A 54,341-nucleotide genomic window follows, 5' to 3' on the forward strand; every position below is an offset into this window, starting at 1 on the left:
CCGAAGGAGAGGGTCGTATCTTCGAACTCCTCCCCGAGGGTGCTGACATTGGTGGTTTTGTCGATGTCGTACCCTTTATGGTGGTCATGCTTGTAGTTCGAGGAGAGTGTGAGCCGGTTACCGGCTGCATCGACGGTGTACTCCGCCCGGAGGCCGTAGGTCGACTCCTTGTAGTTCGATTTCCAGGCGAACTTTTTGTTCATCGTCGTCAGGTTGATGTCGTCGTAGGAGTAGAGCTTGCTTTCGTACTCCGTGTAGTAGGCCGTCGCTTTGAAGAGTCCGCCGAACAGGGTGTGCTTCCCGACGGCATAGAGGCTCTGCATATCCCATTTCGGCCAGTCCCAGTACTTTTCGCGGCCGTAGACGGGGTCGGTGACAGTCGGCTGCTGCTTGGTCGCGTGCTGGTACATGTAGCCCAGGGCGATTTCGCCGTTTTCCAGCAGGTAGCCGTATTTGGCGCTGACCTGGCGGTCGTCCGAGGCGGAGTTCAGGCGGTCGCCCTCGGGCTGGACCGGGGTCGCGTCGTAGCTTTCGGGCAGACGGGTGTGGTTGCGCTGTTTGCCCGTCGCGGAGAGCTGCAGGTAGTAGTGCGGTTCGCGGATGCCGATGTTCCCGCCGAACATGGTGCCCGCCTGGTCGCCGCTGCTGTCGAGCGTCCCCTGGGCGAAGACGCTGCCCTCGAAGGGGCGGCTCGGCTTTTTGGAGACGATATTGACGACCCCGCCCATCGTGTTGGCACCGAAGGCCGTGGAGGAGAAGCCTTTGTAGACGTCGATCGCGCCAATGTTGGTTGTGAGGTAGCGGGTGTAGTCCATATTGCCGTCGTAGGGGACGTAGATGGGGACGCCGTCGTAAAAGACGCCGATGCGGCGCGAATCGAAGCCGCGGATCTTGATGTCCGTTTCGGCCCGGCCGCCCCGGGCGTAGAATGCCACCCCCGTCATACGGGTGAGGGCTTCGGAGACCGTGGTGTCGTCATAGGTGTCGATCTGTTCGGCATCCACCCGGTCGTTAAAGATCTCCGAGAGCAGCGGGTCGGCGGTGACGGAGACCTGGCCGAGCTCGAAGCTCTCCGCACAGAGAAGGGCAGGCGCGAACAGCGCCGCAAGCCATAGGGAAAGACGTGGGTTTTTTGTCATAAAGATACTCCTGGGTTGAAATAGGGTCTGATCTCGGCATTGAAGCGTTCGAGCATGGCGATATCGGTGTCGGCATCCCGTCCCGCGGGTTTCAGGGCGAGATGGAGGTTGGGCAGTTCGCCGGCCAGGGCATCGATCCGGGCGATGCAGGTTTCGGGGCTGCCGAGAATGGCATTGTCAAAGAAGGCCTGTCCGTCGAAAAAGGCGCTCCGTTCGCGCAGCAGCGCTTCATAGTTTTCGGCGTCGAAACCGGGCTGGGGCTGCTCCCGCTGGGCGGCGCGCATGCATTTGACGAAGTGGTCGATGGCCGGTAGAGCGGCGCGCTGCGCCTCGGCGTCGCTGTCCGCGACGGCAAAGACGCGCATGACGATCATCTCCGGGTCGTGCCCGGCGATCATACGGTAGAAGTCCTGCGCCTCGACGCAGTCGCGCAGCGTCGCCCCCTGCGACATCATCAGGCCGTAGCCGTGCGTCGCGGCAAAGTGGATCGTCGCCTCGGACGCGAAGGTCGCCACGTAAAAGGGGAGCTGTTGCTGGAGGGGTCTCGGCGTCACCGTGCTGTTGTGAATCTGGAGGAAGTCGCCGTTGAAATCAACCCCCCTGCGCTGCAGGAGGAGGTCGACCGCTTCGACCGTCTCGAACATAATGCTGCGCAGCTCCTCTTTGTGCTGCAGGAAGTGGCGGGTGTCCGGGGCGAATCCCCCCTTGGCAAACCCGGCGTTGATGCGGCCGTCGCTCAGGTTGTCGAGCACGGCGATGCTTTCGGCCAGCCGGACGGGGTGGTAGAAGGGTGCCAGGAAGCCCGCGGTGCCGAGGCGGATGCGCTTCGTGCGCGCCGCGGCGTAGGCGAGCATCAGCGCCGGATCGGGAATGACGCTGAAGGCGTTGAAATGGTGTTCGCCGAACCACGCCTCGTCAAACCCGAGCCGCTCCGCCGCCTCGACGAGACGAAGCTGTTCATGCAGGCTCTGCGCCGTGTCGCCGCTGTAGTCTTCGGCGAGGCAAAATAAACCGATGTGCATCAGATCCCCTCTACTTGCAGATATGGGCCCAAAAGCCGCTCTCGTCGTTGATGATCTCGAAGGACGCGGGCTGCAGCCGTTCGAGGATCTGCGGCAGCGCATCGCGCATGGCCTTCGAGCGGTGTTTGAAACGCTCTTCCCAGTTCGGTTCGCGCTCGAGCATCGTGCTGACGATCTGTTCGCGCAGTTCCGCGCTGCCGAATCCGCCGCCCACGTAGGCCCGGCCGCCGCGGCGCAGCACGCGGAGAATTTCGCTGTAGGCCCGTTTCTGGTCGTCCCAGAAGGGCGAGGAGCCCCGGCTGATGACCAGATCGACGCTTTCCGAGGGGAGCGGGATGTCGTGGATGTCGCCCTGGAGGAAACGGCTGCGCGCCGTAATGGCCTCCGCGTCGGCGTAGCCGCGGGCAAATTCGAGCATCTTCTCGCTCTGGTCGAAGAAGGTGATTTCACATCCGCTCAGCCGCGCCATGGCCCGTCCCAGCGCGCCCGTGCCGCAGCCGGCATCGAGACAGACGCCCCGGGTCGTCTGCGTCTGTTCAATGATCTGCGACGCGATGACCGGGTAGATGGGGGCGAAGACCTCCCTGACGATGGCATCAAAGCCGGAAGGGTCGCCGGCGCCCTTGTGTTTTTTGGAATGGGTAGCATTCATGGTTTTTTCCTTTATGTCAATATAGATATAACGATCTGCGATCGCGATCAGCCCCCGTGCCGGAGGTTGAAGGTGACCGGAAGGACGATGGTCAGCGCCTTTCCTTCCGGCGGCGCCTCGAAAGGTGCGGCGTTTCGGATCGTCGCCAGTGCCTGTTCGTCCAGGGTGCGGTGGCCGCTGGAACGTTGCAGCGCCAGGGCGTTGATGCTGCCGTCGCCGCGGATAATGAACCGCAGCCGCGATTCGCCTTCAAGCCGCAGCCGCCTGGCCGTCATGGGATAGCACAGACAGGCCTGGACCTTCTGGCGCACCCTTCCCAGATAGCTCTCGGCCGCCTGCTGACGCTGTGCGGACGCCGAAGGGGGCGCGGGTGCGGTGACCGGTGTTTCGGGCGCTGCCGCCGGGGTGCTCTTCGGCGTTTCGGGTGGAGCCGGCAGCGGATTTTCGGCCGTTTCCCGAAGGGGTTCAGGCGCCGGTGTGCTCAGCGGTTTCGGTGCCGGCTTCGGCGTCGGTTTGGACACCGGTTTCGGTTTGGGGGACACTTTCGGCGGCAGCGGCTTTTTTATTGGCGGTGCCGGGGGCTTCGGTGCCGGGGCGACGGGTTTGGGGGCCTCGGGCCGGGGGGTACTGATATCGACCACGGCGATCTTCACGGTTTCGCGGCCGGCGGGTTTGGGGGGATCGGTCTGTATCAGCGCCCCCGCGATCGCCGCGTGAATCGTGGTGGTCACGGTCAATGCCGTGACGAAACGGTACTGCGCTCTCATCGGGTCTGCTCCTGCTGGGTTTGGATGGCGAATTTGCTCACCTCGGCACTTTTGCACCAGTCGATCGCCTTGACGACGAACGCGAAGGGGGTCTGTGCATCGCTGCGCACGATGACCCCCACGGCACGCTGGGTGGCGTTGAGCTCCTGCAGCCGCGTGCGCAGCTGCGTTTCGCTCACCTCCGCATCGTTGAGGTGGTAGCGGCCGTTCTCTTCGATTGTGATCACCGTCGGCTTTTTGGGCTCTTTCTGCCCCGCCTGCGCCGAACTTTTGGGAAGGGTGACCGGGATCTTCCCCTGGGCGACGAAGGTCGCCGTCGCCATGAAGATGATCAGGATGACGAGCACGATGTCCACGAAGGGGGTCATGTTGATCTCGCTGATCTCCTGATTTTCCTCCATCGCCGACGCGCTCATGCCCCCGACTCCCGTTTGAGCAGGACCGTTTTGATGCGGCGCACGAAGTAGTTGTAGGCCATGACGCTGGGAATCGCCACAAAGAGCCCCGTTGCCGTCGCGACAAGCGCCTCGGAGATCCCGCCCATCACGGCGTTGACCCCGAAGGAGGCATCCGCGCCCAGGGTGTGAAAGGCGTTGATGACCCCGAGCACCGTGCCGAAAAGGCCGATGAATGGGGCGTTGTTGCCGAAGGTGGCCAGAATGCCCAGCCGCTTTTCAAGTTTGAGGCGCAGCTGCGCCTCGGGGTAGGCGGAGGCGTCGGCTTCAAGGGTGCGGAAGGCGAGGAGCCGCTCGGCGATGACGAAGAGCGAGACGCTGCTCATCGCGAGCAGCACCCACAGCACGGGGTCGATCCCGATCACGGCGATGCCGAGCAGTTTGTTAGTAAGCATGGTCTGTCTCCTTGTAGTGGGGGAAGAAGATCGCCTCGAAGCGGGCCTGTTCATCCTCCTTGAGCAGCCCCGGGTAGAACTGCTGCATCAGCCAGCGAATGCCCATCAGCCGCATGAAGGAAGGGGGGCGGGTGATGTAGTTGTAGGGGTGCGCCGGCACCAGGAGCAGCCGCCCCGTTTTGACCGCCCGGAGGCTGCGCCAGAGGGGGTCCGTTTGGGCATGGGCGACGAACTGCGGCTCCATCGCCACGATGACGTCGGGGTCGGCGCGCATGATGCTCTCCATGCTCACCTTCTCCATGCCGAAGTTGGAGCTCATCGTGCATACGAGGGCGTTCTGCGCGCCGGCGAAATCGAAGGGGCGTATGTGGAACGACCCCGGGCACTCCGTCGAGAGACCGTCGAGGCCTTCGGCGAAGTAGTAGCGCACTTTTTTCGCGGCGGAGAGCTGTGTGCGGTACTGCTCCAGCAGCCCCAGGCTCTCTTTGGTGTAGCGTATGAGCGTCTGCGCGCGTGTCGTGTCGCCCGAGAGCGCCCCGAAGAGCCGGAACTGCCCGATGAGGTCGCTCAGGGTATTGTTGCGGACCATCAGGACGGGGATGCCGAGCTTTTCAAGCTTTGCGAGGATGCGGTCGGCACCGGTCATATCCCCCCACATGAGGATGACGTCGGGTTTGACCTGCAGCAGCAGCTCCATGTTGGGCGTCTGTCCCTGCCCGAAGAAGCCGCCCACGACCGGCCGCTGGGCAGCCGCCCCGGCATAGGGCTTCTGCGCGTCGGTGAAGGGGAAGTTGAGGGCGGCGACGAGCCGGGGGTCGAAGGCCAGCAGGCTCATGGTGAGGGGCGGATGCGTCGAGTAGATGGCGCGCACCGTCTCCGGCACCTCCACCGAGCGGTTGAAATCGTCCGTGACCACCCGGCCCCAGAGGGAGATGCAGGCTGCCAGCATCAGGAGCGTCAGTCGGCTGAGAAGGGCGGAAGGGTTAGAGACGGTTTTCATGGAGCGCTCCGTTGAGAATGGTCGTCAGCTGATCGTGTGTCAGGGAGACGTTGAGGAAGAGGCGGTAAAAGGCGCGGGTCGTCTCGCGGACGTCTTCGCCGTACTGTCCCGGGTAGAGGGTCGCCATCACCCACTGCAGGCCGAGCAGCCGCATGAACGAGGGGGGACGGTCGAACCAGTTGAAGGGGAGACGGGGGATGAGGTAGACCTGCCCTTTCTGCACCGCGCGGAGGTGCTGCCACGAGGGATGGGTACCGATGCGCTCAAAAAAGGTCTGCTCCTGCACGAGGATGACGTCGGGGTCATATTGCAGCAGGGTCTCCATGGAGAGTTTCTCCAGCCCCTTGTGGTTGGAGGTGTGGCAGCGGTGGACATTGACGTCGCCGGCGAGCTTGAGCAGCTGCACGTGGATGGCATCGTCACATTCGGTGGAGAGGCCGTCCAGGCCCTCCGCGTAGTACACGCGCGGGCGTTGCGATTGGGGGATGTCAGCCAGGGTCTGCTCGGCCCGTGCGAAAACGTTCTCGCTGTAGCGCGCCAGGGCTTCGCCCCGTTCGGGGAGGCCGAGGGCATGGCCCAGGAAACGGAAGATGGCCGCATAGTCGGTCAACGCTTCGTCCTTGGCGTAGACGGCGGGCGTGTTGAGGATGCGCAGGCGCTCGGCCTCCTTCTGCGTAAACGCGTCGCGGTGCGACCACATAAGCAGCAGGTCGGGCTGCTGCGCGAGCAGGATCTCCAGGTTTGCGGACTGGCCCGGGCCGAAGACCCGACCGAGGACGGGGAGGGTCCGCATCCGTGGGTCGAGGTAGGGGTAGGCGCGTTCGTCGATCGTGAAGATCCAGCCTGCCAGCAGCGCGGGGTCCATGGCATAGAGCGCATACGAACCGTACGGCGAGGGGGCATAGACCTTTTGGGGCGCGGCGGGCACGACGACGTTGCGCCCGAGCATATCGGTGATCTCCCGTCCGCCAAGCAGGGTGCCCAGCAGCAGTGACATCAGGAGTAGCGGCGTGGTGAAGCGCATGGTTCCTCCTAAAAAGCGAAGGCGATTTCGGCCCCGAGGGTCCGTCCGCGGTCGTAGTAGTAGCCGGTGACGTAGCGGGTCGCGTAGTGGTCGTCGGTCAGGTTGCGGCCGTAGAGCTTGGCGGTGGCGGTGGTGTTGCCGAAAACGAAGTCGCGGGCGATGTTGGCGTCGATGCGCGTATAGTCCCCCAGGTCCAGGCCGGTCATCGTGCCTTTCGGGCTGCGCGAGCTGGAGTAGCCGTCGACGCGTTTGGCCGAGATGTTGAAACGGTAGGCCTCGTAGCTGTGGCTCAGCAGGGCGCTGAAGGTGTTGCGCGGCATCGTGGCGCCGAGGCTCTCCGTGGTCACGCCTTCGGACGTCGTCGAATTCTCGATGATATGGGTCCATGCGAAGCGGTAGCTCGTCGTCTTGCCGATGCGCCCTTTGAGGAGAAATTCGACCCCTTTGCGGTGGGAATCCTGCTCGGTGTAGTAGTAGTACTCGTTGCCGTCGCTGTCGGTGTAGGTATTGCCCGTCGCGGTTTTTTCATTGTCGATAGCGACATCGAAATAGGTGAGCGCCGGGACGAAGGCGCGGGCGATGCCCGCCTCGAAACCGATCTCCCAGCGCTGCTGCCGTTCGCCGTGCAGCGTCGCGTTGTTTTCGGTCATCAGGTCGAAATCCCCGGAGGTCCCTTCATTGCCGTAGAAGTAGCGCGCGCTCAGGCGGTAGCCGTCGGCGACGCTGACAAGCATGCCCGCCGTAAAGACGTTGGCGGGGGGAAGGTCCGTATTTTTATTGGCATCCGGCGTCGCCAGTGCTTCGCTTTTGGCCGCCGTGGCGTGGTTGATGTGCTTGACGTCGTAGCGGTAGCCGGCGTCGAGGCAGAGCATCCCGTCGAATAGGGAGTGTTCGGCGGCGACGGAGTAGCCGTTCACCGTCGTGTTGTAGCTGTTGTAGGCCTTGGAGAGGTTGGGACCGAACCCTTTGCTCTGGGTCGACTGTCCGCCGAGATGCACGGTGGTGTCACCGAAGCGGGCGTTGTGCCGGAGGCTCAGGGTCTGGGTCTTCTCCTCGTAGTGACGCTGCGACGCCACGGCGCTGTTGAAATATTCGTTGTGCTCCTCCTGGTCGTACGCGATCGTCGCCGCGGAGAAGAGCGTGATCTGGTTCTCGTTCCAGAGGACATTGCCGTCCAGGGAGAAGATGCGGGTCTGGACAGGGTCATAGTACCATTTCGCGCTGTCGGTCGTGCCGTCGACGGTGACGCCGCGCTGCATCTCGAAGCGGCCGCTATCGATGTAGCCCATCATATTCAGGGAAAGTTTCCCGAGGGTGAGGCCGCCGTTGACCATTCCCGACACGGCCCTGCTGCCGTCGAACCACGAATCTTTGCTCGGGCGGTCGTGGCGGGAGGCCATCATCCCGACATAGCTGTTGTAGGGAGCGCCCTCGTCCAGCCGTGTTCCGACATAGATGTCCTGCCCGTTCGCCGCGGGCTGCGCGACGGCCTGTTCGTAGTAGGCGTGGAGCAGCCCTTCGGTGGTTTTCGGCCGTTTGGTGCGGATGACGATAAACCCGATATTGAGGCCCGAGCCGCTGTTCGAGGCGCCGATGCCGATGGACGGCGCCAGGGAGAGGGCCGTCGACGAGCGGACGATCTCGATCGATTCGATCGCGTTGACGGGGAGCTGCTGCAGCATCCGGTCACTGCTGGAGGGGAGAATGGCCCCGTCGACGATGTAGGTGATGCTGCCGCCGCCGCGCATGTTGACAAAGAAGGGGTGGCGGCGTCCCTGGTAGGTGAGGTCCAGTCCCGTCGCCATGTTCAGGAGTTCGAGGACGTTCTTGGCCTTGTAGGCTTCGATCTCCTTCTCATCCATCACCTCCGTGCCGAAGGCGGCGGATTTGGCGACGCGGTAGGGGTTGGTCGGACTGTCGATCTGCGTATCGTCGCGTTCGGCGGATTGGGAATAGGCCGATTCGGTCGCGGTGACGGGGGCCAGATAGGTATCGTCGGCCGTGGCGGCGTGCTGCAGGAGGAGAAGTCCTGTGATGGCAAGGTTTTTTTTCATGGTTTTCCTTATGAACATGGGGTGTGGGATGGGGGATTGAAATGGGGGACGCACCAGCCCCGTTCGCGGTGGCGGATCACCTCCGCATCGACGTCGTAGACATGGCGCAGCATCCGGGGGGTGATGACCGCATCGGGATCGCCGTCGGCGATGATTTTGCCCCCGTGCATGACGACGACCCGGGTGGAGACCAGCAGCGCATGGTCGGGATAGTGCGTCGTCTTTAAAAAGGTGTAGCCCTCTGCCGCCAGCTCCGCGATCATCCGCAGCAGGCGCATCTGGTTGCCGTAATCAAGCCCGTTGACCGGTTCGTCCATGATAAAGGTACGCACCTCCTGGGCGATGGCGCGCGCCAGCAGCACCATCTGTTTCTGGCCGCCGCTGAGCTGCCCGAAGGGGCGCGAAGCGAGGTCGGCGATGCCGACGCGCTCCAGCGCGGCGCGGGCGATGTCGCGGTCGCGCCTGGAGGGGTGGGCGAAAAAGCCCAGCTTCGACACCCGCCCCATCACGACCATCTCCTCCACGCTGTAGCCGAAGGGGACGTTGTGGTACTGCGGGATGTAGGCGACATGCGTCGCGATGTCGCGGTGGTTGTAGTTGTAGAGCGGTTCCCCGTGCAGGCGGATGTCGCCCCTGCCTTCGAGCAGCCGCAGCATAAGGCGGATGAGGGTACTCTTGCCGCAGCCGTTGGGCCCCAGCAGGCTCACGACCTCTCCGGGGTAGAGGGCGAGGTCGACGCCCTCCAAAACGGAATGTTTCGGATAGGCAAAAGAGAGATTTTTAACAGTATAGACAGGTTTCAGTTCCATGCGGCCCTCGCGTTTTTAAGTACGATGATGAAGACGGGGATGCCGATGAGCGAGGTGAGGATCCCGATGGGGATCTCGACGTTCATCGCCAGGCGGGAGACGGAATCGGCCAGGAGCATGAAGGCCCCTCCGACCAGGGCGCTCAGCGGCAGCAGCAGCGTATGCGACGGCCCCGCGGCCATGCGGACGATATGCGGGATGATGAGTCCCACCCAGCCGATGATGCCCGCCATCACCACGGAGAGCGACGAGGCGAGCGTCGCCAGGATAATGGCGGTGAGGCGGATGCGTTTGACGTCGATGCCAAGCGCGCGCGCCTCCTCGTCGCCGAGGCTCAGCAGATCGAAATACTTGCCCATCACCAGCAGCGCCGCGATGGAGAGCCCCATCGGCACGGCGGCGAGCAGCACCTCGTCGAGTTCGGCCATGCTGAGCGAGCCCATCAGCCAGTAGACGATGGCCGGCAGCGTGCTGTAGGGGTCGGCGACGTATTTGACGACGGAGAGCAGCGCCGTGAAGAGCGAACCGCTGATGACCCCGCCGAGCACGAGCATGACGGTCGAGCGCGAACTGGTCACCATGGAGCCCACCATCACGGCGAAGGCGACGGCGACGAAGCCGAAGGCGAAGGCCAGGGCCTGCACGATCCACCACTGTTCGCTCAGCAGCATCCCCAGCGCCGCGCCGAAGGAGGCACCGGCGAGGACGCCCAGGATCCCCGGCGAGACGAGGGGGTTGACGAACATCGCCTGGAAGGCGGCGCCCGACGTCGCGAGCGCGGCGCCGATCAGGATGGCCAGAAGGATGCGCGGCAGACGGATCTGGAACAGGATGTTCTCAAGCAGGGCGAACTCCTCCTGCACGGCGCCGCCGAAGAGTTTGTACTTGACAAAGGCGAGCAGCGTTTCGGGCGCGATCGGGTACTGGCCCCAGGAGAGGGCCAGCAGCGCCGAGAGCAGGAGCAGCAGGGTGCCCCCGCCCAGAAAGAGCCAGTAGGAAGAGGTGCGCCTGGTCAAAACGACAGACTCAGCGATCCGAAGACGGAGAGCGGCGCCCCCGTCTGGTAGGTGGAAGAGGTTCCCGTCGTCGCCAGGACGTTGTCCGCGGAGATGATGGTCGCCACGTACTTCTCGTCGGTCAGGTTCGTCCCGCTGAGGCGGAAGACGGCGCTTTTGCTCCCCAGGAAACCGTTGATGCGGTAGGCGACGTCAAGGTCGAAGAGGGTGTAGGCATCGACGGTCTGGCTGTTCTGCAGGTCGCCGTAGCGTTTGGAGGTGTAGCGCACGCTCGGCGTGATCATCCAGCCGCCGACGCTGTAGGAGAGGGCCGCCTTGGCCAGGACCTCCGGCGCGTCGGGGACCTGTTTACCCTCCGTGTCGATCGTCGTCGTCGGCGAGCTTTTGAAATCCTGCGTAAAGGCGTACTTGTTGTAGGAGAGCCCCGCGATGAACTCCAGCGATTCGCTGACCGGGCCCGAAGCGGAGAACTCCGCGCCGTAGCCCATCGCGTCGCCGACGTTGGCGGGGTAGTTGACGCCGTATTCGGGGTCGTAAACGTTGGCCTGCTTGTTCTTGACGAAGGAGACGAAGAGCACCGGGTTCAGCGCGACGCCGCCGACCATCGTCTTATAGCCCAGGTCGATGTTGTCGGAAGTCTCAAGCTCGAGCTTGTTCCACAGCTGCTGCAGGGTCACGTTCTTGGCGACGAAGTTGGCCCGGTTCTTGATGTAGGTCGGGAAGAGGTTGACGTCGAAGCCGTAGGTACGGGCGTAGGAGACGTAGAGCGTATTGAGCTCATCGAAGCGGTAGCCGGCATAGAGCGACGGGATCCACGTATGGAAGGTCTTCGCCTTGACGCTGGCCCACGGATCGAGGGTGCCCTGGGCGATCGCCGTGTCGTAGTTCTGGCTGGTGTTGGCATCGGTGCCGAAGGTGTAGCTTTTGAGGGACCCGATCTCGAAGCTCTGGTACTGGAGCCCGAGGTTGTAGTCAAAGCCGCCGAGGCTGCCGGAGAGCTCCGCGAAGGGGGCCTGGAGGGTGTGGTAGCCGGTGTCGGCGAGGGAGGCATACCCGTCAAAGACGAGGTCGCCGCCGACGGATTTGTACTTCAGGCGGTCCGTCGGCGGTCCCGGAGGCTGCTGCTTGTGGTACCAGTAGCCCAGCGTCGTCTTGAGGGCCTTGGAGAAGCGGTGGGTGTAGTCGGCGACGCCCCCGTAGAGGTCATGGTCGATCCGCCACTGGATGACCCGGTTTTTCGCAGGGTTCGCGTTGACACTGGAGTTCCAGTACTCCCCTTTGTCCGTTTTGTAGTAGGGTTTGATCGTCACCGTGTCGTCAGCGCTTGGGCGGAACTGTAGGGTCGCCAGGGCGGTTGTCGTATCGAAGTTCTGCTTGTTCCAGTCGTAGTAATCGACGTCGTTGTCCGCCGTCGGGCGGGCGGAGGCGAAATCTTTGTTCCAGTAGCTCTCCAGGTCCTGGGCCTCGGTGTAGGAGAGGGCGTAGTAGTTGTGGTGGTCATCTTTGTTGTAGATGACGTAGGCTTCCGCGCTGAACATCTCCGAGGGGGTATAGGCGATCCCCGCCATGGCGTTGAAGCGCTCAAGCTCTCCGTCGCCTTTGTACTTGTCGTATCCGAGGTGGGAGAACGATCCGAAGAGGCGGACGTCCCCCATCTCCCCGCTGTCGAAGCGTGCAAAGGAGCGGGTGAAACTGTCCGAACCGAACGCCTGCGAGAGCATGGCGTTCGTCTGACGCCGCGGCGCGTTGACGTTCATGTCGACCTTGCCGATCAGGCTGGAGAAACCAATGTTCTTCTCCGGCGACAGGTACCCTTTGAGCAGGTCGATGGAGGCGACGTTCTCCATGTCGAGCATCTGTTTTCCGCCGCCGGGGTTGCTGGAGATCGGCATGCCGTTGATCATGTAGACGCCCCCCGGGCCCGACTGGGATTTGCCGCGGATGCGGATGGGGTCGTGGTAGGAGGGTTCGTTGGAACCGGACGTATCGGCGGGGGTATAGTTGACCGAAGGGGAGTACTGGATGATCGTAAAGGGGTTCATGTTCGCCTGGGTCCCGAGGGTCGTGATGCTCTTCTTTTCGAAGCGCTGATCGGAACCGTTGGTGTCGCCCTGGTAGAGGGTGTCGTCCAGGGCGCTGTCGGAGACGACGATGTGCTCGATATTGACGGGGTCGGCCCAGAGGGCGGAGGCGGCCATGACGGCAACGAGGGGGTAGGTGTAAACGGGTTTCAAATGGATTCTCCTTGGTTTATTCACGGTCCCGGGCAGAGCCCGGATACCTGTACGGATGCTGTTTTCTTCGTTGCGCACTGAGAGACCGTGTTTCGTCGAACGCAGCTGTTTGTCGGTTGCTCGCGACCCGGTCAGGGCGCCAGCAGGTCGTCTATCTCTTGTGCGCTCAGGTCGACGCCGAGAAACAGTTTGTAAAAGGCGGCAACGCGCGCTTTCAGATCGACGTCGTACGCCTCGGGGTGGAAAAGCGAGGCGAGCCACTGGATGCCGATAACGCGCATGAACGACGGCGGACGGTCGACCCAGTTGAACGGCAGTGTTGGGACGAGGTAGATCCGTCCCGCTTTGACGGCGCGGAGCTGCTGCCACATCGGGTCCTCCACGAGGTCGCCGTAGACCATGGCGTGCTGGACGATGATCACCTCCGGATCGTAGGCCAGCAGGGTCTCGAAGTTGATCTTCTCCAGCCCGCGCAGGTTGCTCTGGCGGCATTTGTGGACGTTCTCGCCGCCGGCGAAGTTCATGGCGACGACGTGGAAGGAGGTGTCGCACTCGGTTGAGAGGCCGTCGAGCCCCTCGGCGTAGTAGTAGCGTGTCGGCTTGGTGCCGGCCAGGGAGGTGTTGATCTCGGCAATGACCGTGCGGGTATAGTCGGCCAGTTTCCGGCCGCGTTCGCCCGCGCCGATGGCGTCGCCGACGCGTTCCATGGCGTCGGGCATCGAGTCGATCTGCCGGAACGGTACGGTCATCGTCGGGACGCCCAGCTTCGTGATCTGGTCCGTCACGGTCTGCACGAGCATGTCGTCCTCCCAGATCAGTACAAGGTCCGGGCGGGCGGCGATGAGACTCTCGAGGTTGATGCGGCTGCCGCTGCCGTGGAACGAGCCGATGACGGGCAGCGCGAGAAAGCGCGCGTCGAGGTAGGCGGGATCGGCGCCGTTAAAGGGGTTCTTGGCCGCGAAGTTGAGGCCGATCATCTTGTCGGGGGCGAGGGCGTAGAGCAGGTAGTTCATCGGTGGCGATGAGCCGAAGACCTTTTGGACGGTCGCCTGATCTTCTTTCATATCGCTAAGCGCCTGGGGTACCGAGACGAGCACCGATATAAAGAGGGTAAGCAGAAGTCTGTTCATGGTGGGTTCCTAAGAGTGTGAAAGTGAGAAGGTAATCGGGATCGTCAGATGGGTCAGCGATTCAAGAGAGGGAAAATCGCCGCTGAGATCCCATAGCGTTTGCAACGCTTTACGGTCCAGAATCGTACTGCCGCTGCTGCGTAAGATTTCCGCAGCAGCGACCGTACCGTTGGAAGCAAGTTTGAACGAAAGCGTTACCACCCCCTCGAGCCGCAGCCTTCTTGCGGCGGCGGGGTAGGTGATGGCGGATTCGATCATGGCACGTATCTGTCCCAGCACCGTTGCGTCCGGCCCGATTGGGTCAGCTTTTTTGTTGTTGTGTGCAAGCGGTGTCGCGCTTGACGCATTGTCTGGTGTGTGAGGAGAAGTTTCCGCGTGTGAGGCCGGGGCCACGGGCGGGGACGGAAGAGAGGCAAACGCCTCAGATAAAGCCGCATCGTCGGGTGTCTTTATCTCAGGGGTTTTGGGGAGAGGAACGGGGGTGTTCTTTGGCGCGGCCTTGACGGTTTCATGTGCCGGCGCCGTTGCCGTCTTCACCGGCGGTTTGGGACGTACAGCCGGTGTGGCAGGGAGGGGCTTTGCTTCCGGCACGGCGGCCGCTGCTGCGGCACGCGGTGCATAGTCGGCCAGGGAGATTGCCACTGTCTGCCGCTCGGCCGTGAGGAGGGGCGTCGAGGGGTGCGGTGCGTAGAAGAACGCGCCCACCAGGGCGGCGTGCATCAGCAGGGACGCACCCATCGCCTGCAGGCGGTGATGGCGGTCATTTTCATGTATCATATTTGATATAACGCTTGGCGCAAAAGAGTGCATCGTCTACTCCGCCGCCTTGCGGCCCGCGAGGGGTTCATAGGGGTAGCGCGTGATGGGGGTGACCGTCGTGCGGCGGTTGATCATGCGGATGGAGAGGGCTTCGATCCACTCCCAGAACTCCCGGGCGTGTTCGGCGGGCATGGCGCGCTCCGCCATCGCTTTGCGGTACATCATCAGCCAGATGTCGCGGGCTTTCTCGTCAACGATGAGGTGCAGGTGGCGCATCCGCAGCGCAGGGTGGCCGTGGGCATCGCTGAAGGCCTTCGCTCCGCCGAGGGCCTCGACGAAGAAGTCGGCGGCCTTTTCGGTAGCGGCGGCAAAGGCGTCGTCATCATCGGGGAACATCTCGCCCAGCACGGTCTTGCGCAGCAGGCCGTGGTGGTATCGGACGAGGTCGCGGATGTTATCTTCACCCCAGGCGCGGTAGAGCGCGTCGGAGGGGAAGGTGACCTCGGGATAGACGAAGTCGATCTTCGGATCGACCGTGCGCGGGGCGGCACCGGCCCCTTCAAACGGCCGGGTCCCGCACTGGTTGAAGCCGTGGATCGCCGTCCCTTTTTCTGTAAAGACGTTCATGTTTCCCTCCATTATGTTTTAAATGATATAACGATGTTTCAACGTTTGATGCAGTTGGCGTTCTACAAAAAACGGAACATTTTGCGTTGTTTTTGGAATGATATAACGAAAATGTCTTGTTTTGTCTTAAACGGTACTGTTTTTGTCGGTCGGCCGGAGAGAACCCTCTGGCCGGACAGCCGTATGATGTCGGTACGCTTTGAAAGTACTAAGGAAGCGGGTAATGAGGTGTTACCCAAGAGTCACGGACTGCCCTGCAAGAAGGTTCGGCAGGGGGCGGCAACCGGTGCCGCAGCCCTGCTTAGACAATCGTGTTTTTGAAAAGGGTGAACATGCCCCAGCCGAAATAGACCACACACCACAGCAGCACGATCGCGACAGTGGCGTTGGCCAGTTTGGTGACGATGGGGTCTTTACTGGCATCGAAGACCCCCTGGGTCTTCCCGACTTTCCAGGCCATGGTCAGAATCCAGCCGATCGCCGTAAAACCGAAGACGACGAAGGTCAGCAGGAACATGATGACCGAAGGCCAGTCGATGTTCATCGGGTAGTCGTAGATGTTGTACCCGAGCCCCGACATCAAATCAAACCGGATGTATTCCCGCAGGGCGGAGATCAGCAGCGCGGCGATAACCAGGACGCCGGTCGTGAAATAGCTGGTAATGTTGCTTCTGACCATCAGCAGCAAAACCACCACCGAGACGACGATGGCCAGGGAGAGCGGATTGAGCAGCAGCCCCTCCAGTAGCATCCATCCTGCAAAGAGCACGGCACTGGCCAGCAGCCCGAAGGTTGCAATCTTTTTGCCGAGATCCCGGACAAAAGAGATATATTCGGGCGTGAAATCGTCACGGGTACTGACGAAATCACTGTAGTTGAGCAAGAAGATGCCCAGCGTCGGGGCCGACAGCGTGACGAGGAAGAGCAGCCGTACCGGGTTAAAGTGGAAATTAAGCCCGGAGGTGTCGATGACGCCACCCGGGGCGTACCACTCCATCCATTTGTCTGGCTGGATCGACTCGTAGGCGAAGACGTGCATCAGCAGCCCGGCAAAGACCAGGATGAGCAGGGAGATTACACCGATCAGGACACTGCCGGAGGAGCCCTTCTTGTTGGCGTAATAGAACCAGTAAAGCAGCATATACCCTGCTAGCAGTGCATAGACGAAGACAAAGACCCAGACGCCCGAGAGCGAGTTGACAACGTACCAGTTGGGATCGTAGATGACCTGCGTAAAGAGCAGCGGTGCGATCCCCAGCAAGATCAGCAGCGAGACACTGAGCTTGGAGGTCTGCACCATATGGCCGGTCAGCAGTTTCCAGTTGGCACTGCTCTTCTGTTTTGTGGCGCCGACAATGGAGAGGGTCATCCCGCCGAGCGCCAGCAGGACGAAGGCGGCGTGCAGCGCCCAGGTCAGGACGTAGAGTCCTTGAAAGACCACCGGGTAAAAAGGAATACCGGCGGGATCACGCAAAATATTTAATGTTGTACCTAAATCCATCGCAAACCTCCTTAATTAACCTGTGTCGCGATCCAGGCGGCGATCGCCTTGGTCTCGTCGTCGGGCAGTTTGATGGTCGGCATGTAGGGGATCGCCCCCTTTGCCAAAACGTCTTTCAGGAAGCTTTCGATCATCACGGCATCCTGTCCTATGAATTTCGCGATCAGCGGACGGTAGAGGCCCACTTTCTCCAGTGAATGGCAGTTTGAGCAGGCGAGCTTGGTCAGCAGTTCCCCCGCCTCGAGCTGATTCTCCGGTGTGATGGTCCGCAGCCGGTCGGGGATCCACGGATTGACTTTCAGCAGCCCGTGCTGCGCCACCGTCTCCACCTCGCTTTTGATCCCTTTGCCGGGAACATCGCGGGCGATGATCTGGTTACTGTAGACGTACTGGCCGGCAACGTAGGGCTTACGCATGCTTTCACGCAGCTTTTCACCCGGCCACAGCCCGATCAGGCCGACGACTACGAGCATAGTGACGGCGAAGGGGCGGTTGATCGTCCGCGGTAAGGCAAAGGCGAGAAGAAGGTAGAGGGTGAAGACCACGATGATGACGATCCGTGTCGTCAGGATATTCGGCAAGTAGATCCCCAGCAGGATGTGGGCGGTTTCGGGCATGGTGTTGATATACCACATAAAGCCGACCATGGTGGCAAAGCCGCCGATCATCCCGATGACGGCGAGTTTGCGCGTCAGCTCTTTGGCCAGGGACTTGTCGTCCATGCTACTGGTGATAACGAAGCCGACCACCGCCGACATCAGAACCATAAAGCCGATCCGCAGGAACATGTGCGGGAAGGTGTTGACCCCGAAGAAGGCGTCACTCGCCGATCCGGTCAGAAAGAACGCTTCCGTACCGGGCCACATCATAAAGCTGATAATCCCGATGATCAGGAAGAGGGTCCCCAGCGAGGCGAGCGCGAACATATAGGTCAGTTTCAGGTGGGTTTTGCGGTCGATTTTGTCAATAAAGTAGACCAGGGCGAAGACCCCGATGACCTCGACGATGAAAAAGACCCACTCCGTGGCCCAGACCCAGACGAAGTTGTGGATCAGCGCGCTGATCCCCCTCGGGCTGGCTGCGGTTGCGGTGTACCAGATGCCCGGACCCGTGATGGAGCCGACGACATACGAAAAAATCAGCAAGAACATGCCGTACTTTTTCATGTAGACGTAGAGATCCGTGCGGTTCTCTTTATACGCCTTGTGCGAAAGAAAAGCAAAAAGAATCGCCGCACCCACGGAGGTGTGCGACGCCAGAATATGAATGGTACCGGTGATCCCCATCAACCAGGCGGAGCCGATGTCGGGGAAATAGAAAAGCGGAAACATGCCAATAAAATCCATCCGTTTCTCCTCAAACAGATAATCCCGGCAGAGGCAAGACGCCCCTACGGGATGATTCCATAGGTAGCACTCGGGTGGGTTCAGTACCCAAAATGCGCCTATTGGGAAAAAACAACATTTGATTCGTCATAGGGATATGGCACAATAAAATGTTGTAACACAACACAAACATACCCGTCTGTCATCGCCAAATTGTCGACGGGTATGTTTCTTCATCCAGTTAAAACTGCTTCCTCATTTAAAACAATCTTGAAGTATGGGAAACGGAAAATAATAATCAACTGATATTAATTTTGTGTTAAAGGCCGTTTGGAAATGAACGGTTTTGAGAAAAGAGAGTCTCCGGGGCGGGTGACGCCGGTTCAGGCCCCGATGATGATGTGGTTCTTTGCGACGGTGGCGTAGGCCTCCATTGCCGTTTCCAGGGCCTCGCTGGCGTCGAGGTCCGTCACGCCGATCAGTTTGGAGCCCCCTTCGAGCTGGAGGGTGATCTCCGCATTTTCGCTGCTGCGCTGCAGGGAGGTGATCTTGCCTTTCAGGACATTGATGTCGTCGGAGGCCTCCGGTGGCGTCACGCTGATGGCGACGTCGCTGGATTTGATGATGGCGTAGGCGTCGCCCCCCTCTTCGAGCCCCATATTGCGTACTGACGTCGAGGTGATGACGGAATAGAGGGTATCGCCGCCGGGAAGCTGCAACCGGAGTTCGGAACGCAGCCCGTGGGGCGTGATGGTGCCGACGCGGCAGGTAAGCTGGTTGCGCGCACTCGTTGTGAGGAAGGTGCGCGAGAGGATGCGTGCGAGCCGCTCGGGGTCGTCCCCTGCTTCGGCGAAGCGGTTGATGAATTCGCGGTGCAGCTCCGCGAAGCGCTTGTAGGTGGCAATGAGCTCGTAGGCGTGGGCGGTCAGGACCGTCCCCCCGCCGCCGCGGCCGCCGGTCGTTTTTTCGATGATGGGGCGGTCAGCGATGTCGTTCATGGCGTTGACCCGTTCCCAGGCGGCCTTGTAGCTCATCTTCATCGCCTTCGCCGCGGCGTGGATGGAGCCGGTCTGGGCGATCTTCTCGAGCAGCTCGATGCGCCCGTTGCCCAGGAAATTCCTGCCGTCCTTTCTCAGCCAGAAGCGTCCGTCTATTTGCATGATGTACCTTTCAACGGCATGGCGGGGAGAGAAATCGGCGGCATGGGGCTCCTTGGCGAATGATTTGACGGGCTTATTATAACAGACGCTAACGTTCGGTTTGTCCGGCGGGAAGCGTGCAGGTGAAAGTGACGCGGTTTTCACGCTGGGTAACGGCAATGGCGATCCGCTCCTCGTCGCAGAGTTTTTTGACGATGTGCAGGCCGATGCCGATGCCGCGTTCGCTCTCCTTGTAGAAACGGTCGAAAAGGTTGCGGGGCGAACGGATGGGCGCCGCGGCGGTATTGGTGATGCTGAAGGTGCGCTCCGAGAGCGCCAGCGAGACCTCGCCCTCCTTGACGTTGTATTTGCAGGCGTTGGAGAGGAGGTTGTCGACGATCCGGGTCAGGGCGTCGGGATTGGCGCGCATCGTCGTCGGTGCGAGTGCGGTGCGGAAGGTGAGCGCGGGGTAGAGATCTTGGAAAAAGGCCAGCCGCTCCGCCACGAGGCTGTCGAGCCGAAAAGTGTCGCGCTGCTGCGGCAGGCCGCCCTGGTACTCCTGGAGGTTGCGGTAGAGCATGCCGATCAGCTTGGCGCTCTTTTCGATGCGCCGGACGGCTTTGTCCTCCCGGTTGAGCATCGAAGTGTTAATGAGAATAGCGCTGACGGGGGTATTGAGGTCGTGGATGATGTCCTTGATGAAACGGTCGGTCAGGGCCAGGGCGCTGCGCAGCGGGCGGAGGGTGTAGCGGGCGAACCCGAAGGCCATCGCCCCGACGACGGCCGAGAGCAGCAGCATAAAGAGCAGGTAGCGGCCCAGAAGCGCGCCGGTCTGGGTCTTGAAGTCCGCTTTGGGATAGTAGATCTTGAGCAGGTAGCGCTGATTGGCCGGGAGGGGGAAGAGAGCGTAGAGCGTCTGGCCGTCCTCGCGCAGCTCCAGCAGGGGCGCTTCCGTCTGTTTGGGCACGAAATCGAGGGCAAATTTTTCGCCCTCGAAATTGAAATTGTAGTTCTTCATCTCCAGAAATAGCTGCTGTTTGAGGCTGCCGACATCCTCGCGGTAGTTGTGATAGAGCAGGAAACCGATCAGGATCTCGATGGTGACGAAGTAGAGTGCGAGGCTCTTGAAGAAGGATTCTCTCTCAGAGGCTTTCAAGACGGTACCCCACGCCGCGGACGTTGGTGATGTCGATGCCGAGCTGCTGCTTGAGGCGGCTGATATGAAAACGCAGCGCCTGGTCGGTGGGCTGCTCCAGCAGTTCCAGCAGTTCGCTCTTGTCGATGGTCTGGCCGACATTGGTGATGAGCAGGCGGAAGATCGCCGTCCGGATCTCCCCGAGGTCGACGCTGCGGTTGTGTTTGCTGACCCGCCCGTCGGCCGGGTTGAAGATGATCTCCCCGTAGCGGAGCTGCCGTTCGAGCTGGTGGGTGCGCGCTTTGATACGCAGCAGGAGTTCGTCGATGTCGAAGGGCTTTTTGAGGTAATCCTCCGCGCCCGCGGCGAACCCCTTGGTCATCGAGTCGATGTCCCGCAGGGCAGAGATGAAAATAGCCGGGGTGCGGTCCTCGGCGTCGCGCAGGGCGCTCAGCAGGTCAAAGCCGCTCAGCAGCGGGACGTTGATGTCGAAGAGGTAGAGGTCGAAGGGCGTCTCGAAGGCCGCGTCGGCGGCCGCTTCCCCGTCGGTCACCCAGGCGGTCTCAAAGCCGTTGCGCGTGAGCAGATCCTGCAGGGATTCGCCCAGTACCGGATCGTCTTCGAGCAGCAGAATCCGCGCCATTCTCCCTCCTAGAAGCGGGCAAAGAGCATGATGCCGGCCGCGTGGTCGCTGGCCGAATCGCTCAGGCCCAGGCTGTAGTTCACCTTTAGTGAGAGTGTATCATAAAGCGGGAAGATCCCCAGCACGGAGAGGGAGCGCAGGTCCGGGCTGTCGGGAATGTAGGACTCCGAATAGTCGTACGAGAAACTCACGCTGCTCGCCGGCGTGGGGTAGAAGGTGACGCCGGCGGAACCGAAGGCGATGTCGGGGTACTGGACGGTACTGCTGTCGCCCGTGACGGTATAGCCGTACTGCACGAAGGCGTCGAGTGCCGCAAAACGGTAAAGCCCCACCACGGAGCCGCCCCAGTCGTTCTCACCGGTGCCCGTCCCCTCCTCGGCGGTGGCGAGCTTGAGGTGTACCCCCGGCGTGAGAAAGAGCTTGTCGGTGAGGCCGAAGGCGTACCCGGCGCCCAGGAAGGTGTCGGAGAGGCCGCCGTCTTTGCTGTCGGCGACGGTCGGGTCCGCGGTGCCGTAGTGGTAGTAGCTGACAAGCCCCGTCAGGTAGAAGTCCCCCGCGTAGACGGCTGCCATCGCATCCGTCGAGAGGGAGTCGACGCGCTCCGTTCCGCCGTATTTTCCGGTGGCATAGCTCATTCCAAGCCCCGCAAGCAAAGAGACCCCCGTGCCTCCATTGCCGGAGGAACAGCCGTCCGCGTCCACCGTCATATCGAAGGCGGTGCCGGGACAGCGGTCCAGCGCGTCGGCGACGCCGTCAAGATCGCTGTCGCGTTCTGCGGGGGCCGCGAAGAGGGAGGCACCGAGCAGCCCCGTGATCAGCAGCAACCGTTTCATCGGCCCTGCTGTACCTGGCGGGGATGCATCTGCTGCTGTTGCATCTGTTGCATCTGCTGCTGCGTCTTGAGCTGTTGACGCATCTGCTGCTGCATGACGGCTTCGCTGCCGGCAGGTTTGCGCTGCAGCGCCGCTGTATCCTCATCCGTCTGCATCCGGCTCTGCAGGGCTTCGAGGGCCTCGCTGCGCTGCTGCTGGTTGAGCTCGCGCATCTTCAGTTTGAAGGCGTTCATCTTCTCGAACCGCTCCGCTTTCGGGGCGTTGATGACCGCATCGATCAGGGTGTCGATCTCCTCCGTCTCCGCCGCAGTGAGCGCCGCACAGAGGGTCAGAATCGCTAGAAAGTACCGCATGTGTGCTCCTTTTGCCCGTAGTATCGCACAGAAGTGTGAGCGGCGCGTGAGTCGCTCAGCGGATTCGCCGCTTGTCGTCGTCGCGGCCGTATTCGCACTGGAAGGTCGTGTGGGTGATCCCGAAGCGCTCCCGCAGGCGCTTTTCCAGGGCTTCGACCGTTTGCGTTACCCGGGAGAGGGGAAGATCCTCGGCGAAATCCAGGTGGGCTTCGAAGTGGACGGCATGGTCGCTGAGGCGCCAAAGGTGGACATGGTGGATGCCGGCGATGGCGGGATCGCCGCAGACGGTGTCGGCGACGGCATCGAGCTCGACGTCGGCAGGGGCGAACTGCATCAGCACCCCCGTGCTCTCCTTGATGAGCCCCGCGGAGGCGGCAATGAGGTAGACGGCGATGATGATGGAGATGAGCGGGTCGATCCAATAGATATCCCACAGAGCGATGGCCACGCCGCCCAGCACGACGGCGACGGAGGTGAGCACGTCGCCGAGCAGGTGCAGGTAGGCGGCGCGGATGTTCATATTGCCCCGGGCGTCGGATTCGAGCAGGAAGATGCTGCCGCCGTTGACGACGATGCCCAGCAGCCCCATCCAGATTAGCCAGGAGGAGAGGACGGGTTCGGGGTAGAGCAGCCGCATGACGGAGGCATAGACGAGGTAGACACCGATGCCCGCAAGCACCGAGGCGTTAAAGAGCGCGGCCACGATCTCGGCCCGCTTGTAGCCGAAGGTCCTGCTGCTGTCGGCCTCTTTGTGGGAGATGCGGTGGGCGAACCAGCTGATCAGCAGGGCCATGACGTCGCTGAAGTTGTGCAGGGCGTCGCTGAGCAGGGCCAGGGAACCGGCAATAAGCCCTCCCGCCACCTGGGCGATTGTGATGAGGATATTGAGGGCGACGGCGATGAGCAGCTTCGTGCCGCTGATATCGTGGGAGTGGTGGTGGCCGCTCATCGGATGTTACTCTGCTTTGCCGGGTTCGGCTTTGAAACGCTTGTGCTGATAGAGGTCGTTGATGACATGGATAAAGGCCGTCGTGTCGCGTTCGAGTTCCGTATCGTGCGCCGCGGGGGTCAGGTGGTCCTCTGCGGAGAGGTCGAAGGTCAACGCCGGGGTGTCGGGCTGGACGACGGCGAGTTTGTCACCGTTGCGCAGAGCGTACATGTCGTGGAACTGCATCAGCACCATCTCTTTTTCGGGGTCTTCGAAGATCGATTTGCCGAGGATGGGATAGGTCAGGTCGAGTCCGACGGCGTCGAGGGCCGTGGCCAGGACGTCGGGCTGGGTGGAGCGCTTGGAGACGCGCTGGGGTTTGATGCCGCCGCCGAGGAGCATCCCCATGATGCGGTATTTCGGCACGGGGACGAGGTCGTCGCCGTAGGTACGGACGTTGTGGTCGGCCAGGATCATGAAGACGGTGTCGTCGTAGTACCCTTCGCGCTTGGCGTCGTCGATGAGTTTCCCGATAGCGTAATCGGCGAACTTGATGGCGTTCTCGACGCTGTTCTTCGGTTTGCCGGGGATCAGGTCGATGCGCCCGCCGGGGAACTCGAACGGGGTGTGGTTGGTGGTACTGAAGAGCACCGAGACGAAGGGCTGCCCTTTGGCGTGCCACTTGGCGAACTCTTCGTTGGCGCGGACGACGAGGTCTTCGTCGCAGACGCCCCAGATGCCCGTGAAGGCGGGGTTCTTGAACTCGGGCTGATCGATCAGGACGTCAAAACCGTTGCCGTAGAACCAGCCGCGCATATTGTCGAAGTTGCTGGCCCCGCCGTAGATGAAGCTGCTGCGGTAGCCGTAGGGTTTGAGCAGGGAGGCGACGGTAAAGAAATCCTCCTGGGACTTGTTGCGTTTGACGACCCCTTTGCCCGGCACGGGGAGAAAACCGGAGACGCTGCCGGCGATCCCCCGCACGCTGCGGGTGCCGTTGCTGTAGAGATGGTCGAAGAAGAGGGACTCTCCGGCGAGGCGGTCGATGTTGGGGGTGACCCCTTTCTCGCCGCCGAGGGCGCCGACGAACTGCGCGCCCAGGCTCTCCTGGAGGAAGATGACAAGGTTTTTCGGCTTGGCGGAGGGGAAGTGGGTCGGCTGGGTCCGCCGGAAAGGGTCCTCCATGTTGCCGACGGGGATGCGCAGCTGGCGGGAGACCCGCTCATAGGCCTCCTCCAGCGGCATCTTGCCGTATTTGCTCATGACGACGCCGTGCTTCTTCTGCGAATAGTAGGCGTAGCCGATGCTGTAGAGGCTGTTCTTCGTGATCTCGTTCACGACGTGCGAATCGGTGTAGACCGCGAGGGAGATATTGGCCGCGCGGTGGCTGAAGGAGGAGCGGATGCCGATGAAGAGCACGGCGACCAGCGGCAGCAGCAGAAGCAGGCGGAAGGGCCACTTGATCTCGAAGACGACCTCAAATGTCTTGCGCGTCAGGGTCCAGAAGAGGTACCCCGCCACGGACATCATGATGGCGGCGACGAGCAGCTTGAGCTTGTAGGTCGCCCAGATATTGCCGAACACCTCTTTGGGGTAATCGAGGTAGTTCAGGAAGATGTCGTTGGGACGGACGTCGAATTCGGCGAAGAAGGGGAAGGTCGCATTTTCGATAAAGAGGGCCACCAGCAGAAAAACGAGCAGATAGACCCGGATGAAGGTGCGGACGGGGCCGCCGAGAATCCGGGGCGCCGTAAAGAGCAGCAGGACCGGCAGCGCGAGGATGATACAGGCGACGATCGTATCCATCTGCAGCCCGAGCAGGAAGCTGAGCCACTGGCTGACCCCGGCATCGGCGATCCGGTCGTAATAGAGCGCGAATAAAAGGGCCCGTCCGCTAAAGAAGATGGCAATGAAAAGCAGGTAAAAAGCGAAGAGCTGGCGCAGCGATGCGACGATAGCCTGCTTTTGGGTGAGCGGTGGGTGCATTCTTGTCCCTTTGGGTATTGTGAAATGAATTATAGAATAATAGCGGATTCAGATGAACGCGGGGAGGCGGGCGTTCGAGGCGCTACTGCCGCACCGTCCCCTCCGGTGAAAAATTCGCCGCGCTTATGGGCCGGTTGCCCTTCCTGGCGTATAATGCGCTCCACGAAAAGGCCGCTTATGTATGATTCCGTCGCCCGCAATGTCAGACTCTCCCTGCTGCTGTTGGCAACGATGGGCGTCATGTCCGGGATCGCCATTGTCGCGGCCCTGCCGCTGATCAGCCACCACTTCGAGGCGGTTCCCCACATCGAGTTTTTCTCGAAGCTGCTGCTGACGATCCCCTCCCTCGTCATTGCCGCCGTCGCCCCCTTCGCCGGGATGATCGTCGACCGCTTCGGGCGCCTGCGCCCCCTCTACCTTGGTATCGTGCTTTTCATTATCGGCGGCAGTTCCGGTTTCTACCTTCAGGATTTCGAAGCGATCCTCGCCGGGCGCGCCCTGCTGGGCTTTTCCGTCGCGCTGCTCATGACCGCCTCCACGGCCCTGATCGGTGACTATTTTGACGAAAAGGGGCGGCACCGTTTCATGTCGATACAGGGGATGGCCGTCGGGCTGGGCGGGATCGTCTTCATCATCTCCGGGGGGTACCTGGCCCAACTGGGCTGGAACTACCCCTTTGCCATCTACCTGCTGCCGCTGCTTTTCGTGCCGCTGCTGGTCACATCGCTGTACGAGCCGCGACGGATCCATACGCACGGCGAAGAGGCGGCGGCGGTTTCGCCGAAGCTGCTGCCGGTCTATCTCAGCGCCTTTTTCTCGATGCTGCTGTTTTACATGTTGCCGACGCAGATGCCCTACCTCGTCATCGACGAGCTGCACGGCACCCCCAGCAGCATCGGGCACTTCGTCGCCGTTGCCCTGCTCGTCAACGCCCTGACGGCGCGGCAGTACGCCCGGATCCGCGCGCGGTTCACTTACGCGCAGATCTTTGTCTTCATCTACCTCTTTTTCGGCACCGGTCTGCTGGTGATGTCGCAGGTGAGCTCCCCGCACCAGCTCTTTTTCGCCTCGGCCTTCATGGGGGTGGGCTTTGGGCTCGTGTTGGTCAATATCAACGCCTGGCTGCTCTCGCTGGTGCCGCCGCACCGCCGCGGCCGCGCGGTGGGGATGCTGACGATGAGCTTCTTCCTCGGGCAGTTCTTCTCCCCCATTTTCTTTCAGCCGCTGATCGCCCAGGCCGGGATCCAGGGGCTCTTTCTGATGATTGCGGGGGTGTCGTTCGCCACGGCGGCGGTGCTTTATGTCAAAACGTTTTTGAAAAAGGGTGCGGGATGAAGGAAAGAGAAGGGGAACGGATCACTGTTCCCCGATGACATCGGGGTTTAGATGATGTTGCACTGCCCGGTGAACTTGCACAGGGGACAGAAGTTCATGATGCCGGCGATGAGGGGGATGACGCCGAGGTAGAACCAGGGATTGCCGCTGTAGGCACCGTAGCCGATAAGGGCGACGCCCAAGGCGATACGGAAGGGGCGGCAGAATTTGCGGATCTTGATAACGTTCATAGATTGCTCCGTTTTTTGCGGAATTATAGCGCAGGGGGTGGGATCGTAATATTAATTATTTCAATTAGTCATGCTGCTTTCAAGGTGCATCCCCTGTTCTCATGTAGGTTTTTTAGAGTTGCTCTGGGATACAATACGGAATTATGAAGATTTTTGAGACGCTCTCCCCCTGGATCAGGACCATCGACGAACCCCTCGACGTCAACCTCGAGATCCCCCATATCGCCTATGCGGAGATCAAAAAGGCCGAGCCGAAGATTCTCGTGTTTACCCACCCCGTTGACAAAGCGCTCGGCAAGACCTACGACATGCCCGTCGTGATGAATATCTTTGCCAATGACGCCGTCGTTGAGACGATTTTCGGCGCGACGCCCGACGCCATCGCGGCGAAGGTGCAGAAGGCGCTGAAACTGAAGCCGCCCAAATCGCTCTCGGACAAACTGGAGACCTTCAAGTTCCTCTTTGACCTCCGCAACGTCTTCCCCAAGCGTCTGAAATCCGCCGGGGCCTGCCAGGCGCGGGAGATCGCGACGCTTTCCGAGCTGCCGATCCTCAAGACCTGGTCGGATGACGGCGGCAAGTTCATCACCATGGGACAGGTCTACACGCAGAGCCTCGACGGCGAGATCCACAACGTCGGTATGTACCGCCTGCAGGTCTACGACGACCACCGCCTGGGGATGCACTGGCAGATCCACAAGGACAGCAATCACCTTTTCCACCAATATAAGAAGGCGGGGCGGAAAATGCCCGTCTCCGTCGCCATCGGCGGCGACCCGCTCTACACCTGGTGCGGGACGGCTCCACTGCCCCACGGCATCTTCGAGCTGATGCTCTACGGTTTCATCCGCAACAAGCCCGCGCGGCTCGTGAAGTGCCGGACAAACCCGATCCACGTCCCGGAGGACGCGGACATCGTCATCGAAGGGTGGGTCGACCCGGAGGTGACGGAAATAGAGGGGATGTTCGGAGACCATACCGGTTACTATACCCTCAAAGAGCCCTACCCGGTGCTCGAAGTGAGCCGCATCACCGCGAAAAACGACCCGATGTTCTACGCGACCGTCGTCGGCAAGCCGCCGCTCGAAGATAAGTACATGGGACTGCCGACGGAGCGGATTTTCCTGCCGCTCTTGCAAACGCAGGCGCCGGATCTCAAAGACTACAAGATGCCGGAGAACGGGGTGTTCCACAACCTGATCCTCTGCAAGATCGCCCCGCAGTACCCGGGCCACAGCCTGCAGATCATGCACGCGCTTTGGGGCGTAGGGCAGATGAGTTTCGTCAAGCACGCCCTCTTTGTCGACGAATCGGCCCCGGAACTGGGCGATTACGAGGCGCTGACACAGCATATTCTTGACCGCCTCAGCCCGGACGCCGTGACGATCACGACGGGGATCGTCGACGCCCTGGACCACTCCGCGAGCAGGCCCCTCATCGGCGGCAAGCTCGGCATCGACGCGACGGGCGGTGTCGTGGAACGCACCATCGACCTGCTCGATGACGCCGCGCTGCTGAAGAAAGTGAAAACGATCGACAGCGACGTTGTCGCGCTGAAGCAGTACATGACGCAGAGCGCGAACCCGGTGACGGTGATCCAGTACGAGAAGAAGCGCCCGGCGCGCGAACTCTTCGAGGCGCTGAAGCCGCTTAGCGGACACATTGCGATCGCCGTCTTCGTCGATACGTGCCAGAACGACGTAAACAACCCCTACATGCTGGTGTGGCGGGTGACGAACAACATCGACGCGCAGCGCGATGTTTGGCTGGAGGAGATGATCGGTGTCGACGGGACCAACAAGGACCCGATGGACGGTTTTACACGCGAGTGGCCCGGCGACGTCGTCTGCGACGCGGACGTGTTTGCCGACCTGCGCGCACGGGGTCTGATCGACCTCGACGACGAGACGGTGGACCGATACCAGTTGGTGGGAGAGAGTAAATGAAACTGAGTGATGCGCAGCTGGCGCAGTTTGAGCGCGACGGGTATATCTTGCTGCGCGGCTTTGCCGACAAGGCGCGCTGCGAGGCGATTCTGGCGGCGGCCAAAGAGGAGATCGAGGCGCGGACACCGCCGATTGAGACGGAAGGGGAGTATACGGGTTCGAACAACTCGACCCTTCGCCGCCTACGCCAGGTCTATGACCGCCGCGAGATTTTCCGTGAGTGGATGACGGACAAGGAGATCCGCCCGATGCTGGCGCAGGTGCTCCACGACACCCCGGTGCTGACCCTGGCGCACCACAACTCCATTATGACGAAGATGCCCTCCAAAAGTACGGAGAGCCGCTGGCACCAGGACCGCCGCTACTGGCACTTTGAGAACGACAATCTGGTGAGCGTCTGGCTGGCGCTGGGCGATGAGCGGATGGAGAACGGGGTGCTGGAGTTTATTGACGGCAGCCACAAGCTTGAATACCGACCGGAACAGTTCGATACCGATACCAGCTTTCTGACGGGTCTGCCGGAAAACGACGCCCTTATTGCGAAGAAGGTGCATTATGACCTGCATGCAGGCGACGTCATCCTGTTTCACTGCCGGACCCTGCACCACGCCTACGACAACCAGACCGACGAACCCAAGATCGCCTTCGTCTATACGGTCAAGGGCGCTTCTACCAAGCCTGTTCCCGGTACCCGTTCCGCCGAGTATCCCGAGGTTGTGCTCGAGGTCTGATCAGCCTCTCCCTTCCTCTTCGGAGGCGGCGAACCGTGACGGCGGTGTCTGAAACGCGGCAAAACGGTGTGGTCGATTACATCGGGTGTTCGTTGGGGAAAACGGGGTACAGGCGCGCCGGGGGCGCCGCGGCGTCATTTGACGCTGACGACGATCGGTGCGGAGGTTTTGTGAGCGCTTGAGATGTGGCACTCGCGTGTCGGGTAGACCGAAACGTTTGCGGCGACACGGTAGGTACCGCTGTTCATCGCCGTGATGTTATAGATCACTTCCGAGCCGTTCGGATGGGCACGCAGACACTCGACAGAGGGCGCATCCGTAGCGAATCCGAGACCGCTGAACGTGACCTGGACGCCGTGGGCATCGCTTCCGGAGAGCGGAAAATCTTTTGCTTTGACGATAACGCGCAGGCTGACCGGTTCGCCGACGGCGACTTTCTCTTTGTCCGGAATAAGCTCCACCGTGTATTTTTCAAAAGGGCTGTCGGCAACGGGTGCCGGGGCGGCAAGCGTCGGCATGGATGCCGGCTCGGGTTCGGCGACCGGTGCCGGCTTCGCTTTGGCGACGGCTTTCGGTTTTTCCGGGGCGGGTTTCGGCGCCATCGGCAGCGGGACCGGTTCGACTTCCGGTGAATTGGGTTCATTGACAATGCCGAGAACTTCCGGTTCACCTACATTCTGCGCCGCCGGCTCCGCATTTTTCAGACATCCGCTAAAGAGCAGACTGACGGCCAGAAGGGACCCGGCATACCGCACATACTTTTGAATCATATTCTTCCTTTTCTTTGATGAAATTGGGCCCGGTCCTCTCACCTCCCTGGCCCACCAGAAACCTTCGAATTCTTACTTTATACATATTTATATGCATATTTTAAAGGTTTCCAAAGGTCATTATTATATCACAGCGATAACATTTTATTGCAATATTTTAGAAAATTCTTGCGCTTTGCAGAAAAGGTGATAAAGAAGTAATATGAATAATCCTTTCGGATTCTGGAATAATGAAGGCTTATGGCTGCAGACCGGCGAAGCAGTGCTCTGCCATCGCCGGTACGCTTTTATTTGACGTTAACGGTCAGTGCGTTCGACTGTTTCGTTACGCGTGAAGCTTCGCAGTGGCGGGTAGGGTAGAAGGCGACGTTCGCGACGACATCGTAGGTGCCGGCGTTGGCCGCCGTCACGTTATAGATGATGTCCGAACCGTTGGGGTGGACCCGCAGACACTCGACCGCCGGCGGATTCGCCGCAAAATCGAGACCGCTGAAGGTGACGGTGACCCCGTGGGCCTCATGCCCAGTCAGCGGGAAGCCGTTGGCTTTGACGTGGACGTAGAGACTGACGTTCTTGCCGACGTCGAGACTGGTGTCATCCATGGAGACCTCGACATTGTAGAGGTCGCAGGGTTTGTCCTCTGCCGCTGCGTTCTTGGCCGCGGCCGGTTTTGCCTTTGCAACCGGTGCGGGTGCGGCTTTCGGTGCGGGAGCTGCAGCTTCCGCTTTAGCTGCCGCCGGCGCCGCGGCCTCCGCCACAGGCTGCTGCTTGGCGGCCGGTGCCGGTGCAGGCTCCGCGTTCTTGGACGCGGCACACCCTCCGATAAGCATACTGACAGCCAAAAGGCATCCTAACTGCTTCAAGCGATGGTTCATACTCTTCCTCCTCCTTGGTTCGGTATGGCCCGGAGTGTCGGCCCCGGGAAAGCAGAAACCTTTAACAAGTTTCATTTGTGATAACTATTTTATAGTATTAAAAGTTTCCTAAGCCATTGTATCACAATTAAAACAGTTTATGACAATTATTCAAAAAACATTGCAAAAAGATGCATGATGGTAACAGTCGAAGGAGAGGGTGGAAGGTGGTTGCTGATTGGATAAATAGGTGTTACTGCCGCCTAAACCGGCAGTAAACGGACGCTCGTCATGAACGTATTGACCGTTCTAATACGAAAAGGTGCTACCGGAAACGGCTTAGGCGATCATGGCCAGGATCTCGTCGACGCTCGGCACACGGCCCGTCGACTTCACCTCGCCGTCGATGACCAGCCCCGGGGTGCTCATAACCCCGTAGGCCATGATCTTCTGCAGGTCGCTGACCTTCTCTACCTGCAGGAATCTGCCGCTCTTGGCGACCGCCTGCTTCACTTTCGCTTCGAGTTCGTTGCACTTGGCACAGCCCGTGCCCAAAATTTCGATTTTCATGGTTTTTCTCCTTTAATGGCTCTGTTTGATCGTATCGTAGAATGGCTCGACCGGGCCGGAAACGACGTAGGCGCCTACGGGGCCGGCTGCAGCGAGGAAGCGCGGGTCGAGGTGCGAATTCTCATGATCGTACATGTTCTCCCAGACGCCGTGCATGATATAGCTGCGGGTATTGCCGTCGGCAAACGCGTTTTGAAGGATCTCGGTCGTCACCGCTTTGCGGTAATAGCTGTTCTGCGCCGTACCCGCCTGGCCGTGGGGATACCGGTCATCATACGCCGCATCGTGAACGTCGGGCCGGAACGTCTGCTGCGCCGTGCCCAGCAGACGCGCGACTTTTTGATTGAAGGCTTCCCGGTTGGCATCCTTGATCATGACGTGGTTTTCAACGGTGACGTAGCGGCTTGTGACTTCGTCGGACTGGTGTTGCAGGAAGGTCTTGATCTCATCGGGGGTCGTATAGAGCTTTTGGCGGTCCCCTGCGGCAACGGTCGTGTAGATCCCTTCGTAATACTCAAGCTTGATCGGCGTTTTTGTCGGAGGCGTCGTCGGTTTGTAGGCAAAGAGCGACGGGACGATCTGCTCGGCAAACCACGCCTGTACCTGGGAGGCGATCAGCGCATCGTAGGAGTCGAAGCGGATGAAGAGCGTATAGAAAAGAGGGAGTTTCGGGGAGGTGGGATGGCCGTCGCTGTCGGCGTATCCGCGGTCGAGCACCCCTTTGAGGTGGGCAGGGTAGTTGCGCACCATGGTCGACTCCCCCGTCATCTGTTTGAACGAGAAGCTCAAAAAGCCCTGTTTCCCCTTCAGGAGGGAGGTGAGTCCGTCGATATTGTTGAGCACCCTTTGCTTCTCGGGCATCGGGACGCGCAGCTCATAATAGAGCGTCACGGCACCCTCGGGTTTTTTCTCCGCGGACGCGGCATGGGAAGCGGCCGGGAAGATGGCTGCCCCGGCCATGACCGCACCCATGCCTAAAAAGTTTCGTCTTTCCATAATGACTCCTTACAAGATGATATTGAACAGATAGCCGACGCCGATGATCCCGACGCCGATGATGGCGAAGAAAGTGGCAATGAGCCTGGTGTGCAGGATCTGTTTGAGGATGATCGCTTCGGGCAGGCTCAGCGCCGTGACGGCCATCATAAACGACAGCGCGGTGCCCAGCAGCATCCCTTTCTCTGTCAGGACCTCCACCAGCGGCATGACGCCGGCGGCCGAGGCATACATCGGGATGCCCATCACTGCCGCGACGGGAACCGCGTACCAGGCGTCGCCGCCGGCGTAGTCGGCGATGAACTCTGCGGGGACGAAGCCGTGGAACCATGCCCCGACGCCGACGCCGGCCATGACCCAGAGGTAGATTTTTCTAAAGATCTCCAGGGTCGCTTTCCAGGCGTCGCCGGTGCGCTGCTTGAGGTTCAGGGAGGTTGCCGCTACATGGAGGTCGCCCTGCATCACCGGCACGTCCAGCAGCACGTACCGTTCCGCGTTTGTCCGGCCGATCAGCCAGCCGCCGACGATCGCCACGGCCAGCCCGAAGCCGATGTACAGCGCCGTGATCTTCCAGCCGAAGAGCCCGAAGAGCATGGCAATGGCGATCTCGTTGTTCAGCGGGGCGGAGATGAGAAAGCTGAAGGTGACGCCGATGGGGATGCGCGCCTGCAGAAACCCCAGGAAAAGGGGAATGGCCGAACAGGTGCAGAAGGGGGTGATGATCCCGAAGAGTGCGGCCAGGATGTTGCCGGTGAACTCTTTTTTCCCGGCGAGGTAGGCGCGCACCATCTCCGTGTTCATCCAGGTGCGCAGGAACGACACGGCGAAGATGATGGTGATCAGCAGGAACCAGATCTTGACCGTATCGTAGAGGAAGAAGTGCAGCGCATCGGCGAACCGCCCCTGGAGGTGGAGCGTTTCGTAGACGAAGGCGCGGCTGAGATCATGCCACATCTAGCAGAGCTCCGCTTTGATGACGGGCAGCAGCTCCTGCTCGATCAGGTCGAGGGTCTTGGCGTACTCTTCTTCGGCTTTGCCCGAAGGGTCTTCAAAGCCGACGTGGATCGTCTTGACCGCTTTGGGGAACATCGGGCAGCTCTCCTTGGCGTGGTCGCAGACGGTGACGACGAGGTCGAAGGCGTTATTCAGGACCGTTTCGATCACCTTGGAGTGGTACTCCTCTTTCCAGTACCCCTTGGATTCGAGCAGGGCCTGCGCGTTGGGGTTGACTTTGCCGCTGGCCTTGACGCCGGAGCTGAACGCCTCGACGCAGTCGCCGAGCTTGGCGTTGATCAGCGCTTCGGCCATAATAGAGCGGCAGCTGTTGCCGGTACAGAGGATCAATACTTTCTTTTTGCTCATAGTTTACACCCTTGATCGGTTTTCATTATTCAATACGCAAAAGGAAATGAGTTCCTTTTGCTACGCTAACGCTGAGTTTACGCTGTCCTCGCAAGCTGCGGAATTCCGCTTTGCTTCATCAGCAGTAGGCTCACAGCGATCTTATCGCTTAAGTCCGCAACCTTGATCGGTTTCGGAGAGTTTTTGCAGTTTCGGCAGGTCGATGCCGAGGTGCCGGATCTCCTCCAGCGCTTCGCTGCGGAAACGGTCCAGGGGGCTCCTGATGGCGTAGTAGGCCCAGGTCCCTTTGCGCTCGACCTTCAGGAACCCCGCCTCTTTGAGGATCTTGAGGTGGCGGGAGAGTCGCGATTGGATCATCTCCAGGGAGGATTGCAGGTCGCAGACGCAGAGCGGCCCGTGCTCGTCGAGGAAGCGCAGGATCAGCACCCGGGTCTCGTCGTTGAGGGCCGCGACGCTCTTCAAAAAGACATCCATGCTCAGCAGCCCCCGCCCGTCGACCATTTGCCGTTCTCGGAGAAGGTCGGCTGGCAGCAGCCCACCCCGCCGGTAAAGGCGTCGCCGCCGAAGACCTCGATCTGCTCCATCGTATGGTAGTTCTCCCAGATGACCTCCTGGGGGTCCTGGACCCAGTACTTGTTCGACGCGGCGTAGCAGCACTGCGCGCCGCTCTGTTTCTCGCCCGCAATGCCCGCGGCGATGAGACGGGCCTCGGTCTCGGCGACGGCTTCGTCACCGTCGAACTGCAGTCCCAGGTGGTTGAGGCCGCGTTTGCTTTTACCCGTGGAGATGGCAAAGTTGATGGCGGGGTCGTCGATGAGCCACTGCAGGTAATCCGCTTTTTCCTTCGTCGGTTCCGTGCCGAACAGGGCGGTATAGAACGCCCGGCTTTTGTCGAGATCGTCGACGGAGATATGGATGTGGAGACGTTTCATGATGGCTCCTTTCGCCGTTTGGATAGCAGCATTGTAGCCAATCAATTTACAAATATCAAGATATATTGATCTATTTATCTGAATGTGCTATAGTTTCCCTCATTAAAAGGCGTCCGGACAGGATGCCTCTGTTTTACAAGGAGAAACAGCGTGGATATTAAAAGCTTCTTTGCCTATGGTGAAAAGGTGCCCGGCTATGAGGTGGGCGTGCTCAATGAAAGGGAGGCGCGCGCGGCGGCGGCGATCCTGTTTGTCGGCGCCTTCCTGGGACTGACGAACGGGGTGATGCTGGGCACGGCGGTCTTTTCCAAATACTTCGTGACCTTCTTTGCCGTCGATTTTACGCTGCGTATCATCCAGCCGCGCTATGCGCCCAGCCTGATGCTGGGGCGTTTTTTCGTCCAGAACCAGAAGCCCGAGTACGTCGGGGCCGCCCAGAAGCGTTTCGCCTGGATCCTGGGCTTTCTGCTGGCATGGCCGATGTTCTACTACCTCGTCATCGACTTCCAGCCTAACCCGCTCAAGGTGCTGGTCTGTCTGATCTGTATGGCGCTGCTCTTTTTTGAAGCGGCCTTCTCCATCTGCCTGGGGTGCAAGATCTTCGCATGGATCAAGCGCAAAGATCCGAAGTACTGTCCGGGCGGCGTTTGCGAAATCAACTTCAAAGAGCCCATCCAGACCTTCTCGCCGGTGCAGAAGCTCATTCTCGCAGCCACCGTGCTGGTCATGGGGTACGGTACCTACGCCTATTTCGCCAAGCTGCCCGACCGGACGATCTTCGTCAAAAAGATGAAAATGCTGATGATGAGCCAGGCGGAGCTCGATGCGCTGCAGGCGGCGAAAGAGAAGGCGGAAGAGGACGCCTTCTTCAGCGACGACGACGATTTCTGATCCCGCCGGATGATGCTTGAACAGAGCCTGGCCGAATGGGTCGGCCACTACGGCATAATCGCGCTAGCCGCCTCCTTCGGCATCGGCGTGCTGACCTCGCTGGCGCCCTGTTCCATCATTACGCTGCCGCTGCTCATCGGCAGTGTCCTCGGGCTCTCGGTGGAGATGACCCCGGGACAGAAACAGCGCTTTACGTTTTTTTACTCCCTGCTCTTTGTCACCGGCCTCGTCATCAGTTTCTCCCTGCTGATGCTGACGGTGGCCAAAGCCGGGGCGCTGCTGAGCGTTGCTCCCTTCTGGGCCTACGCACTTGCCGCCGCAGCGACCTTCCTGGTCGCGGCCTACGCCATGGGGTGGCTGGGGCAGATCGACAAGGCGCTTATCGCCGGCCGGCTGTTGAAGTTCAAGCTGGCGGGGGCGCTGCTGATCGGCATGATTTTCGGCCTGGTCAGCACACCGTGCGCTTCGGCGCCGCTGGCGGCCATCATTACCGTGGCGGAACAGAGCGGCTGGGCCTACTCGTACGCCCTGGTGCTGCTCTTCGCGCTGGGGCACGGCATGCTGCTGCTGGTCGCGGGGCTCTCCCTCGGATTTGCCCAGCGCATGGCGTCGAGCCCGCTGCTGGCGAGGATCGCGAACGGGGTGAACACCCTCTTCATCCTGCTGCTCACCGCCATCGCGGTTTACCTGGCCTACCAGGCCTATCTTGTCTTTTAGGGAGTGATATGTTTCGAATGTTATTGCTGGGGTTTGCGCTGCTGCTCGGCGGATGCGGCCAGGAGAAAGCTTCCCATGAGACGATGCTGAACGTGACGCCGTATAAGCTGGCAGCTCCGAAGATGGGCCGCGGCCAGCCGGTGCTACTTGAACTGGGATCGACGTCGTGCCGCAGCTGTGAAGCGATGGCCCGCACGCTGTACACAATCAAAAAGCAGCACCCGCGCAGCGCCATCTACTTTATCGACATCCGGCGCGAACGCCAGGTGGCGGTGCAGTATGATGTCCGCATGATGCCGACCCAGGTGATCCTCGACGGCAGCGGGGAGGTCGTCTACCGGCATATCGGGCCTGCGGAAACGAAGGAGCTCACCGAGACGCTCGCGCGCTTCGGCGTCCTGCGGTAGCGTCTACTTCGCGAAAAACCAGTAAAACGCGAACATCAGCCCCGGGGTTTTCGCCCTCTTTTCATCAAAAACAAAGGCGTTAGCCTCCGTGAGCGGGACCCACTCCAGCACGATCTCCTCCGTATGGATGCCGCCGCCGTCGTGGACGCGCATCGACTCGTCGATTGCGGCAAAGTAGAGGTGCTGCTGGCCGCCGGAGATACCGACGTTGGTGAAGAAGGAGGTGATCTTTTCGATCTTTTCCGGCGGCACGTCGTAGCCGCACTCCTCGTCGATCTCCTCCTTGGCGATCTGGAGGAGGGGGGCCTTCTTGTCGACGATCCCGGCGCAGAGTTCGTATGTGAACAAATGTTCAGGGTGGTTCATGTGCACCGGGGGACGGAACTGTTTGACGAGGAGGAAGGCCTCCTTTTCCGTATGGTAGAGCAGAACGGCGACGCTGTCGTGGCTCTTGACGGCTTCCCAGCTCAGGTCGCGGCCGTTTTGCGTATAGAGGATGCGGACGGGGCGGACGAAGGCAGGGGCTTCCAGGGGGATGGTCTCAAAGCGGGTAATCTTGAATGGCATGTTACAATCATATAAAGCAAAACTTAAAATGAAACCAGCGTTTCAAAAGCGCTAGACATGTTGGCGTTTAGCGACTACAATGCCCCCATTATTCCAGAGGAGAAGCGATGGTCCCGACACAAGAGGAGCTCGACGCGTTTGTCCGTGAACGGTTTTTCTGCCACTTCGGCCACGAGGATGAAACAGCACTCGCGCGCGCCGTGGAGGAGTACCGAGCCGTAAAGGCGTTCCGCGTCAATGAAAATATCCATGAAACCGGTCAGAAGCTTTCGGAAGAGGGGCACTATGTTATGCGCCTCTACGCGATGTTTTATATGGGGCAGATGCTCGACGCGCTCAAAATCGACCGCGAAGACCCCAACGTCATGGAAGACAGCGCCTGCGGAAACATCGGGACGGCGGGGCGCATCGCGAAGATGTACACCGGGGCCGTGCCCGAAGACGAGCGGGAGCTGATGAGCGGCCGCTGGAACCCTGAGCCGCGCATGGCGACCTTCCCCAACAACGCAAAGACGCACGAGCCCGTCTTTGTCACGACGCAGCTCGACGCCGTCTGCAGCCACCACTTCATCCGTTTCGGGCAGGACCAGGCGGACACGGGCTCCGTGGTCGTCGTCGGCTACATCCCGCGCGAGAAACTCGGCGGTATCAGCAAGATCAACCGCTTCGTCAACTGGTGCGCGCGCCGCGGCTGGCTGCAGGAGGATCTGACGCGCTACATCGGCAAGAAGATCATGCAGGTTTTCGAGACGGACTCCGTCTATGTCGGGCTTTTCAACCTCAAACACGGCTGTACGGCCTTTCGGGGGGCGTGCGACATCAACGCCTCTACTTCCACGACCTACGTGACGGGCACGTTCGAAAAAGACCGCAGCCTGATCCCGCTGAAGTTCCAGTGAGGCGGACGGCATGACGTGGATCATCGATAAACAGTTCGACTTCTGTTACGGCCACCGGGTCTGGTCGCAGAGCCTGGAGACGGAGTACAGCCTCGACGACTGCCTGATGTGCCGTCATCTGCACGGTCACCAGGGGCGGATCAAAATTTTCCTTGCCGCGGAGACGTTGCAAAACGGGATGGTGACCGACTTCAAACATCTCAACTGGTTCAAGCAGTGGCTTGACGCGACGCTGGACCACAAGTTCATCATCGACCGCAACGACCCGCTCTTTCCCGACATGATGTCGCACTACTGCGCAGACGGCAAAATGGACGACACCCGCTTTTTCCGCCACGACGAAGGGTATTGGACGCCGCGGCTGGAAGTTGTCGACGGCGAGATCGGGGCAATACGCGAAAAATACGAGGGGATGGTCATTGTCGACTTCGTTCCCACCAGCGAACAGCTGACGGCGTGGATGCTTGAAATCGTTCAGAAGAAGATGGCGCCGTTGGGCATCAGGGTGAACTCCGTCGAATTCTGGGAGACGCCGAAATCGCACTGTGAAATAAAAGCCTAGCCGAAGGTGCACCCGGAGGGTGCGACAAAGAAGGAAAAACACTGTATCCGGGAGTAAAAAGGAGTTTCAAAAACAGGAGGGTTCGTGAAAAAAACCGGATACAGCTATAGGCATCATAGCGCTTTGGACGCAATGTTGCCCCTGCTTTTTCCATTGGATTAAAAAAATTAATCTTTTTTCAGGTTTCTACGCCAGCGCAGAGTACGGCGGGCGTTTGAAAGCCGGAGAGATCCGGCATCAGGCGGTGTGCCTGTAACCTTCCTCAGGCGAGCTGGGCAGAGACGCTGCGCAAGACGGCTTCGGCCTTGGCGGGATCGCCGGCGTATTTGCGGATATGCACGCCGTATTCGGCCATGGCCGCCGCCGTGTTCTTGCAGGCACGGCTGACAACGATGAAATCGCAGTCTTCGATCGCGGCACCCATTTTGAAGTGCTCTTTGACGTGTTCTTCGTCATCGTGGTCGTGATCGCACTGGTGATCTTCGTCCGCATGCTCATGGTCGAGGTCGGTGCGGGGGTTGGCCCGCAGCCCTTCGAGTTCGAAGGCGCGGAACATGCCGGCGCCCTTGACGGTGTAGACGGCAAAAAAGGGTGTATGTCCGGCATTGCCGAAAAACTGCAGGGTATCGTCTTTGACGGGAACGGCGACTTTCATAAGGGGCTCCTTACGCAATAAAGTTAATTTTCGAAAATTATAACCGAAAATGCTTGACCAGCGGCAAACGGCGGCGATATAATCGCGTATGCTGAAAATCATCGAGTATTTTATTCGCAACAAACGGCTCAACTACGTGCTGTTGCTCTTCGTGCTTTTTATGGGCGTCAACGCCTACGTCTCCATCCCCAAGGAGCTCTTCCCGCTGGTGACCCTGGACCGGGTGACAATCAGCGGGGGGTATGCGGGGAGCAGCGCGGACAACCTCGACAAGATGGCCGTGCGCGATATCGAGGATGCGCTGGGCAGTATCGACGGCATCGAGAAGATCGAAACCGTCATCAAACCCGGCAGCTTCGCGATCGTCCTGACGCTGCAGGAGGGGGCGAATGAAAACGACGCGCTCAACAAGGCCAAAGACGCCATCGCCAAAAGCCGGCAGTACCTCCCGTCGGACATGGTCGAACCGGTGGCAACGCTGGCGGTGCACAACCGCCCCCTCGTCTCCCTCTCGCTCTCCAGCGATACGCTGACGCACGGGGAGCTGGTCGAGGCGGCCAAGGAGATCAAGACCCGTTTCGCCCGCTACCCGAACATCAGCGAAGTGGTGATGTACGGGGATTCGGACGAGGAGGTCTCCGTCCGCCTCGACTCGCAGGCGATCGAAGCCCTTGGGCTCAGCCGCAGCGCCGTGACGTCCGCCATTGCCAACCTTTCGTACATCTATCCCATCGGGAACATCGAACAGAAAGGGGACTTCGTCTTCCTCTCCACCGTCCACGGCAAGTCTGACGTCGCGGCGTGGGAGACGACGATGCTCGGCGTCGGGGGCAAATACGTCCGTCTGGGGGAGATCGCCCGCATCGTGATCGAACACCCCCAGGATACGACGATCTCGACCTTCAACGGCCGCCCCAACATCACGCTCAATCTTTCCAAGGGGGACTACGGCAACGCCATATCCCTCTCCCGGGAGCTTGTGCATTTTGCGAAGACGATGCAGAGCGACTATCCGCAGATCCATTTTGACTTCTACCACGACACTTCCAAGCCGGTGCAGAGCCGCCTGGAGACGGTGCTCTCCAACCTGATGTTCGGGTTGATACTCGTTTTCCTCTCCATGGCGCTGCTGATCAACGTCCGCATCGCCTCCATCGTTGCGTTGGGGATCCCCTTTTCGTTCGCGATCGGCATCGTCTTCATCTATGTCCTGGGCTACTCCATCAACATCGTCTCCCTGCTCGGTGCGCTCATCGTGATCGGGATCGTCGTCGACGACGCCATCGTCGTCTCCGAGAACATCCAGCGCCACCTCAACGAGGGGATGGAGCGCCATGCCGCCGTGATGGCGGGGCTGCGGGAGATGATCCTGCCGGTGACCCTGGCGACGGTGACGACTGTTGTCGCCTTTTTGCCGCTCTTTATGCTCAGCGGGGAGATCTCCAAGTTCATCATCCTCATTCCCATCATGGTCATTATGATCCTGATGGGCTCGCTGATCGAGAGCTTCCTCTTTTTGCCGCTGCATGCGGAGGAGGTGCTAAAGAAGCAGAAGAACATGGTCGACTGGACGCGTATCCAGAACGGCTATGAAACGATCCTGCACGGGCTGATCCGCTATAAAAAGAGCGTCCTCGCACTCTTCCTGGTCACGGTACCCCTGCTGACGTTCCTGACGGTCAAGAGCATGCAGTTCCAGTTCTTCCCGGAGTTTGACGGCTCGTTCCTGTATGTCACGGGTAAACTCGACATCAATACCCCGATCGAAGAGACAGCCGCCATTGCGCAGGACGTCGAACGGCGCATCTTGGCGGAGGGGGAGCGTTTCTTCGCCAAGTCGGTGTCGACGGTGACGGGTTCGCGGGTCTCCATGGCCGGGGATGCGGAAACCGGGGAACACGTCTTCCTCGTCACGATGGAGCTCTACGACATGGCGCCCAATAACGTTTTCGATCGTTACCTGGCCCCGCTGCTGAACTTCTCTTTTGATTACGACGACCCGGAGAAGCGGCGGACGAAACACACCTATGAACTCGTCGACGATCTCGAGGCGCTCGTCGCGCCGCTGCGGCAGCAGTATGCCTTCGAGGAGCTGGGCGTTCGGGAACAGCGGGCCGGGGTCGTGCGCATCGATGTCCAGGTCAACTTCTCCGGGGCGGACGAAGCGAAAACGGTCGCGGCGATGGAGCAGGTGCAGTCGGCGCTGGAGAAGGTCAAAGGGGTCGTCTCCGTCAGCAACAACCTCGAACCGGGGATGCGGGAGATCCGGCTGCGCGTCAACGACTACGGCGAGCGGCTGGGGCTGAGCGAAGCGGAAGTGGCCCGCACCCTTTCGGCCTATTTCCTCGACAACCGCAGGGCGATGACTTTCAACGAGAGCGGAGTCATGGAGATCAAGACCCGTGCCCTGGAGAAGGACCGTCTGAGTACGCTGGAACGGTTCCAGTACCCCCTGGCCGACGGTACTTACGTCAATCTCGGCGATATTGTCGCTTTTGAGAGCCGCCGGGACTTCAACCAGATTGAAAAACGCGACGGCACGGTAGTGAAGACGGTCTTCGCGAAGGTCAACAAGCGGGTCACGACCCCGTCGCAGGTCCTGAAGCAGATCGCTCCGGTACTGGACGCGGTACGTGAAACGGGGGTGAAGGCGGAACTGTTCGGGGAGCAGGAGCGCAACGACCAGCTGGCATCGGATATGAAGCGTGCCGTTGCCGTCGCTCTCTTTTTGATGCTGATCACCCTGCTGTTCATCTTCCCGAAGATCAAGTACGCGCTTATTGTCATGTCGGTGATTCCCCTCTCCATCCTCGGGGCGCTGGTGGGCCACAAGCTGATGGGGATGAACCTGACTATGCCGGGGGTCATCGGGCTGCTGGGACTGGCCGGAGTCGTCATCAACGACGGGATCATCATGCTCGACTTCCTGCACGGCACCCACGATACGCGCGCGTTCTATGAGCGGGCGAAGATGCGCCTGCGGCCGATCCTGATCACCTCCATCACGACCTTCCTCGGCCTCTTTACGCTGATTTTCTATGCGACCGGGCAGGCCGTGATCCTGCAGCCGATTGCCGTCTCCATCGGTTTCGGCCTGCTGTGGGGCACGGTGCTGAACCTGCTGTACGTGCCGACGCTCTACGCCGTCATCAACGGCATCGGCCCCACCCCGGCATCACCGCCATCGGGGCAGAGACATGCTACTATTTGAGAGGAGAAAATGATGAGAAATGGTTTTTTAATGATACTGCTGGCGGCACTGCCGTTGGCGGCGGGAAGTTACAAGGCGAAAGTGGAGCCCTATGACGCGCACACGGTGAGTACGGAGGTTTCGGGGCGTATCGTCAAGCTCGATCAGCGCGACGAGCTCAAAACCCTCAACAAGGTCGTGATCGAGATCGACCATGCGCTCGACGATATCCAGCTTGCAAACGACCGCCGGAAACTGAAGCTGCTGCAAGAGCAGATCGCCGTCAAGCAGTCGCAGTACGACAGCATCAAAGATCTGGCGAGCCAGAACCGCTTTACGAAGGACCAGTACAAGACGGAGCTGCTCGCGCTGAAGATGCAGGCGGAAGACCTGCAAAGCGTCATCGCCCAGCTGGAAGATACGATCGCCAAAAAGCGCATCGCGCTCCACGGGCAGTACCTCAAGACCCTCTATGTGCGCCAGGGCGAATACGTCGCCCCGGGCACGAAGCTGATGAAGGTCGAGGACCACGGCGGCGGACGGCTGGTGCTCTACATCGACGCGGCGGACCGCGCGATCCTGGACGGGGCGAAGGTGACGGTAGAGGGGAGCAGCGGCTGGAAGATCGAAAAAGCGGCGACGAGTACGGATGAAACCTACGTCTCCTACTACCGCGTCGATCTCGTCAAGCGCGGCAACGTGCCGCTGGGCGGTGTTGTTTCCGTTACCATCGAAAAGCCCTGAATTGATGCATATCGTTCCTGTGACCACGCCGGAGCAGGCGGCCCTCTGCGCCTCCCTGGCCGAGACGATCTGGCGGGAGTTTTACACGCCGATCATCGGGGCGGAGCAGGTCGAGTATATGCTGCGCTCCTTTCAGTCCGCCGATGCCATCAATGCGCAGATGCAAAACGGGTATCACTACACGCTGCTCTATGACGGCGAGACGGCAGTGGGGTACTGCGCCACCGTCCCCGAAGACGATGTGCTCAAGGTGAGCAAACTCTACGTGCTTCAAACGCAGCGGGGAAAGGGCGGCGGGCGCCTGATGCTGGAGCACTGCGCGGCGGAAGCGAAGGCGGGCGGCTTCAAACGGCTGCTGCTCACCGTCAACCGCCACAACCCTTCCGTTGCGTTTTACGAGCATGAGGGGTTTACGAATGCCGGCCCCCTGGTCCAGGGGATCGGCGGCGGGTTCGTCATGGACGATTATGTGATGGTCCGTCCGGTCCGGTGAGACGACGGTATGAAACAGAAGGAGAGAATGTATGATTAAAGAGGTAACGGCGGTTGGGCTGGCAGTGGCGGCGGCGATTGGCCTGGGGGCGTGCAGCAAAAAGGCCCCCGACTGCGACGCAGAGGAAGTCGTCGCGTATTTGAAGCATGACGACGGCGTCCTGAAGGGTTTCATCGAGCGGCGTTACGAACTTACCAAAGTCGTCGACGGCGGACTGGAAGGGAACCGGCGCGAGTGCAGCGCCGTCCTGACGACGACGGTGACCCTCAAAGAGGACCTGGAAACTATTATGGAAGAGGCGCAGAAAACAAGCAAAAGCGAAGGGATATCGGGCCAGCTGATGGTCGGAAGCTACCTGATGGGACTGTCGCTTCTGGGGCTGCAGAAAAAAGGGGATACGAGCGTCGACGAGAGCGCGTTGACCTACACGACCGCCTACACGGAAAAAGGGGAGTCCGTTATCACCGTGACAAAGGTGCAGTAGCCTTTGCGGTTGTCAACGGGTAAACGTGTTTTAGAAAAATAATTTTGTTGTCAGAAAAACGTATTGTAGGAAAATGGTGGACCCTACCGGGATCGAACCGGTGACCTCTTCGCTGCCAGCGAAGCGCTCTCCCAGCTGAGCTAAGGGCCCGGGAGATTTTTAAGAGGCAAAATTATACTTGCCGCTGACTTAAGGAAGTTTGAAACCAGGTATGAGTGCGGTTTAACTGCACGCGAGCTCCCCGCTGAGGGGAACAAAGTGTTAACGTAGAAGCAGGGGCTTTGCTCCTGTTTTGTATCGAAGTTATAAAATCGAGTATTTCGCCGCCTCGGCGCGGGCGGCGAGGGGGGTCGTCGTGACGGTTTCGCCGTTCACGTCGAGCGTATAGCTCTCTTCCGGCGAGGTTTTGCAGTAGGTGAGGATGCTGCGGGCGGCGAAAGCGCGGTCGCTCTCGCTGGCATTTTTACTCAGCAGGACGTGCGGCCCTGGGATGCCGACGGTTTCGATGTGGATGAATTTCGCATTGTCGATCTCCTGCAGTTTGACGTTCTCCTCCTGGTCGCGGCCGATGACCATCTTGGCGCCCTCGGGCAGACGGAAGTGGCGGCCCCATTTGAGCACCGGAATGTCCGGGACGTCGAACTGTTCGTCGAACTTGATGTAGTCGCGGATCTTGATGGCGAAGTTCGCATCGGTCAGCAGGCAGCCGCCGCCCGGGCTCTCAAAATCTTCGAGGCCGAACTGTTCGGCGAGCTCCATCTGGCGTTCGCGGCTGCGGCCGAGGATCCCTTCGAGTTTGTCGCGGTCGACCCACCCCTCCTCTTCGGCGATCGTCGGCGCCAGGCGTTTGGCGCTCATGGGGCGCAGGAGAAGGCCGTCGACGTTGGCTTCGTTGAGGACCTTGATGAGCGCGTCTTTGTTCTGGCTCATCGGGCGCTGGCCGAGGACCTCGCCGCTGATGAGGAAGCTCGCGCCTTCGGCTTCCATGATGCGTTTGGCGACTTCGAACATCTTCGCGTGGCAGTCGATGCAGGGGTTGAAGTGCTTGCCGTAGCCGTGCTTGGGGTCGAACAAAACGGTCTGGAGGTACTCGCTCTGGATGTCGATGATGCGCAGTTCCGCGCCGACCTGGTCACACATGTTCTGCATATGGGCACGGCGGTCTTTGGTGGCCCCGAAACCGGTATTGATGTTACAGGCGATGACGTCGATCCCCTGGTCGATGATGAGCTTCATGGCAAGCGTAGAGTCGAGCCCGCCGGAGAAAAGCGCGATGGCTTTGCGTTTTGACATTGGTAATTCCTTGGTAAGGCACAGGAGCGGGAGCGCGCCTAGGCGTCTACTCCCACCAGTTCACCTTTTTTGAGTTTCGCAATTTTACCAAGAATCTGACGGTTTAAGAAGTATTTTTTATCGCTGGGAATGGAAGGGTCGCGCATGACGGCCTGCCGGCGATGCTCGTAATATTTGCGCAGAAAGATCAGCAGTTCGCTTTTGAGGGTCTCGTCGTCGGGGAAAACGGGGACGGCTTCGTCCATGACGATGTGAATAAGCTCCGGCTGATTGCTGTCGCCCTGCAGGGCCGTGGCGAACTCCCGGGCGTGAAAACGCAGCATCTGCGGCGCGATGAAATCGAGCAGCGCATCGACGACGCCGGGACGCTCCAGGACCGTTTTGATGAGGGAGAGCTCCCACAGGTCGCGGTGGGATGAGGGTGCTGCGACGGCGACGGTGGGCGCGGCCGTGCGTACCGGCTGGCTCCCGACGCGCACCAGCCCGGGAGAGATGCCCATGCGCGCGGCGAGGTGGCGTTTGTACTCCTCCTGCATCAGCGGGGAGAGGGTCTTGAGGTAGGCGGTCGTCTCCGCGAGGGCCTGCTCCTTCGCGCGCGGGTTGGCCAGGTCGTACTGCCCCAGCGTCGTCTCCAGGACGAAATCGATGAAGGGGCGGGGTTGCCGGAACATCGCGCCGAGCTCCTCGACGCGCCCCTCCTTGACCATGTCCGCCGGGTCGCGCCCCCCTTCGAAAAGAACGACGCCGCCGTCGAAGCCCGCGGCGCTGAGCAGTTTCGAGGCCTTGAGCGCGGCGTTGCGCCCCGCCGCGTCCCCGTCGTAGGCCATGATGACGCGCGGTTCGCCCTTGCGAAGCAGCGGCAGGTGTTCGCTGGTGAGCGCCGTCCCCAGGGTCGCCACGGCCTGGGTGAAGCCGGCCTGGTGCAGCATGATTACGTCGAGGTACCCTTCGGTGACGATCATCTCTTTGCGCTTGTGGATGCTCTCCCTGGCGTGGTTGTAGGCGTAGAGCAGGCGGGATTTGTTGAAGAGTTTCGTCTGCGGGGAGTTGACGTACTTGGCCTGGTGGCCGGTGATGGTACGGCCGCCGAAGCCGACGATGGCACCGTTGGGGGCGTGAATGGGAAAGGTGATCCGCTCGATGAAGCGGGCGTATTCGCGTCCCTCGCTTTCGCCTGCGACCCCCAGCTCGACCGCTTCGGCCATGGAGAACTGGTTCTGCTTGATAAAGCCCAGGGTCAGGTGCGAAGCGGGGGCGTATCCGATGCCGAAGTGCTCGATGCTCGACTCATAGATGCCGCGATCGTGCAGGTACTGCATCGCCGTGGGCGTCTTGTCCAGCAGGCTGCGGTACCAGTCGTTGAGCTTCTCCATCAGCTGGGAGCGCTGCTGGCGCGGCTCGCCCTGGGTATAGGCGAGACTGTAGTTGTACTGGCCGGCGAGCTTCTCGATCGCTTCGGGGTAGGTAAGCTTTTCGTACTCCATAACGAACTTGATGGCGTCCCCGCTCGCCTGGCAGCCGAAACAGTGGTAGAACTGTTTGGAAGGGCTCACGGAGAAGCTCGGACTCTTTTCGTCGTGGAAGGGACAGAGCCCCTTGTAGTTGGCGCCGGCTTTCTTCAGTTCGACATAGTTACCGATGACGTCGACGATGTCGATCCGGGATTTGAGCCCGTCGATGGAGTCCTGGGAAATCATAAGGGCATTTTAGCGCAATGTAGCCCGTTGGGGGCTTCGAGATGAGTTGAAACTAAAGGATAATTTTTCTCCTTAACTGTAAGCATTGGAAAAGAGCCAACGTTCTATAATGGTGACTGTTTTGATCGTCTTGAGGCCGGCGCCGGGCCGTTTTGCCCGGAGTGCCATTGCGCGGCGGGGAGACCGCCGGGAGAGAAGGAACAGAAGATGAAACAGTACGAGACCTATAAATGCAGCGTTTGCGGGAATGAAGTGGAAGTACAGCATGTCGGCGGGGGCACCCTGACCTGCTGCGGCGAGGAGATGGCGTGTGTCACCGATAACCTGACGGCCGTCAACCTGATGAAGGCCTATGCCGGGGAGTCGATGGCGCGCAACAAGTATGACCTCTTTGCCGACATCGCCCGCGATGAAGGGTGGCATGCGATCGAGCGCCATTTCCGCGAAGCGGCGCTCAACGAGATGTGGCATGCCAGGGCCGAATACAAGGCCTATCACAAGATGATGGAGGGTCAGGAGCTCGAAGCCACCATGAAGAACCTCGAGACGGGGATGGAGGGGGAACACTACGAACATACGGAGATGTACCCCAACTTCGCCGCGATCGCCGAGGAGGAGGGGCACAAGGCCCTCGCCCGGCTTTTCAACGCCATCGCCAAGGTCGAGGTGGAGCATGAACGCGAATACGCCGCGCTGAAACAGGCGATGATTGATGACGGCTTTTTTGCGAGCGCGGACGAGGAGATCTGGGTCTGCGAGGTTTGCGGTCACATCCACCGCGGCAAGAAGCCGCCGAAAGCGTGTCCGCTCTGCGGGGTGCCGCAGGAGTATTTCAAACGTGAACATCTTTACTGAAACGGCAAAAACCGATGCGTAATCTGATGATGCTGATGGCGCTGGCGGTAACGCTCGCGGCGATGGAACCAGTGGTGACGGGCGAATGGCTCGTTAAGCACGCGGGGGATAAAAACCTCGTGATTGTGGATGTTTCCGCGCCGGAAGCTTATGAAGAGGGGCACATTCCCGGGGCCCGCAATGCGTCTATCGAGCTCTGGCGTCATGGGGTTGGCAAGCACGCCGAGGTGCGCAGCGCCGCGGAGCTGCAGGCACAGATGCGCCGCCTGGGGATCGGCAGCGATTCCAAAGTCGTCGTCTACTCCCACCACCTCGATAACAAGGACCTGCTGCGCGCGACCTACGTGCTCTGGGCGATGGAGTATGCCGGGTTTAAAAAGAGCGCCCTGCTTGACGGCGGCCTTTCCGCCTACACCGCCGCGGGCGGGAAGCTCTCCGATACGGCGACGGCGGAGGGTTCCGGCGACGTTACCGTCGCGACCGACGCCGGGATGATCGCAACGCTCGATGAGGTGAAAGCCTCCCGGGGGAAAGTTGCGATGATCGACTCGCGCCCGGCGGTGTTCTACTTCGGGGCCGAGAAGCAGGGGGTGCTGAAGCGCGCCGGGCACATCAGCGGGGCGCACAGCTACTTCTGGCGTTACAACGTGACGCCGAACAACCGTCTCAAGCCGAAAGTGGAGCTCTCGGCGATGCTGGAAGAGGGGCTGGGACTTGATAAGGACGCACCGCTCATCGTCTACTGCACCGGCGGGCTGGAGGCGTCGATGAACTACTTCGTCGTGCACCGCGTGCTCGGGTTTGCACAGGCGAAACTCTATGATGCGTCGATGAAAGAGTGGGCCAACCGCGACGACACGCCGATGCGCGTTTTCGTCTGGGAATAAGGGGCCCTTTGCATTCGGATGCGGATTGTGTTATACTTCGCGTCCAAATTTTAAAGAAAGTAGGTGATGTGAATGCCAGGTATCGTTCTTCGTCAAGATGACAACTTCGATGCTGCGTACCGTCGCTTCAAAAAGCAGACTGACCGTAACCTCGTCGTTACGGAAGCGCGTGCTCGCCGTTTCCACGAAACGGAAACCGAGAAGCGTAAAAAAGAGAAAATTGCAGCTCGCAAGAAAATGCTCAAACGTCTGTATATGATGCGTCGTTACGAGTCACGCCTCTAATCCCGAAAGCCTCCGGGCTTTTTGGATACTCCCACAATGAACCTCCTCCTTATTGACAAACAGGGCCTTGCCACGTACGCCAGAGAAGAGCTCCTGCACGACCAGTACCACCACCATGTCGATTACGTCTATACCTTCGAGGACTTCAAAGCCAAGTATGCCGTCGGCAGATACAACATTGTCATCGTCGATTTCGCCCTCGAGGCCGGTGTGGAAGCGCTGAAACTGATGGACACGCTCGACCCGAAGCAGCGGGTCATCATCCTCAGCGCCAGCGACGACTACAGCGAACACAAAGGGTGCGCCTACTGCGTGGAGCACCACAACCGCCGCCGCCTGAAAGAGCCCGTCAGTATCGCGGATCTCGCCAATCTCATCAAGAATTTCGACTATACCACCTGCGCCCATTACCACGAGTAGGACACCGCTCTTTTTTAGCTCCCTTCGTTACAATTAGGCATCTGATTTTAAGGATCTTACGATGCTGTTTACCGCGCCGTTAAAAAGCAATTCCGTTCGTATCATGCTGCTGGGTTCGGGTGAACTCGGCAAAGAGGTCGCCATCGAGGCGCAGCGCCTGGGGATCGAGGTGATTGCCGTCGACCGTTACGAAGGCGCACCCGCCCACCTGGTCGCGCACCGCTCCCACGTTGTGAACATGCAGGACACCGAGGCGGTGCTGGAGCTGATCCGCTCCGAGATGCCCGACTTTATCCTTCCCGAGATCGAGGCGATCAGCATCGATGCGCTGTTCAAGGCCGAAGCGGAAGGGTTCCATGTCATCCCGAACGCCGAAGCGGTCAACAAAACGATGAACCGCAAGAACATCCGCAAGTTCGCCGCGGAGGAGCTGGGGCTCAAAACGGGGCCGTACGAGTTCGTCAAAACCCGCGAAGAGCTGGAAGCGGCGGCGGGCCGCCTCGGGTACCCCTGCGTCGTCAAGCCGGTCATGAGCTCCTCGGGCCACGGCCAGAGCGTCATGAAGAGCGAAGCGGACCTGGACCGCTCCTGGGAGATGGCCAAAGAGGCGCGCGGCGATGCGAGCGAGCTCATTGTCGAAGCCTTTATCGCCTTTGACTACGAGATCACGATGCTCACGGCGCGCAACGGGTTCGAGACGGTCTTCTGCGAGCCCATCGGCCATATTCAGCGCGACGGCGACTACGTCTTCAGCTGGCAGCCGATGCAGATGAGTGACGTGGCCAAGGAGCGGGCACAGGCGATTGCCAAGGCGATTACCGACGGCCTCGGCGGTCGCGGCATCTTCGGCGTCGAACTCTTTATCCAGGGCGACGAGGTCTACTTCAGCGAAGTGAGTCCGCGCCCGCACGACACGGGCATGGTCACCCTCATCACCCAGAGCCAGAGCGAGTTCGCCCTGCACCTGCGCGCCGTCCTCGGTCTGCCGCTGGGCTTCACCTTTTACGGCGGCGGCGCCTCGGCGGCGTACAAGGCGACGGCGGAATCCTTCGCCCCGGTCGTCGATGTCGACGATACGCTCTTTGATGACAACAGCTATGTGCGCGTCTTCGGCAAGCCCGAGTCGCACCCGGGCCGCCGCCTCGCCGTCGCCCTGGTCTATGACGAGCCGGAGGCCGCGCTGGCCAAGGCACGGACCATTATCGAGAAAGTAAGCGACCACTGATGAAAATCGTTTTGCTCGATACCCTCACCTTCGGCGAGACGGACCTCGGCGGTTTTAACGCATTCGGCGAGGTCGAAGCCTTCGAGACGACGGCGCCGGAAGAGACGGCGGAGCGCATCGCAAACGCCGACGTTATCGTCACAAACAAGGTCGTTATCACCGAGGAGATGATGGCCGCGGTCCCGACGCTGAAACTGATCTGCGTGGCGGCGACGGGGACGAACAACGTCGATATTCCCGCCGCCGAAGCGCGCGGCATCGCCGTCAAAAACGTTGCAGGCTACTCGACCGATTCCGTTATCCAGCACACCTTCTCCATGCTCTTTTACCTCCTGGGCCACAGCCGTTACTACGACAGCTACGTCAAAAACGGCGACTGGGCGCGCAGTGAGGTTTTCACCCATGTCGGCCGCCCTTTCCACGAGATCAAGGGCAAGACCTGGGGGATCATCGGGCTGGGCGAGATCGGCCGGGGTGTCGCTGCCGTTGCCAAGGCCTTCGGGGCGGAGGTGCGCTACTACTCCACCTCCGGCAAAAATGCCAACGGCGACTATGAAAAAGTGACCCTGAGCCGCCTGCTCGAGGAGAGCGATATCGTCTCGATCCACGCGCCGCTCAACGCCGCGACCCGGGGGCTGATCGGCCACTCCGAGCTGCTCATCATGAAAGACGGGGCGACGCTGCTCAACCTCGGCCGCGGCGGGATCGTCGACGAGCGCGCCCTCGCGGCCATCATCGACGCCAAACCGCTCTATGTCGGCCTCGACGTCCTTGAAACAGAGCCGATGAGCGCGGGCCATCCGCTGATGGAAATAGAGTACAAAGAGCGCCTCTACATCACCCCGCACATCGCCTGGACCTCCGTCGAGGCGCGCGATGCGCTGATCGCCAAGGTCATTGACAACATCCGCACCTTCGTCGATGCCTGACATTTACGGCCCTTTGGGGTTGTTCCTTTCCGCTTTTCTCGCCGCAACGCTATTCCCTTTCAGTTCCGAAGCTGCCTTCGCTGCCGCCCTGTCGGCCGGGATGGAGGTTCCGACGGCGCTGACGGCGGCCTCCGCGGGGAACATCCTTGCGATCCTGGTCAACTATCTGCTCGGCTTCTGGCTCTACGAAAAGAGCCATACGAAACTGGAAGCGAGCAAAACGGGGCGCAAGGCGCTCGCGGTGGGGCACCGCTACGGCTATGCGGCCCTGCTGCTGAGCTGGCTGCCGATCATCGGGGACCCGCTGACCCTCGTCGCGGGGCTGGTGCGGCTGAACATCGTCTGGTTTACCCTTATTGCCGGGACGCTGCGGGTCGCGCGCTATTGGCTCATCGCGCAGGCGTTCTAGCGCCGTTTGCGCAGATGCCACCAGGAGTGGATGTCCGTCTCCGGGGCGTCGAGAGTCAGCGTGATGGCGATATTTTCTATGGCTTCAAGCATAAGCACTGCCACGGCGACGTAAAAGGGCCAGGAGAGGTCAAAGACGAGCAGGGCGAAGATCCCGAGGCTCATCAGTATGGCGGAGAGTTTCGTGATCCAGGTGTGGTAGCTGGCAAACCGTTTGAATTTCAGGATGCTTGCCACGGCGGGCAGGATAAAAACGGCGACGGCCAGGAGAATGACGGGGGCCTCGCGCTCGATGCGTTCGGGCCACTGCAGCCAGGCTCCCAGGGTGACGGCCATATAGGTGGCGTAATCGCCGTAGCTGTCGAGCTTCGCCCCCAGTACGCTTGTCTGGTGGAGCAGGCGGGCCAGGAAGCCGTCGAGGGCATCGGAAACGAGCATAAGCGAGAGGATCGTAAAGAAGGGGACGGCACTCTCCGCGAGTCCCGAGAGAACGAGAAGCGGGGCACAGGCCAGACGGAAGAGACTGAGAGTGTTGGGGATGGTCCATAGCGGTGTCTTCATGGTTACCATTATAGTGAAACGGCCGGCAAATATGATACTATGTGAAAAAGCAAGGAGGCGACGATGGCGGACGACCAAAACAAAAATGAAGAGGAGATGCCGCATTTCATGCAGCGGCAGTACGGCAAGTCGGCGTCGACGCTGGAGGCGTCCCACGAGGAGCTCTCCGACGTACGCAAGCAGATGATCCGCTTTGCCCTTGAGTTTCCCATTCGCGACATCCGTACCTATTCGGGCTACAAGGGAGATCTGCTCGTCGAGATCACGACGGGCAACGATGACATTCTCCCCGAGCTCAAAGCCCATGCGGAGTCCCTGGGCATGGAAGTCGTCGTCAAAGAGCGGTATGACACCCGCATCCACGAAGTCTTCTGCATCGTACCCGACGAAAATATCTACCGACTAAAGTAGGCTACTTTCCGAACAGCCGGGCCAGGAGCCCTTTCCCCTGCGCTTTCTCGATCATGCGGATATAGCGCGCCGGCGCGGCGGCACCCAGTTCATAATCCTTTACCATCTTGTCTTTCGCCCCGATGCTGACGCAGAACGGGACGCTGCGGATCTCGTATTTGGCGGCGAGTTTCGGGTTGCGGGTGACATCGACTTTGGCGATCACCGCTTTGCCCTCAAAATGCTTCTCCAGGGCGGGCAGTTGTGCCAGTACCTGCTGGCAGGGGCCGCAGGTCGGGGAGTAGAAGTCGATAAACAGCGGTTGGTCCATGTCCGCGACGAATTGCGAGTAGGTGGTATCGGTCAGTTCAAGCATAGCTTCTCCTTTGACAGTCAGATGGTCAGCCACGGCACGTAGCGCATGGCGGCGAAGATGATCCCCAGGAAGAGGACGGAGGTGATGAAGACGAGGGCCGTCAATGCCTTGGGGCGGCAGTCGTACAGCGATGCCAGGTTGACGTTGGCGACGGCGAGGGGCATCAGCATCTCCATGAAGAGGATGCCTTTGACCATTTCGGGCAGGTTCGTCAGCGACAAAATGGCGTAGGTGACGGCGGGGACGGCGAGGAACTTCAGGCCGTTCACCCAGCCGATCAGCACGCGGTTGAGTTCGGTGATCTTCGTGTCGTAGAGGTAGATGCCGAACAGCACGAGCTGCATCACCATCGACGCGTAGGCACCCATCGTTAGCGTCTCCTCGACCGTCCCGGAGGGGCGGTAGCCGCCGAGGTTCAGGGCGATGGCGACGAGGGCGGCCCAAAGCACGGGAAGTTTGACGATGTTCAGCAGCGAATCACGTACGCTGAAATTGCCGCGCGAGTAGTAGTAGACGCCGAAGGTGTAGACGAAAAAGACGTTGGCGAGGTTGATGATGGTCGTATAGGGGACGCTCTCCTCGCCGAAGAGCGCAATGCCCAGCGGGATGCCGAGGTTGCCCGTATTGCCGATCAGCGCGGCGACCGTGGCGATGGAACGCTCCTTCACGTCGGCAAAGAGCAGCCGCGAGGCGAACATTGTCACGGCGACGAGGGAGAGGGTGATGCCGATGTAGAGCAGCGGCGTCTGCAGCAGCG

At 60.3% G+C, this 54,341-nt stretch carries 60 protein-coding genes and 1 tRNA gene (2 of these 61 cut by a window edge); 20 read left to right on the forward strand and 41 right to left on the reverse strand.

The annotated features are described in order from the left end of the window. From WCY31_RS00275 to WCY31_RS00390, 24 genes are all read right to left on the reverse strand, one after another. Positions 1-1,139: the 5' portion of a TonB-dependent receptor gene (locus tag WCY31_RS00275; RefSeq protein WP_345972736.1), read on the reverse strand. Its footprint begins 832 nt before the window's first position; only the first 1,139 of its 1,971 coding nucleotides appear in the window; it begins with the start codon at positions 1,137-1,139; its stop codon lies off the left edge, out of view. Further along, a complete protein-coding gene (locus tag WCY31_RS00280) occupies positions 1,136-2,161 on the reverse strand; it encodes an LLM class flavin-dependent oxidoreductase (RefSeq protein WP_345972737.1) in 1,026 nt (341 codons plus the stop codon). Before WCY31_RS00280 ends, WCY31_RS00275 begins: the two co-directional genes overlap by 4 nt. A 10-nt stretch (positions 2,162-2,171) precedes the next feature. Continuing rightward, a complete protein-coding gene (locus WCY31_RS00285; protein WP_345972738.1) occupies positions 2,172-2,813 on the reverse strand; it encodes a class I SAM-dependent methyltransferase in 642 nt (213 codons plus the stop codon). 47 nt (positions 2,814-2,860) lie between these two features. Next, entirely contained in the window at positions 2,861-3,580 is a 720-nt protein-coding gene (locus WCY31_RS00290) for an energy transducer TonB (protein WP_345972739.1), read from the reverse strand. Beyond that, positions 3,577-3,996 (reverse strand): biopolymer transporter ExbD, encoded by a 420-nt coding sequence (locus WCY31_RS00295; protein ID WP_345972740.1) that lies wholly within the window; start codon positions 3,994-3,996, stop codon positions 3,577-3,579. The genes WCY31_RS00290 and WCY31_RS00295 overlap by 4 nt, the downstream gene beginning before the upstream one ends. Continuing rightward, positions 3,993-4,430, reverse strand: coding sequence for a MotA/TolQ/ExbB proton channel family protein (locus WCY31_RS00300; RefSeq protein ID WP_345972741.1), 438 nt, complete (start codon positions 4,428-4,430; stop codon positions 3,993-3,995). Before WCY31_RS00300 ends, WCY31_RS00295 begins: the two co-directional genes overlap by 4 nt. After that, positions 4,420-5,430, reverse strand: coding sequence for an ABC transporter substrate-binding protein (locus tag WCY31_RS00305; RefSeq protein ID WP_345972742.1), 1,011 nt, complete (start codon positions 5,428-5,430; stop codon positions 4,420-4,422). Before WCY31_RS00305 ends, WCY31_RS00300 begins: the two co-directional genes overlap by 11 nt. Beyond that, the gene (locus tag WCY31_RS00310) at positions 5,414-6,454 is read right to left on the reverse strand and encodes an ABC transporter substrate-binding protein (RefSeq protein WP_345972743.1); all 1,041 of its coding nucleotides are present in this window, start codon (positions 6,452-6,454) and stop codon (positions 5,414-5,416) included. The genes WCY31_RS00305 and WCY31_RS00310 overlap by 17 nt, the downstream gene beginning before the upstream one ends. A gap of 8 nt (positions 6,455-6,462) precedes the next feature. Then, the gene (locus WCY31_RS00315; RefSeq protein ID WP_345972744.1) at positions 6,463-8,508 is read right to left on the reverse strand and encodes a TonB-dependent receptor plug domain-containing protein; all 2,046 of its coding nucleotides are present in this window, start codon (positions 8,506-8,508) and stop codon (positions 6,463-6,465) included. 8 nt (positions 8,509-8,516) lie between these two features. Next, a complete protein-coding gene (locus tag WCY31_RS00320; protein ID WP_345972745.1) occupies positions 8,517-9,317 on the reverse strand; it encodes an ABC transporter ATP-binding protein in 801 nt (266 codons plus the stop codon). Continuing rightward, positions 9,308-10,333 (reverse strand): FecCD family ABC transporter permease, encoded by a 1,026-nt coding sequence (locus WCY31_RS00325; RefSeq protein WP_231019598.1) that lies wholly within the window; start codon positions 10,331-10,333, stop codon positions 9,308-9,310. Before WCY31_RS00325 ends, WCY31_RS00320 begins: the two co-directional genes overlap by 10 nt. Next, the gene (locus WCY31_RS00330; RefSeq protein ID WP_345972746.1) at positions 10,330-12,567 is read right to left on the reverse strand and encodes a TonB-dependent receptor; all 2,238 of its coding nucleotides are present in this window, start codon (positions 12,565-12,567) and stop codon (positions 10,330-10,332) included. Before WCY31_RS00330 ends, WCY31_RS00325 begins: the two co-directional genes overlap by 4 nt. 131 nt (positions 12,568-12,698) lie before the next feature. Continuing rightward, positions 12,699-13,697, reverse strand: a complete 999-nt coding sequence (locus tag WCY31_RS00335; RefSeq protein ID WP_345972747.1) for an ABC transporter substrate-binding protein — start codon at positions 13,695-13,697, stop codon at positions 12,699-12,701. Positions 13,698-13,706: 9 nt separating this feature from the next. After that, the gene (locus WCY31_RS00340) at positions 13,707-14,507 is read right to left on the reverse strand and encodes an energy transducer TonB (RefSeq protein ID WP_345970242.1); all 801 of its coding nucleotides are present in this window, start codon (positions 14,505-14,507) and stop codon (positions 13,707-13,709) included. A gap of 3 nt (positions 14,508-14,510) precedes the next feature. Next, positions 14,511-15,083: a globin gene (locus WCY31_RS00345; protein ID WP_345970243.1), complete on the reverse strand. Its 573-nt coding sequence runs from the start codon at positions 15,081-15,083 to the stop codon at positions 14,511-14,513. Between the two features lie 301 nt (positions 15,084-15,384). Then, entirely contained in the window at positions 15,385-16,584 is a 1,200-nt protein-coding gene (locus tag WCY31_RS00350; protein ID WP_345972748.1) for a hypothetical protein, read from the reverse strand. Positions 16,585-16,595: 11 nt separating this feature from the next. Further along, positions 16,596-17,930, reverse strand: coding sequence for a cytochrome c (locus tag WCY31_RS00355; protein WP_345970245.1), 1,335 nt, complete (start codon positions 17,928-17,930; stop codon positions 16,596-16,598). Between the two features lie 362 nt (positions 17,931-18,292). Further along, on the reverse strand, positions 18,293-19,069 hold the full coding sequence (locus WCY31_RS00360) for a TOBE domain-containing protein (protein WP_345970246.1): 777 nt from the start codon (positions 19,067-19,069) through the stop codon (positions 18,293-18,295). An 88-nt stretch (positions 19,070-19,157) separates the two neighbouring features. Beyond that, positions 19,158-20,204, reverse strand: a complete 1,047-nt coding sequence (locus WCY31_RS00365; protein ID WP_345972749.1) for a HAMP domain-containing sensor histidine kinase — start codon at positions 20,202-20,204, stop codon at positions 19,158-19,160. Continuing rightward, positions 20,191-20,826 (reverse strand): response regulator transcription factor, encoded by a 636-nt coding sequence (locus WCY31_RS00370; protein ID WP_345970249.1) that lies wholly within the window; start codon positions 20,824-20,826, stop codon positions 20,191-20,193. Before WCY31_RS00370 ends, WCY31_RS00365 begins: the two co-directional genes overlap by 14 nt. Positions 20,827-20,834: 8 nt before the next feature. Further along, positions 20,835-21,659, reverse strand: coding sequence for a hypothetical protein (locus tag WCY31_RS00375; protein ID WP_345972750.1), 825 nt, complete (start codon positions 21,657-21,659; stop codon positions 20,835-20,837). Beyond that, complete coding sequence (locus WCY31_RS00380; RefSeq protein WP_345972751.1) at positions 21,656-22,012, reverse strand: hypothetical protein; 357 nt, start codon at positions 22,010-22,012, stop codon at positions 21,656-21,658. The genes WCY31_RS00375 and WCY31_RS00380 overlap by 4 nt, the downstream gene beginning before the upstream one ends. Before the next feature lie 55 nt (positions 22,013-22,067). Continuing rightward, positions 22,068-22,961 carry a cation diffusion facilitator family transporter gene (locus tag WCY31_RS00385; RefSeq protein ID WP_345972752.1) on the reverse strand — a complete coding sequence of 298 codons (894 nt, stop codon included), beginning with the start codon at positions 22,959-22,961 and terminating at the stop codon, positions 22,068-22,070. Positions 22,962-22,967: 6 nt separating this feature from the next. Beyond that, positions 22,968-24,923 (reverse strand): LTA synthase family protein, encoded by a 1,956-nt coding sequence (locus WCY31_RS00390; RefSeq protein WP_345972753.1) that lies wholly within the window; start codon positions 24,921-24,923, stop codon positions 22,968-22,970. Between the two features lie 177 nt (positions 24,924-25,100). Here WCY31_RS00390 and WCY31_RS00395 point away from each other — a divergent pair, with 177 nt between their 5' ends. After that, positions 25,101-26,258, forward strand: coding sequence for an MFS transporter (locus tag WCY31_RS00395; RefSeq protein ID WP_345972754.1), 1,158 nt, complete (start codon positions 25,101-25,103; stop codon positions 26,256-26,258). A 47-nt stretch (positions 26,259-26,305) separates the two neighbouring features. Here WCY31_RS00395 and WCY31_RS00400 read toward each other — a convergent pair whose 3' ends face one another. Beyond that, positions 26,306-26,488, reverse strand: a complete 183-nt coding sequence (locus tag WCY31_RS00400; RefSeq protein WP_345970256.1) for a DUF2892 domain-containing protein — start codon at positions 26,486-26,488, stop codon at positions 26,306-26,308. 143 nt (positions 26,489-26,631) lie between these two features. Here WCY31_RS00400 and WCY31_RS00405 point away from each other — a divergent pair, with 143 nt between their 5' ends. Both WCY31_RS00405 and WCY31_RS00410 read left to right on the forward strand, forming a co-directional pair. After that, on the forward strand, positions 26,632-28,434 hold the full coding sequence (locus WCY31_RS00405; protein WP_345972755.1) for a menaquinone biosynthesis decarboxylase: 1,803 nt from the start codon (positions 26,632-26,634) through the stop codon (positions 28,432-28,434). Then, positions 28,431-29,165 (forward strand): phytanoyl-CoA dioxygenase family protein, encoded by a 735-nt coding sequence (locus WCY31_RS00410; RefSeq protein ID WP_345970259.1) that lies wholly within the window; start codon positions 28,431-28,433, stop codon positions 29,163-29,165. The genes WCY31_RS00405 and WCY31_RS00410 overlap by 4 nt, the downstream gene beginning before the upstream one ends. Before the next feature lie 134 nt (positions 29,166-29,299). Here WCY31_RS00410 and WCY31_RS00415 read toward each other — a convergent pair whose 3' ends face one another. The 8 genes from WCY31_RS00415 to WCY31_RS00450 all read right to left on the reverse strand — a co-directional run bounded on the left by WCY31_RS00415 (position 29,300) and on the right by WCY31_RS00450 (position 34,649). Further along, entirely contained in the window at positions 29,300-29,935 is a 636-nt protein-coding gene (locus WCY31_RS00415; RefSeq protein WP_345972756.1) for a hypothetical protein, read from the reverse strand. 287 nt (positions 29,936-30,222) lie between these two features. Then, positions 30,223-30,777 (reverse strand): hypothetical protein, encoded by a 555-nt coding sequence (locus WCY31_RS00420; RefSeq protein WP_345972757.1) that lies wholly within the window; start codon positions 30,775-30,777, stop codon positions 30,223-30,225. 351 nt (positions 30,778-31,128) lie between these two features. Beyond that, positions 31,129-31,359, reverse strand: coding sequence for a thioredoxin family protein (locus tag WCY31_RS00425; protein ID WP_345972758.1), 231 nt, complete (start codon positions 31,357-31,359; stop codon positions 31,129-31,131). Between the two features lie 12 nt (positions 31,360-31,371). Further along, the gene (locus tag WCY31_RS00430) at positions 31,372-32,355 is read right to left on the reverse strand and encodes a hypothetical protein (protein WP_345972759.1); all 984 of its coding nucleotides are present in this window, start codon (positions 32,353-32,355) and stop codon (positions 31,372-31,374) included. 9 nt (positions 32,356-32,364) lie between these two features. Next, positions 32,365-33,309 (reverse strand): permease, encoded by a 945-nt coding sequence (locus tag WCY31_RS00435; RefSeq protein WP_345970264.1) that lies wholly within the window; start codon positions 33,307-33,309, stop codon positions 32,365-32,367. Beyond that, positions 33,310-33,717 carry an arsenate reductase ArsC gene (locus WCY31_RS00440; protein WP_345970265.1) on the reverse strand — a complete coding sequence of 136 codons (408 nt, stop codon included), beginning with the start codon at positions 33,715-33,717 and terminating at the stop codon, positions 33,310-33,312. A 141-nt stretch (positions 33,718-33,858) separates the two neighbouring features. Further along, complete coding sequence (locus WCY31_RS00445) at positions 33,859-34,191, reverse strand: metalloregulator ArsR/SmtB family transcription factor (RefSeq protein WP_345971569.1); 333 nt, start codon at positions 34,189-34,191, stop codon at positions 33,859-33,861. A 2-nt stretch (positions 34,192-34,193) separates the two neighbouring features. Beyond that, the gene (locus WCY31_RS00450; RefSeq protein ID WP_345972760.1) at positions 34,194-34,649 is read right to left on the reverse strand and encodes an ArsI/CadI family heavy metal resistance metalloenzyme; all 456 of its coding nucleotides are present in this window, start codon (positions 34,647-34,649) and stop codon (positions 34,194-34,196) included. A gap of 150 nt (positions 34,650-34,799) precedes the next feature. Between WCY31_RS00450 and WCY31_RS00455 the strand changes: the two genes are divergently transcribed. Genes WCY31_RS00455 through WCY31_RS00465 form a run of 3 tightly spaced genes read left to right on the forward strand, consistent with a single transcriptional unit; the run spans position 34,800 to position 36,664 of the window. Then, on the forward strand, positions 34,800-35,540 hold the full coding sequence (locus tag WCY31_RS00455) for a DUF4395 domain-containing protein (protein WP_345972761.1): 741 nt from the start codon (positions 34,800-34,802) through the stop codon (positions 35,538-35,540). 9 nt (positions 35,541-35,549) lie between these two features. Further along, positions 35,550-36,257 (forward strand): cytochrome c biogenesis CcdA family protein, encoded by a 708-nt coding sequence (locus tag WCY31_RS00460; RefSeq protein ID WP_345972762.1) that lies wholly within the window; start codon positions 35,550-35,552, stop codon positions 36,255-36,257. Between the two features lie 8 nt (positions 36,258-36,265). Next, positions 36,266-36,664, forward strand: a complete 399-nt coding sequence (locus WCY31_RS00465) for a thioredoxin family protein (protein WP_345972763.1) — start codon at positions 36,266-36,268, stop codon at positions 36,662-36,664. Positions 36,665-36,667: 3 nt separating this feature from the next. Here WCY31_RS00465 and WCY31_RS00470 read toward each other — a convergent pair whose 3' ends face one another. Next, on the reverse strand, positions 36,668-37,231 hold the full coding sequence (locus WCY31_RS00470; RefSeq protein WP_345972764.1) for an NUDIX hydrolase: 564 nt from the start codon (positions 37,229-37,231) through the stop codon (positions 36,668-36,670). A gap of 107 nt (positions 37,232-37,338) precedes the next feature. On the opposite strand from WCY31_RS00470, the gene WCY31_RS00475 reads away from it, so the two are divergent. Continuing rightward, entirely contained in the window at positions 37,339-38,130 is a 792-nt protein-coding gene (locus WCY31_RS00475) for a GTP cyclohydrolase I (RefSeq protein WP_345970271.1), read from the forward strand. Between the two features lie 10 nt (positions 38,131-38,140). Further along, positions 38,141-38,692: a 6-carboxytetrahydropterin synthase gene (locus WCY31_RS00480; protein ID WP_345970272.1), complete on the forward strand. Its 552-nt coding sequence runs from the start codon at positions 38,141-38,143 to the stop codon at positions 38,690-38,692. Between the two features lie 262 nt (positions 38,693-38,954). Here WCY31_RS00480 and WCY31_RS00485 read toward each other — a convergent pair whose 3' ends face one another. Next, a complete protein-coding gene (locus WCY31_RS00485; protein WP_345970273.1) occupies positions 38,955-39,347 on the reverse strand; it encodes a hypothetical protein in 393 nt (130 codons plus the stop codon). Between the two features lie 88 nt (positions 39,348-39,435). On the opposite strand from WCY31_RS00485, the gene WCY31_RS00490 reads away from it, so the two are divergent. The 4 genes from WCY31_RS00490 to WCY31_RS00505 are packed head-to-tail and all read left to right on the forward strand — an operon-like array spanning position 39,436 to position 44,258. After that, on the forward strand, positions 39,436-42,558 hold the full coding sequence (locus WCY31_RS00490; protein WP_345972765.1) for an efflux RND transporter permease subunit: 3,123 nt from the start codon (positions 39,436-39,438) through the stop codon (positions 42,556-42,558). A gap of 30 nt (positions 42,559-42,588) precedes the next feature. Next, positions 42,589-43,281 (forward strand): HlyD family efflux transporter periplasmic adaptor subunit, encoded by a 693-nt coding sequence (locus tag WCY31_RS00495; RefSeq protein ID WP_345972766.1) that lies wholly within the window; start codon positions 42,589-42,591, stop codon positions 43,279-43,281. Between the two features lie 4 nt (positions 43,282-43,285). Next, positions 43,286-43,774: a GNAT family N-acetyltransferase gene (locus WCY31_RS00500; protein ID WP_345971571.1), complete on the forward strand. Its 489-nt coding sequence runs from the start codon at positions 43,286-43,288 to the stop codon at positions 43,772-43,774. A gap of 31 nt (positions 43,775-43,805) precedes the next feature. After that, positions 43,806-44,258 carry a hypothetical protein gene (locus WCY31_RS00505; RefSeq protein ID WP_345972767.1) on the forward strand — a complete coding sequence of 151 codons (453 nt, stop codon included), beginning with the start codon at positions 43,806-43,808 and terminating at the stop codon, positions 44,256-44,258. Between the two features lie 74 nt (positions 44,259-44,332). Here the strand turns inward: WCY31_RS00505 and WCY31_RS00510 are convergent. The 3 genes from WCY31_RS00510 to dnaG all read right to left on the reverse strand — a co-directional run bounded on the left by WCY31_RS00510 (position 44,333) and on the right by dnaG (position 47,248). Beyond that, positions 44,333-44,408 (reverse strand) — tRNA-Ala (locus tag WCY31_RS00510). A 153-nt stretch (positions 44,409-44,561) separates the two neighbouring features. Beyond that, positions 44,562-45,551: an argininosuccinate synthase domain-containing protein gene (locus WCY31_RS00515; protein ID WP_345972768.1), complete on the reverse strand. Its 990-nt coding sequence runs from the start codon at positions 45,549-45,551 to the stop codon at positions 44,562-44,564. A 38-nt stretch (positions 45,552-45,589) separates the two neighbouring features. Beyond that, positions 45,590-47,248: a DNA primase gene (gene dnaG / locus WCY31_RS00520; protein ID WP_345972769.1), complete on the reverse strand. Its 1,659-nt coding sequence runs from the start codon at positions 47,246-47,248 to the stop codon at positions 45,590-45,592. A 207-nt stretch (positions 47,249-47,455) separates the two neighbouring features. Between dnaG and WCY31_RS00525 the strand changes: the two genes are divergently transcribed. The 7 genes from WCY31_RS00525 (at position 47,456) to WCY31_RS00555 (ending at position 52,258) form a co-directional block, all read left to right on the forward strand. Then, the gene (locus WCY31_RS00525) at positions 47,456-48,103 is read left to right on the forward strand and encodes a ferritin family protein (RefSeq protein WP_345970279.1); all 648 of its coding nucleotides are present in this window, start codon (positions 47,456-47,458) and stop codon (positions 48,101-48,103) included. Positions 48,104-48,117: 14 nt separating this feature from the next. Beyond that, complete coding sequence (locus WCY31_RS00530; RefSeq protein ID WP_345972770.1) at positions 48,118-48,990, forward strand: sulfurtransferase; 873 nt, start codon at positions 48,118-48,120, stop codon at positions 48,988-48,990. A 72-nt stretch (positions 48,991-49,062) separates the two neighbouring features. After that, positions 49,063-49,275 (forward strand): 30S ribosomal protein S21, encoded by a 213-nt coding sequence (gene rpsU / locus WCY31_RS00535; RefSeq protein WP_345970281.1) that lies wholly within the window; start codon positions 49,063-49,065, stop codon positions 49,273-49,275. 36 nt (positions 49,276-49,311) lie between these two features. After that, positions 49,312-49,695 (forward strand): hypothetical protein, encoded by a 384-nt coding sequence (locus WCY31_RS00540; protein WP_345972771.1) that lies wholly within the window; start codon positions 49,312-49,314, stop codon positions 49,693-49,695. A 61-nt stretch (positions 49,696-49,756) separates the two neighbouring features. Continuing rightward, positions 49,757-50,920, forward strand: a complete 1,164-nt coding sequence (gene purT / locus WCY31_RS00545; protein ID WP_345970283.1) for a formate-dependent phosphoribosylglycinamide formyltransferase — start codon at positions 49,757-49,759, stop codon at positions 50,918-50,920. Beyond that, positions 50,920-51,849, forward strand: coding sequence for a D-2-hydroxyacid dehydrogenase (locus WCY31_RS00550; RefSeq protein WP_345972772.1), 930 nt, complete (start codon positions 50,920-50,922; stop codon positions 51,847-51,849). The genes purT and WCY31_RS00550 overlap by 1 nt, the downstream gene beginning before the upstream one ends. After that, positions 51,842-52,258 (forward strand): DedA family protein, encoded by a 417-nt coding sequence (locus tag WCY31_RS00555; protein ID WP_345970285.1) that lies wholly within the window; start codon positions 51,842-51,844, stop codon positions 52,256-52,258. The genes WCY31_RS00550 and WCY31_RS00555 overlap by 8 nt, the downstream gene beginning before the upstream one ends. Here WCY31_RS00555 and WCY31_RS00560 read toward each other — a convergent pair. After that, entirely contained in the window at positions 52,255-52,818 is a 564-nt protein-coding gene (locus tag WCY31_RS00560; RefSeq protein ID WP_345972773.1) for a CDP-alcohol phosphatidyltransferase family protein, read from the reverse strand. The two genes, WCY31_RS00555 and WCY31_RS00560, sit on opposite strands and share 4 nt — an antisense overlap. Before the next feature lie 63 nt (positions 52,819-52,881). Between WCY31_RS00560 and WCY31_RS00565 the strand changes: the two genes are divergently transcribed. Further along, positions 52,882-53,229 carry a hypothetical protein gene (locus tag WCY31_RS00565; protein WP_345970287.1) on the forward strand — a complete coding sequence of 116 codons (348 nt, stop codon included), beginning with the start codon at positions 52,882-52,884 and terminating at the stop codon, positions 53,227-53,229. A 1-nt stretch (position 53,230) separates the two neighbouring features. Here WCY31_RS00565 and WCY31_RS00570 read toward each other — a convergent pair whose 3' ends face one another. Next, a complete protein-coding gene (locus tag WCY31_RS00570) occupies positions 53,231-53,584 on the reverse strand; it encodes a thioredoxin family protein (RefSeq protein WP_345972774.1) in 354 nt (117 codons plus the stop codon). 17 nt (positions 53,585-53,601) lie between these two features. Further along, positions 53,602-54,341: the 3' portion of an AEC family transporter gene (locus tag WCY31_RS00575; protein ID WP_345970289.1), read on the reverse strand. It continues 175 nt past the right edge of the window; only the last 740 of its 915 coding nucleotides appear in the window; its start codon lies off the right edge, out of view; it ends in the stop codon at positions 53,602-53,604.

The sequence above is a fragment of the Sulfurimonas sp. HSL3-1 genome (assembly GCF_039645995.1).
Lineage (GTDB): Bacteria > Campylobacterota > Campylobacteria > Campylobacterales > Sulfurimonadaceae > Thiomicrolovo > Thiomicrolovo diazotrophicus.

Bases quoted from the DNA above. Each gene is read 5' to 3' on its own strand.
- WCY31_RS00490 (WP_345972765.1), top strand. From the start codon at position 39,436: ATGCTGAAAATCATCGAGTATTTTATTCGCAACAAACGGCTCAACTAC.
- WCY31_RS00320 (WP_345972745.1), bottom strand. From the start codon at position 9,317: ATGGAACTGAAACCTGTCTATACTGTTAAAAATCTCTCTTTTGCCTAT.
- WCY31_RS00495 (WP_345972766.1), top strand. From the start codon at position 42,589: ATGATACTGCTGGCGGCACTGCCGTTGGCGGCGGGAAGTTACAAGGCG.
- WCY31_RS00475 (WP_345970271.1), top strand. From the start codon at position 37,339: ATGGTCCCGACACAAGAGGAGCTCGACGCGTTTGTCCGTGAACGGTTT.
- WCY31_RS00305 (WP_345972742.1), bottom strand. From the start codon at position 5,430: ATGAAAACCGTCTCTAACCCTTCCGCCCTTCTCAGCCGACTGACGCTC.
- WCY31_RS00385 (WP_345972752.1), bottom strand. From the start codon at position 22,961: ATGAGCGGCCACCACCACTCCCACGATATCAGCGGCACGAAGCTGCTC.
- WCY31_RS00290 (WP_345972739.1), bottom strand. From the start codon at position 3,580: ATGAGAGCGCAGTACCGTTTCGTCACGGCATTGACCGTGACCACCACG.
- WCY31_RS00550 (WP_345972772.1), top strand. From the start codon at position 50,920: ATGAAAATCGTTTTGCTCGATACCCTCACCTTCGGCGAGACGGACCTC.
- WCY31_RS00485 (WP_345970273.1), bottom strand. From the start codon at position 39,347: ATGAAAGTCGCCGTTCCCGTCAAAGACGATACCCTGCAGTTTTTCGGC.
- WCY31_RS00450 (WP_345972760.1), bottom strand. From the start codon at position 34,649: ATGAAACGTCTCCACATCCATATCTCCGTCGACGATCTCGACAAAAGC.
- WCY31_RS00515 (WP_345972768.1), bottom strand. From the start codon at position 45,551: ATGTCAAAACGCAAAGCCATCGCGCTTTTCTCCGGCGGGCTCGACTCT.
- WCY31_RS00395 (WP_345972754.1), top strand. From the start codon at position 25,101: ATGTATGATTCCGTCGCCCGCAATGTCAGACTCTCCCTGCTGCTGTTG.
- WCY31_RS00300 (WP_345972741.1), bottom strand. From the start codon at position 4,430: ATGCTTACTAACAAACTGCTCGGCATCGCCGTGATCGGGATCGACCCC.
- WCY31_RS00335 (WP_345972747.1), bottom strand. From the start codon at position 13,697: ATGAACAGACTTCTGCTTACCCTCTTTATATCGGTGCTCGTCTCGGTA.
- WCY31_RS00280 (WP_345972737.1), bottom strand. From the start codon at position 2,161: ATGCACATCGGTTTATTTTGCCTCGCCGAAGACTACAGCGGCGACACG.
- WCY31_RS00435 (WP_345970264.1), bottom strand. From the start codon at position 33,309: ATGTGGCATGATCTCAGCCGCGCCTTCGTCTACGAAACGCTCCACCTC.
- purT (WP_345970283.1), top strand. From the start codon at position 49,757: ATGCTGTTTACCGCGCCGTTAAAAAGCAATTCCGTTCGTATCATGCTG.
- WCY31_RS00415 (WP_345972756.1), bottom strand. From the start codon at position 29,935: ATGATTCAAAAGTATGTGCGGTATGCCGGGTCCCTTCTGGCCGTCAGT.
- WCY31_RS00570 (WP_345972774.1), bottom strand. From the start codon at position 53,584: ATGCTTGAACTGACCGATACCACCTACTCGCAATTCGTCGCGGACATG.
- WCY31_RS00400 (WP_345970256.1), bottom strand. From the start codon at position 26,488: ATGAACGTTATCAAGATCCGCAAATTCTGCCGCCCCTTCCGTATCGCC.
- WCY31_RS00340 (WP_345970242.1), bottom strand. From the start codon at position 14,507: ATGCACTCTTTTGCGCCAAGCGTTATATCAAATATGATACATGAAAAT.
- WCY31_RS00410 (WP_345970259.1), top strand. From the start codon at position 28,431: ATGAAACTGAGTGATGCGCAGCTGGCGCAGTTTGAGCGCGACGGGTAT.
- WCY31_RS00500 (WP_345971571.1), top strand. From the start codon at position 43,286: ATGCATATCGTTCCTGTGACCACGCCGGAGCAGGCGGCCCTCTGCGCC.
- WCY31_RS00405 (WP_345972755.1), top strand. From the start codon at position 26,632: ATGAAGATTTTTGAGACGCTCTCCCCCTGGATCAGGACCATCGACGAA.
- WCY31_RS00345 (WP_345970243.1), bottom strand. From the start codon at position 15,083: ATGAACGTCTTTACAGAAAAAGGGACGGCGATCCACGGCTTCAACCAG.
- WCY31_RS00430 (WP_345972759.1), bottom strand. From the start codon at position 32,355: ATGGAAAGACGAAACTTTTTAGGCATGGGTGCGGTCATGGCCGGGGCA.
- WCY31_RS00360 (WP_345970246.1), bottom strand. From the start codon at position 19,069: ATGCAAATAGACGGACGCTTCTGGCTGAGAAAGGACGGCAGGAATTTC.
- WCY31_RS00440 (WP_345970265.1), bottom strand. From the start codon at position 33,717: ATGAGCAAAAAGAAAGTATTGATCCTCTGTACCGGCAACAGCTGCCGC.
- WCY31_RS00295 (WP_345972740.1), bottom strand. From the start codon at position 3,996: ATGAGCGCGTCGGCGATGGAGGAAAATCAGGAGATCAGCGAGATCAAC.
- WCY31_RS00555 (WP_345970285.1), top strand. From the start codon at position 51,842: ATGCCTGACATTTACGGCCCTTTGGGGTTGTTCCTTTCCGCTTTTCTC.
- WCY31_RS00560 (WP_345972773.1), bottom strand. From the start codon at position 52,818: ATGAAGACACCGCTATGGACCATCCCCAACACTCTCAGTCTCTTCCGT.
- WCY31_RS00285 (WP_345972738.1), bottom strand. From the start codon at position 2,813: ATGAATGCTACCCATTCCAAAAAACACAAGGGCGCCGGCGACCCTTCC.
- WCY31_RS00310 (WP_345972743.1), bottom strand. From the start codon at position 6,454: ATGCGCTTCACCACGCCGCTACTCCTGATGTCACTGCTGCTGGGCACC.
- WCY31_RS00355 (WP_345970245.1), bottom strand. From the start codon at position 17,930: ATGGATTTTATTGGCATGTTTCCGCTTTTCTATTTCCCCGACATCGGC.
- WCY31_RS00425 (WP_345972758.1), bottom strand. From the start codon at position 31,359: ATGAAAATCGAAATTTTGGGCACGGGCTGTGCCAAGTGCAACGAACTC.
- WCY31_RS00540 (WP_345972771.1), top strand. From the start codon at position 49,312: ATGAACCTCCTCCTTATTGACAAACAGGGCCTTGCCACGTACGCCAGA.
- dnaG (WP_345972769.1), bottom strand. From the start codon at position 47,248: ATGATTTCCCAGGACTCCATCGACGGGCTCAAATCCCGGATCGACATC.
- WCY31_RS00375 (WP_345972750.1), bottom strand. From the start codon at position 21,659: ATGAAACGGTTGCTGCTGATCACGGGGCTGCTCGGTGCCTCCCTCTTC.
- WCY31_RS00460 (WP_345972762.1), top strand. From the start codon at position 35,550: ATGATGCTTGAACAGAGCCTGGCCGAATGGGTCGGCCACTACGGCATA.
- WCY31_RS00505 (WP_345972767.1), top strand. From the start codon at position 43,806: ATGATTAAAGAGGTAACGGCGGTTGGGCTGGCAGTGGCGGCGGCGATT.
- WCY31_RS00380 (WP_345972751.1), bottom strand. From the start codon at position 22,012: ATGCGGTACTTTCTAGCGATTCTGACCCTCTGTGCGGCGCTCACTGCG.
- WCY31_RS00315 (WP_345972744.1), bottom strand. From the start codon at position 8,508: ATGAAAAAAAACCTTGCCATCACAGGACTTCTCCTCCTGCAGCACGCC.
- WCY31_RS00470 (WP_345972764.1), bottom strand. From the start codon at position 37,231: ATGCCATTCAAGATTACCCGCTTTGAGACCATCCCCCTGGAAGCCCCT.
- rpsU (WP_345970281.1), top strand. From the start codon at position 49,063: ATGCCAGGTATCGTTCTTCGTCAAGATGACAACTTCGATGCTGCGTAC.
- WCY31_RS00390 (WP_345972753.1), bottom strand. From the start codon at position 24,923: ATGCACCCACCGCTCACCCAAAAGCAGGCTATCGTCGCATCGCTGCGC.
- WCY31_RS00465 (WP_345972763.1), top strand. From the start codon at position 36,266: ATGTTTCGAATGTTATTGCTGGGGTTTGCGCTGCTGCTCGGCGGATGC.
- WCY31_RS00565 (WP_345970287.1), top strand. From the start codon at position 52,882: ATGGCGGACGACCAAAACAAAAATGAAGAGGAGATGCCGCATTTCATG.
- WCY31_RS00370 (WP_345970249.1), bottom strand. From the start codon at position 20,826: ATGGCGCGGATTCTGCTGCTCGAAGACGATCCGGTACTGGGCGAATCC.
- WCY31_RS00530 (WP_345972770.1), top strand. From the start codon at position 48,118: ATGCGTAATCTGATGATGCTGATGGCGCTGGCGGTAACGCTCGCGGCG.
- WCY31_RS00445 (WP_345971569.1), bottom strand. From the start codon at position 34,191: ATGGATGTCTTTTTGAAGAGCGTCGCGGCCCTCAACGACGAGACCCGG.
- WCY31_RS00525 (WP_345970279.1), top strand. From the start codon at position 47,456: ATGAAACAGTACGAGACCTATAAATGCAGCGTTTGCGGGAATGAAGTG.
- WCY31_RS00480 (WP_345970272.1), top strand. From the start codon at position 38,141: ATGACGTGGATCATCGATAAACAGTTCGACTTCTGTTACGGCCACCGG.
- WCY31_RS00350 (WP_345972748.1), bottom strand. From the start codon at position 16,584: ATGGATTTAGGTACAACATTAAATATTTTGCGTGATCCCGCCGGTATT.